The sequence below is a fragment of the Pseudaquabacterium inlustre genome (genome assembly GCF_038066595.1).
GTDB lineage: Bacteria > Pseudomonadota > Gammaproteobacteria > Burkholderiales > Burkholderiaceae_C > Pseudaquabacterium > Pseudaquabacterium inlustre.
Genome location: NZ_JBBUTH010000001.1, coordinates 565,844 through 621,006 on the forward strand (window position 1 = coordinate 565,844; position 55,163 = coordinate 621,006).

General features: G+C 72.8%; 53 protein-coding genes and 1 pseudogene (2 of these 54 running past the window's edge). 28 read left to right on the forward strand and 26 right to left on the reverse strand.

Annotation, left to right across the window (positions count from 1 at the left end; all coding sequences use genetic code 11):
- A protein-coding gene (locus AACH10_RS02520) for an MFS transporter (protein ID WP_341408776.1) crosses the window boundary here: on the forward strand, window positions 1-93 show its final stretch. 1,227 nt of this gene lie to the left of the window's left edge; the window shows 93 of its 1,320 coding nt (coding positions 1,228-1,320); the start codon falls outside the window, past its left edge; its stop codon occupies window positions 91-93.
- Window positions 94-98: 5 nt separating this feature from the next.
- Here the strand turns inward: AACH10_RS02520 and AACH10_RS02525 are convergent, their stop codons facing one another.
- The gene (locus AACH10_RS02525) at window positions 99-800 is read right to left on the reverse strand and encodes a pirin family protein (RefSeq protein ID WP_341408777.1); all 702 of its coding nucleotides are present in this window, start codon (window positions 798-800) and stop codon (window positions 99-101) included.
- Between the two features lie 111 nt (window positions 801-911).
- Between AACH10_RS02525 and AACH10_RS02530 the strand changes: the two genes are divergently transcribed.
- The 6 genes and pseudogenes from AACH10_RS02530 to AACH10_RS02555 all read left to right on the forward strand — a co-directional run bounded on the left by AACH10_RS02530 (window position 912) and on the right by AACH10_RS02555 (window position 5,457).
- A complete protein-coding gene (locus tag AACH10_RS02530; protein ID WP_341408778.1) occupies window positions 912-1,883 on the forward strand; it encodes a LysR family transcriptional regulator in 972 nt (323 codons plus the stop codon).
- 10 nt (window positions 1,884-1,893) lie between these two features.
- Window positions 1,894-2,802, forward strand: a complete 909-nt coding sequence (gene gluQRS, locus AACH10_RS02535) for a tRNA glutamyl-Q(34) synthetase GluQRS (protein WP_341408779.1) — start codon at window positions 1,894-1,896, stop codon at window positions 2,800-2,802.
- Window positions 2,803-2,862: 60 nt separating this feature from the next.
- Window positions 2,863-3,210: pseudogene (locus AACH10_RS02540) on the forward strand (FKBP-type peptidyl-prolyl cis-trans isomerase); the annotation flags it as partial.
- The gene (locus AACH10_RS02545) at window positions 3,208-3,567 is read left to right on the forward strand and encodes an FKBP-type peptidyl-prolyl cis-trans isomerase (RefSeq protein WP_341409192.1); all 360 of its coding nucleotides are present in this window, start codon (window positions 3,208-3,210) and stop codon (window positions 3,565-3,567) included. The pseudogene AACH10_RS02540 and the gene AACH10_RS02545, both read left to right, overlap by 3 nt.
- Window positions 3,564-5,078, forward strand: coding sequence for a glycosyltransferase family 39 protein (locus AACH10_RS02550; RefSeq protein ID WP_341408780.1), 1,515 nt, complete (start codon window positions 3,564-3,566; stop codon window positions 5,076-5,078). Before AACH10_RS02545 ends, AACH10_RS02550 begins: the two co-directional genes overlap by 4 nt.
- Window positions 5,079-5,082: 4 nt before the next feature.
- Window positions 5,083-5,457 carry a GtrA family protein gene (locus tag AACH10_RS02555; protein ID WP_341408781.1) on the forward strand — a complete coding sequence of 125 codons (375 nt, stop codon included), beginning with the start codon at window positions 5,083-5,085 and terminating at the stop codon, window positions 5,455-5,457.
- Window positions 5,458-5,469: 12 nt separating this feature from the next.
- On the opposite strand, the gene AACH10_RS02560 is transcribed toward AACH10_RS02555, so the two are convergent.
- Window positions 5,470-6,294 carry a ChbG/HpnK family deacetylase gene (locus AACH10_RS02560; RefSeq protein ID WP_341408782.1) on the reverse strand — a complete coding sequence of 275 codons (825 nt, stop codon included), beginning with the start codon at window positions 6,292-6,294 and terminating at the stop codon, window positions 5,470-5,472.
- Window positions 6,287-7,369, reverse strand: a complete 1,083-nt coding sequence (locus tag AACH10_RS02565; RefSeq protein ID WP_423228547.1) for a glycosyltransferase family 2 protein — start codon at window positions 7,367-7,369, stop codon at window positions 6,287-6,289. Before AACH10_RS02565 ends, AACH10_RS02560 begins: the two co-directional genes overlap by 8 nt.
- Before the next feature lie 256 nt (window positions 7,370-7,625).
- Between AACH10_RS02565 and AACH10_RS02570 the strand changes: the two genes are divergently transcribed.
- Window positions 7,626-8,333 (forward strand): DUF2087 domain-containing protein, encoded by a 708-nt coding sequence (locus AACH10_RS02570; RefSeq protein WP_341408784.1) that lies wholly within the window; start codon window positions 7,626-7,628, stop codon window positions 8,331-8,333.
- Here AACH10_RS02570 and orn read toward each other — a convergent pair.
- A complete protein-coding gene (gene orn / locus AACH10_RS02575; RefSeq protein ID WP_341408785.1) occupies window positions 8,325-8,927 on the reverse strand; it encodes an oligoribonuclease in 603 nt (200 codons plus the stop codon). The genes AACH10_RS02570 and orn overlap by 9 nt on opposite strands.
- Before the next feature lie 88 nt (window positions 8,928-9,015).
- On the opposite strand from orn, the gene AACH10_RS02580 reads away from it, so the two are divergent.
- From AACH10_RS02580 to rsgA, 3 genes are read left to right on the forward strand one after another with little or no spacing between them, the layout of a single operon-like run.
- Window positions 9,016-10,269: a M48 family metallopeptidase gene (locus AACH10_RS02580; protein ID WP_341408786.1), complete on the forward strand. Its 1,254-nt coding sequence runs from the start codon at window positions 9,016-9,018 to the stop codon at window positions 10,267-10,269.
- 14 nt (window positions 10,270-10,283) lie between these two features.
- The gene (locus tag AACH10_RS02585; RefSeq protein WP_341408787.1) at window positions 10,284-10,625 is read left to right on the forward strand and encodes a 4a-hydroxytetrahydrobiopterin dehydratase; all 342 of its coding nucleotides are present in this window, start codon (window positions 10,284-10,286) and stop codon (window positions 10,623-10,625) included.
- Entirely contained in the window at window positions 10,589-11,521 is a 933-nt protein-coding gene (gene rsgA, locus AACH10_RS02590) for a ribosome small subunit-dependent GTPase A (protein WP_423228555.1), read from the forward strand. The genes AACH10_RS02585 and rsgA overlap by 37 nt, the downstream gene beginning before the upstream one ends.
- 96 nt (window positions 11,522-11,617) lie before the next feature.
- On the opposite strand, the gene AACH10_RS02595 is transcribed toward rsgA, so the two are convergent.
- From AACH10_RS02595 to rpsP, 6 genes are all read right to left on the reverse strand, one after another.
- On the reverse strand, window positions 11,618-12,604 hold the full coding sequence (locus tag AACH10_RS02595) for a CobD/CbiB family protein (protein ID WP_341408789.1): 987 nt from the start codon (window positions 12,602-12,604) through the stop codon (window positions 11,618-11,620).
- 76 nt (window positions 12,605-12,680) lie between these two features.
- Complete coding sequence (locus AACH10_RS02600; RefSeq protein ID WP_341408790.1) at window positions 12,681-13,382, reverse strand: CoA pyrophosphatase; 702 nt, start codon at window positions 13,380-13,382, stop codon at window positions 12,681-12,683.
- Between the two features lie 76 nt (window positions 13,383-13,458).
- Entirely contained in the window at window positions 13,459-13,812 is a 354-nt protein-coding gene (gene rplS, locus AACH10_RS02605; protein WP_341408791.1) for a 50S ribosomal protein L19, read from the reverse strand.
- A 168-nt stretch (window positions 13,813-13,980) separates the two neighbouring features.
- On the reverse strand, window positions 13,981-14,772 hold the full coding sequence (trmD, locus tag AACH10_RS02610) for a tRNA (guanosine(37)-N1)-methyltransferase TrmD (RefSeq protein ID WP_341408792.1): 792 nt from the start codon (window positions 14,770-14,772) through the stop codon (window positions 13,981-13,983).
- Window positions 14,773-14,793: 21 nt separating this feature from the next.
- Window positions 14,794-15,402: a ribosome maturation factor RimM gene (gene rimM / locus AACH10_RS02615; RefSeq protein ID WP_341408793.1), complete on the reverse strand. Its 609-nt coding sequence runs from the start codon at window positions 15,400-15,402 to the stop codon at window positions 14,794-14,796.
- 22 nt (window positions 15,403-15,424) lie between these two features.
- A complete protein-coding gene (rpsP, locus tag AACH10_RS02620; RefSeq protein WP_341408794.1) occupies window positions 15,425-15,700 on the reverse strand; it encodes a 30S ribosomal protein S16 in 276 nt (91 codons plus the stop codon).
- 272 nt (window positions 15,701-15,972) lie between these two features.
- Between rpsP and AACH10_RS02625 the strand changes: the two genes are divergently transcribed.
- From AACH10_RS02625 to AACH10_RS02635, 3 genes are read left to right on the forward strand one after another with little or no spacing between them, the layout of a single operon-like run.
- Window positions 15,973-16,458 carry a TM2 domain-containing protein gene (locus AACH10_RS02625; RefSeq protein WP_341408795.1) on the forward strand — a complete coding sequence of 162 codons (486 nt, stop codon included), beginning with the start codon at window positions 15,973-15,975 and terminating at the stop codon, window positions 16,456-16,458.
- The gene (locus AACH10_RS02630) at window positions 16,455-17,810 is read left to right on the forward strand and encodes an MBL fold metallo-hydrolase (RefSeq protein WP_341408796.1); all 1,356 of its coding nucleotides are present in this window, start codon (window positions 16,455-16,457) and stop codon (window positions 17,808-17,810) included. Before AACH10_RS02625 ends, AACH10_RS02630 begins: the two co-directional genes overlap by 4 nt.
- Before the next feature lie 12 nt (window positions 17,811-17,822).
- On the forward strand, window positions 17,823-19,142 hold the full coding sequence (locus AACH10_RS02635) for a DUF4010 domain-containing protein (protein ID WP_341408797.1): 1,320 nt from the start codon (window positions 17,823-17,825) through the stop codon (window positions 19,140-19,142).
- 24 nt (window positions 19,143-19,166) lie between these two features.
- Here AACH10_RS02635 and AACH10_RS02640 read toward each other — a convergent pair whose 3' ends face one another.
- From AACH10_RS02640 to AACH10_RS02650, 3 genes are read right to left on the reverse strand one after another with little or no spacing between them, the layout of a single operon-like run.
- Window positions 19,167-20,462, reverse strand: a complete 1,296-nt coding sequence (locus tag AACH10_RS02640; protein WP_341408798.1) for a DUF5666 domain-containing protein — start codon at window positions 20,460-20,462, stop codon at window positions 19,167-19,169.
- A complete protein-coding gene (locus tag AACH10_RS02645) occupies window positions 20,459-21,364 on the reverse strand; it encodes a DUF6502 family protein (protein ID WP_341408799.1) in 906 nt (301 codons plus the stop codon). The genes AACH10_RS02640 and AACH10_RS02645 overlap by 4 nt, the downstream gene beginning before the upstream one ends.
- A 55-nt stretch (window positions 21,365-21,419) precedes the next feature.
- Entirely contained in the window at window positions 21,420-22,736 is a 1,317-nt protein-coding gene (locus AACH10_RS02650) for a DUF5666 domain-containing protein (RefSeq protein ID WP_341408800.1), read from the reverse strand.
- A 150-nt stretch (window positions 22,737-22,886) separates the two neighbouring features.
- Between AACH10_RS02650 and dinB the strand changes: the two genes are divergently transcribed.
- Entirely contained in the window at window positions 22,887-24,047 is a 1,161-nt protein-coding gene (gene dinB / locus AACH10_RS02655) for a DNA polymerase IV (protein ID WP_341408801.1), read from the forward strand.
- A complete protein-coding gene (locus AACH10_RS02660) occupies window positions 24,044-24,745 on the forward strand; it encodes a cupredoxin domain-containing protein (protein ID WP_341408802.1) in 702 nt (233 codons plus the stop codon). The genes dinB and AACH10_RS02660 overlap by 4 nt, the downstream gene beginning before the upstream one ends.
- Here the strand turns inward: AACH10_RS02660 and AACH10_RS02665 are convergent.
- Window positions 24,739-25,188 carry a YbaN family protein gene (locus tag AACH10_RS02665; protein WP_341408803.1) on the reverse strand — a complete coding sequence of 150 codons (450 nt, stop codon included), beginning with the start codon at window positions 25,186-25,188 and terminating at the stop codon, window positions 24,739-24,741. The two genes, AACH10_RS02660 and AACH10_RS02665, sit on opposite strands and share 7 nt — an antisense overlap.
- 102 nt (window positions 25,189-25,290) lie before the next feature.
- Between AACH10_RS02665 and AACH10_RS02670 the strand changes: the two genes are divergently transcribed.
- The 3 genes from AACH10_RS02670 (at window position 25,291) to AACH10_RS02680 (ending at window position 27,973) form a co-directional block, all read left to right on the forward strand.
- The gene (locus tag AACH10_RS02670) at window positions 25,291-25,785 is read left to right on the forward strand and encodes a hemerythrin domain-containing protein (protein WP_341408804.1); all 495 of its coding nucleotides are present in this window, start codon (window positions 25,291-25,293) and stop codon (window positions 25,783-25,785) included.
- Window positions 25,786-26,742, forward strand: a complete 957-nt coding sequence (locus tag AACH10_RS02675; RefSeq protein ID WP_341408805.1) for a LysR substrate-binding domain-containing protein — start codon at window positions 25,786-25,788, stop codon at window positions 26,740-26,742.
- 76 nt (window positions 26,743-26,818) lie between these two features.
- The gene (locus AACH10_RS02680; RefSeq protein WP_341408806.1) at window positions 26,819-27,973 is read left to right on the forward strand and encodes an alpha-hydroxy acid oxidase; all 1,155 of its coding nucleotides are present in this window, start codon (window positions 26,819-26,821) and stop codon (window positions 27,971-27,973) included.
- A gap of 13 nt (window positions 27,974-27,986) precedes the next feature.
- Here AACH10_RS02680 and AACH10_RS02685 read toward each other — a convergent pair whose 3' ends face one another.
- Window positions 27,987-29,690, reverse strand: a complete 1,704-nt coding sequence (locus AACH10_RS02685) for a long-chain fatty acid--CoA ligase (RefSeq protein ID WP_341408807.1) — start codon at window positions 29,688-29,690, stop codon at window positions 27,987-27,989.
- A gap of 255 nt (window positions 29,691-29,945) precedes the next feature.
- On the opposite strand from AACH10_RS02685, the gene AACH10_RS02690 reads away from it, so the two are divergent.
- Window positions 29,946-30,455, forward strand: a complete 510-nt coding sequence (locus AACH10_RS02690) for a putative pterin-binding protein (protein ID WP_341408808.1) — start codon at window positions 29,946-29,948, stop codon at window positions 30,453-30,455.
- Between the two features lie 5 nt (window positions 30,456-30,460).
- Window positions 30,461-32,731 carry an ATP-binding protein gene (locus AACH10_RS02695; RefSeq protein WP_341408809.1) on the forward strand — a complete coding sequence of 757 codons (2,271 nt, stop codon included), beginning with the start codon at window positions 30,461-30,463 and terminating at the stop codon, window positions 32,729-32,731.
- Between the two features lie 45 nt (window positions 32,732-32,776).
- Here the strand turns inward: AACH10_RS02695 and AACH10_RS02700 are convergent, their stop codons facing one another.
- From AACH10_RS02700 to AACH10_RS02720, 5 genes are all read right to left on the reverse strand, one after another.
- Window positions 32,777-33,700 carry a S66 peptidase family protein gene (locus tag AACH10_RS02700; protein ID WP_341408810.1) on the reverse strand — a complete coding sequence of 308 codons (924 nt, stop codon included), beginning with the start codon at window positions 33,698-33,700 and terminating at the stop codon, window positions 32,777-32,779.
- Complete coding sequence (locus AACH10_RS02705) at window positions 33,697-34,422, reverse strand: hypothetical protein (RefSeq protein ID WP_341408811.1); 726 nt, start codon at window positions 34,420-34,422, stop codon at window positions 33,697-33,699. The genes AACH10_RS02700 and AACH10_RS02705 overlap by 4 nt, the downstream gene beginning before the upstream one ends.
- A 33-nt stretch (window positions 34,423-34,455) precedes the next feature.
- Window positions 34,456-36,081, reverse strand: a complete 1,626-nt coding sequence (locus AACH10_RS02710; protein WP_341408812.1) for a sigma-54 interaction domain-containing protein — start codon at window positions 36,079-36,081, stop codon at window positions 34,456-34,458.
- A 55-nt stretch (window positions 36,082-36,136) separates the two neighbouring features.
- A complete protein-coding gene (locus AACH10_RS02715; RefSeq protein WP_341408813.1) occupies window positions 36,137-37,048 on the reverse strand; it encodes an MCP four helix bundle domain-containing protein in 912 nt (303 codons plus the stop codon).
- A gap of 108 nt (window positions 37,049-37,156) precedes the next feature.
- A complete protein-coding gene (locus AACH10_RS02720; RefSeq protein ID WP_341408814.1) occupies window positions 37,157-39,715 on the reverse strand; it encodes a ligase-associated DNA damage response DEXH box helicase in 2,559 nt (852 codons plus the stop codon).
- Between the two features lie 127 nt (window positions 39,716-39,842).
- Here AACH10_RS02720 and AACH10_RS02725 point away from each other — a divergent pair, with 127 nt between their 5' ends.
- Entirely contained in the window at window positions 39,843-40,655 is an 813-nt protein-coding gene (locus AACH10_RS02725; protein WP_341408815.1) for an esterase/lipase family protein, read from the forward strand.
- Between the two features lie 10 nt (window positions 40,656-40,665).
- Here the strand turns inward: AACH10_RS02725 and AACH10_RS02730 are convergent, their stop codons facing one another.
- From AACH10_RS02730 to AACH10_RS02745, 4 genes are read right to left on the reverse strand one after another with little or no spacing between them, the layout of a single operon-like run.
- Window positions 40,666-41,277, reverse strand: a complete 612-nt coding sequence (locus tag AACH10_RS02730; RefSeq protein WP_341408816.1) for a DUF1294 domain-containing protein — start codon at window positions 41,275-41,277, stop codon at window positions 40,666-40,668.
- A 42-nt stretch (window positions 41,278-41,319) separates the two neighbouring features.
- The gene (locus tag AACH10_RS02735; protein WP_341408817.1) at window positions 41,320-42,555 is read right to left on the reverse strand and encodes an efflux RND transporter periplasmic adaptor subunit; all 1,236 of its coding nucleotides are present in this window, start codon (window positions 42,553-42,555) and stop codon (window positions 41,320-41,322) included.
- Between the two features lie 19 nt (window positions 42,556-42,574).
- Window positions 42,575-44,953, reverse strand: coding sequence for an ABC transporter permease (locus AACH10_RS02740; RefSeq protein WP_341408818.1), 2,379 nt, complete (start codon window positions 44,951-44,953; stop codon window positions 42,575-42,577).
- 7 nt (window positions 44,954-44,960) lie between these two features.
- Window positions 44,961-45,725, reverse strand: coding sequence for an ABC transporter ATP-binding protein (locus AACH10_RS02745; protein WP_341408819.1), 765 nt, complete (start codon window positions 45,723-45,725; stop codon window positions 44,961-44,963).
- Between the two features lie 280 nt (window positions 45,726-46,005).
- Here AACH10_RS02745 and AACH10_RS02750 point away from each other — a divergent pair, with 280 nt between their 5' ends.
- The gene (locus AACH10_RS02750) at window positions 46,006-46,755 is read left to right on the forward strand and encodes a hypothetical protein (RefSeq protein ID WP_341408820.1); all 750 of its coding nucleotides are present in this window, start codon (window positions 46,006-46,008) and stop codon (window positions 46,753-46,755) included.
- Window positions 46,756-46,774: 19 nt separating this feature from the next.
- Window positions 46,775-48,286: a wax ester/triacylglycerol synthase domain-containing protein gene (locus AACH10_RS02755; protein WP_341408821.1), complete on the forward strand. Its 1,512-nt coding sequence runs from the start codon at window positions 46,775-46,777 to the stop codon at window positions 48,284-48,286.
- Window positions 48,287-48,402: 116 nt separating this feature from the next.
- Here the strand turns inward: AACH10_RS02755 and AACH10_RS02760 are convergent, their stop codons facing one another.
- A complete protein-coding gene (locus AACH10_RS02760; RefSeq protein WP_341408822.1) occupies window positions 48,403-49,338 on the reverse strand; it encodes a histone deacetylase family protein in 936 nt (311 codons plus the stop codon).
- A gap of 37 nt (window positions 49,339-49,375) precedes the next feature.
- Here AACH10_RS02760 and AACH10_RS02765 point away from each other — a divergent pair, with 37 nt between their 5' ends.
- The 4 genes from AACH10_RS02765 to mltB are packed head-to-tail and all read left to right on the forward strand — an operon-like array spanning window position 49,376 to window position 54,706.
- On the forward strand, window positions 49,376-50,305 hold the full coding sequence (locus AACH10_RS02765) for an AAA family ATPase (RefSeq protein ID WP_423228548.1): 930 nt from the start codon (window positions 49,376-49,378) through the stop codon (window positions 50,303-50,305).
- The gene (locus AACH10_RS02770; RefSeq protein ID WP_341408823.1) at window positions 50,302-51,345 is read left to right on the forward strand and encodes a DUF58 domain-containing protein; all 1,044 of its coding nucleotides are present in this window, start codon (window positions 50,302-50,304) and stop codon (window positions 51,343-51,345) included. Before AACH10_RS02765 ends, AACH10_RS02770 begins: the two co-directional genes overlap by 4 nt.
- Window positions 51,342-53,549, forward strand: a complete 2,208-nt coding sequence (locus AACH10_RS02775; RefSeq protein ID WP_341408824.1) for a transglutaminase TgpA family protein — start codon at window positions 51,342-51,344, stop codon at window positions 53,547-53,549. The genes AACH10_RS02770 and AACH10_RS02775 overlap by 4 nt, the downstream gene beginning before the upstream one ends.
- A 2-nt stretch (window positions 53,550-53,551) precedes the next feature.
- Window positions 53,552-54,706 (forward strand): lytic murein transglycosylase B, encoded by a 1,155-nt coding sequence (gene mltB, locus AACH10_RS02780; RefSeq protein WP_341408825.1) that lies wholly within the window; start codon window positions 53,552-53,554, stop codon window positions 54,704-54,706.
- 129 nt (window positions 54,707-54,835) lie between these two features.
- Here the strand turns inward: mltB and ompA are convergent, their stop codons facing one another.
- Window positions 54,836-55,163, reverse strand: partial view of an outer membrane protein OmpA gene (gene ompA, locus AACH10_RS02785; RefSeq protein WP_341408826.1) — the end only. Its footprint extends 374 nt past the window's final position; 328 of the gene's 702 nt are visible here — the last part of the coding sequence; its start codon lies beyond the right edge, outside the window — the gene reads right to left on this strand; it ends in the stop codon at window positions 54,836-54,838.

Genomic DNA, 55,163 nt, shown 5'->3' on the forward strand with positions numbered 1-55,163 from the left:
TGGGTGTGCGTGGCCACGCTGCCGTCCTTCCTGGCCGTGGCCGCGGTGCGCATCCGACCGGGCTACGGCCGCAAGGACGAGGCCGAGGCCTGAACCGGTCAGGCCTTCAGGTCGAAGACCAGCACCTCGGCACCGCTGCCCTTGGCCAGGGTCAGCAGCGGCTCGTCCACCAGGCCCATCGCATCGCCGGCCTTCAGCGCCTGGCCGTTCACGGTGAGCTCACCGCGCGCCAGGTGCACCCAGGTGCGGCGGCCGGGCGCCAGCACCAGTTCGGCCGCTTCATCGCCGTCGAACAGGCCGGCGCGGATGGCCGCATCGGCATGGATCGTCACCGCGCCGTCGCGGCCGTCGCGCGCGGCCACCAGGGCCAGGCGACCGCGCTTGGCGGCCTCGGGGAAGGCCTTCTGCTCGTAGCCGGGGGCGATGCCGGCGCGCTCGGGGTAGATCCAGATCTGCAGGAAGTGCGTCGTGCTGTCGCGGGCGTGGTTGAACTCGCTGTGCATCACGCCGGTGCCGGCACTCATGCGCTGCACCTCGCCCGGCACGATGGCCGCGCCGTTGCCCATCGAGTCCTTGTGCGCCAGCGCGCCGTCGAGCACGTAGCTCACGATCTCCATGTCGCGGTGGCCATGCGTGCCGAAGCCGGTGCCCGGCGCGATGCGGTCGTCGTTGATGACGCGCAGGTTGCCGAAGCCCATGTGCGCAGGGTCGTGGTACTCGCCAAACGAGAAGGTGTGCCAGCTCTTGAGCCAGCCGTGGTCGGCATGGCCGCGGTCTTCGGCGCGTCGCAACGTGATCATGGTGATGGGTCTCCAGCGTGGCCGCCATGGTGGCACCCCCGCAAGCCGGTGTGGTGGCCCAGGGCTTGAAGCATCCGTTCAAATAAGATGAAAGGCTGACACCGGATTGACATGCCCGAATCCCGCCGCCAGGCCCTGACCCCCGACGCGCTGCTGATGATGGACACCATCGCCCGCTGCGGCAGCTTTGCCGCCGCCGCGCGCGAGCTGGGCCGCGTGCCCTCGGCCCTGACCTACAGCGTGCGCCAGCTCGAAGAGGCGCTGGACGTGCTGCTGTTCGACCGCCGCTCGCGCCAGGCCCAGCTCACCGCCGCCGGGCAGGAACTGCTCAACGAGGGCCGGCGCCTGCTGGCCGAGATGGACGCCGTGGCCAACCGCGTGCGCCGCGTGGCCACCGGCTGGGAAAGCGAGCTGACCATCGTGGCCGATGGCGTGGTGTCGCGGCTGGTGATGTTCGAGCTGATCGAGGGCTTCTACGCCCAGCGCATGGCCGACGGCCAGCCCCCCGGCACGCGGCTGAAGCTGCGCCGCGAGATCATGGCCGGCACCTGGGAGGCGCTGGTCACCGGCCAGGCCGACCTGTCGATCGGCGTGATGCTGGGCGGCACGCCGCAGGCCGGCATCGAGCTGCAGCCGCTGGGCGAGGTGGAGTTCGTGTTCTGCGTCGCGCCGCACCACCCGCTGGCCGCCGGCGACGCACCGCTCACCGACGAGCAGATCTTCGCCCACCGCGCCGTGGCGGTGGCCGATTCGGCCCAGCGCATGAGCCCGGTCACGGTCAACCTGCTGCCCGGCCAGGACGTGCTGACCGTGCCGACCATGGCCGCCAAGGTCGAGGCGCTGCTGCGCTGCCTGGGTTGCGGCTTCGTGCCCGAGCCGCAGGCGCGCGACCACCTGCGCGCCGGCCGCCTGGTGGCGCGCCAGGTGGCCCGCCAGCGCGTGCCGGCCCGCTTCGGCTACGCCTGGCGGCGCAATGCCGCGCGCGGCCAGGCGCTGCAGTGGTGGCTGGGCCAGCTGGACAGCCCCACCACCCGCGCCGCGCTGCTCGACCGCCATTGCGGGCTGCTGGAACCGCTGGAATAGCCCGCAGGCCATGCCCGACCGCAGCAGTCCCCGCCGGCCCGGATACATCGGCCGGTTCGCCCCTTCGCCCACCGGCCCGCTGCACGCCGGCTCGCTGGTGGCGGCCCTGGCCAGCTGGCTGGATGCACGCGCCCACGGCGGCCAGTGGCTGGTGCGCATCGAGGACGTGGACACACCGCGCTGCGTGCCCGGCGCCGACGAACTGATCCTGCGCCAGCTGGCGCGCTGCGGGCTGTTCCCCGATGCGCCGCCGGTCTACCAGTCGCAGCGCAGCGACCACTACGGCGCCGCGATGGCGCGGCTGAAGGCGCTGGGCGTGGTCTACCCCTGCGCCTGCACCCGCCGCGAGGTGGAGGAAGCCCTGGTGGCGCTGGGCGTGCTGGGCGGGCGCTTCGAGGAGCGCGTGTACCCCGGCACCTGCCGCGGCGGCCTGCACGACCGGCCGGCGCGCGCGATGCGGCTGCTGACCGTGTGCGGCGGCATCGAGGCCGTGGTCAGCTGGCACGACCGCCGCCTGGGCCCGCACCGCCAGAACGTGGCGCGCGAGGTGGGGGATTTCGTGCTGCACCGCGCCGACGGCCTGTGGGCCTACCAGCTGGCCGTGGTGGTGGACGACGGCGACCAGGGCGTCACCGACGTGGTGCGCGGCGAGGACCTGGCCGACAACACCGCGCGCCAGATCCACCTGCAGCGCCTGCTGGCCCTGCCCGAGCCGCGCTACCTGCACGTGCCGCTGGTGATGGGCGCCGACGGCCACAAGCTCAGCAAGCAGAACGGCGCAGCCCCGCTGGACACGCGCGACCCGCTGCCGGCCCTGCGCGACGCCGCGCGCACGCTGGGCCTGCCGCTGCTGCAGCCCACGCTGGTGCCCGACTGGCTGCAGGCCGCCACGCTGGCGTGGAGCCAGATGTGGCTGTGATGGCATGATGCCGCCCCGACATTCCCGCGTTCACCCCGCGATCACCAGGACACCCCGCCGATGACCACCACCGCCTCCGGCCTCCAGTACGAAGACACCACGCCGGGCACCGGCGCCACCGCCCAGGCCGGCCAGTCGGTCACCGTGCACTACACCGGCTGGCTGCACGACCCCGCCGCGCCCAACGGCCGCGGCCAGAAGTTCGACAGCAGCAAGGACCGCGGCGAACCCTTCGAGTTCGAGCTGGGCGCCGGCATGGTCATCCGCGGCTGGGACGAGGGCGTGCAGGGTATGCAGGTGGGCGGCACGCGCGTGCTGACCATCCCGCCCGAGCTGGGCTACGGCGCGCGCGGCGCCGGCGGCGTGATCCCGCCCAACGCCACGCTGGTGTTCGAGGTGGAACTGCTGCCCGAACCCGAGCGCAAGCCGCTGGAGATCACCGACGTGGTGGTGGGCAGCGGTGCCACGGCTGCGGCCGGCAACCGCGTCACCGTGCACTACACCGGCTGGCTGCACGACCCCGCCGCGCCCAACGGCCGCGGCCGCAAGTTCGACAGCAGCAAGGACCGCGGCGACCCGTTCCGCTTCCACCTGGGCGCCGGCATGGTCATCCGCGGCTGGGACGACGGCGTGCAGGGCATGCAGGTCGGCGGCACGCGCGTGCTGGTGATCCCGCCCGAGCTGGGCTACGGCCCGCGCGGTGCCGGCGGCGTGATCCCGCCCAACGCCACGCTGGTGTTCGAGGTCGAACTGCTGGGCGTGTGAGCGCATTGAGCGTGCTGCGCCCGCGGCTGGGCTCGGCGCCGTGGGTGCTGGGCCTGCTGGCGCTGTGGCTGCTGGCCACCGCCGGCCTGCGCCCGCTGCTGCTGCCCGACGAGGGCCGCTATGGCGAGGTGGCGCGCGAGATGCTGGCCGGCGACGGCCTGGTGCCTCTGCTGGGCGGATTGCCCTTCTTCCACAAGCCGCCGCTCACCTACTGGGTGGACATGCTGGCGATGCGCGTCTTCGGCGTCAGCGCCTTCGCCGCGCGCATGGGCCCGGCGCTGGGCGCCTGGCTGATGGGCGCGGCGCTGTGGCTCACGCTGCGGCGCTGGCATGGCGAGCGCGTGGCCGCGGCCGGCCTGGGCGCGCTGGCCACCTGCGTGTTCTTCTACGTGGGCGGGCAGTACGCCAACCACGACATGCTGGTGGCCGGCACGCTCAGCGTGGCGGTGCTGGCCTTCGCCCGCGCGCTCGAGCAGCCCGGCACCGTGGATGCGCGCTGGCGCCTGGCCGGCTGGGCCGCCTGTGGCCTGGCCGTGCTGGCCAAGGGCCTGATCGGCATCGTGCTGCCGGCCCTCATCATCGGCCCGTGGCTGCTGGCCCGCGGGCGCTGGCGCCAGCTGCTGGCGCTGCTGCATCCGGCCGGGCTGGCGGTCTTCGCCGTGATCGCCCTGCCGTGGTTCGTGGCCATGCAGCAGCGCTTCCCGGGCTTTTTCGACTACTTCGTGATGGAGCAGCACTTCCGGCGCTATGCGTCGGCGGGCACCTTCAACAACCGCCAGCCGGTGTGGTTCTACTTCGCCGTGCTGCCGCTGCTGACGCTGCCGTGGAGCGCCTTCGCGCCGGCCGCGCTGCGCCGCTTCTGGCAGCAGCGCGCCTGGGCCGACAGCGATGGTCGCGGCGCGCTGCTGGCCTGGTGGCTGCTGGCCATCCTGCTGTTCTTCAGCCTGCCCAAGTCCAAGCTGGTGGGCTACATCCTGCCCACGCTGGCGCCCTGGTGCATGCTGATCGCGCCGGTGCTGGTGGCCTCGCGCTGGCGGCGCACGGCCACCGCGCTGGGCGTGGTGCTGTGCCTGGGCAGCGTGGTGCTGCTGGCCTGGCAGGCGCCCAAGTCCAACCGCGACGTGGGCCGCGCGCTGGCGCGGCAGATGGGCGCCGGCGATCAGGTGGTGATGGTGGACGGCGGCTTCCACGACGTGGCCTTCGAGGCCCGCCTGGCCAAGCCGGCCCTGCTGGCCAGCCGCTGGGACGACCCCGCCATCCGCCTGCGCGACGACTGGCGACGCGAGCTGTCGGACGCCACGCGCTTCGACCCCGCCGCGGCCGAGGCCCTGCTGGTGCCGCTGGACAGCCTGCCGCGCCTGGTGTGCCAGGGCCAGGTGATCTGGCTGGTGGAGGGCAACCACGCCAACCCGCGCGCCGCCCAGGTGCCCGGCGCGGTGAAGGTGATGCAGGGCCGCCATGCCCAGCTGTGGCGCGCGCCACCGCGGCAGTGCGAGCCGGTGGCGGCCTGACCGCGTGAGCGCCGCCTCACGGCCCTTCCTGCGCTACCTGGCCGTGGGTGCCGTGGCCACCGCCGCGCACTACCTGCTGCTGGCCTGGGGGGTGGAACGCATGCACTGGCCGGCGCCGCTGGCCGCCGCCGCCGGCGCGGTGCTGGGTGCGCAGCTGGCGTTCGTGGGCAACCGGCGCTTCACCTTCGGCCATGCCGGGCCGTGGTGGCAGGCCTGGGTGCGCTTCCAGGTCACGGCGCTGCTGGGCGCAGCCACCAGCGCCGGCGTGGTGGCGCTGGGCACGCGGCTGGGGCTGCACTACCTGCTGGCGCAGATGGCGGCCACGGGGGTGGCCATGGTGCTGACCTACGTGGTCAACAAGCGCTGGTCCTTCGGCTGAGGCTCAGGTGGCTCAGCGCCACACCGGCGCCAGGCACACGCCGGCTGCGGCCAGGTCGCGCGGGAACGCGTCACTGCCCAGGTAGGCCGCCTCGCGCTCGCGCGCCGCGGCGATCACGTCGGCCGGCGCATCGGCCGAGCGCGCGCCGGGGTGGCAGAACAGCAGCGCGCCCTCGGCCGGCACCTGATCCAGCCAGCCGCGCATCAGCGCGCCGTAGTCGGTAGCCTGGAAGTCATAGGCGCCCAACAGCCTGCGGTTGTGGGCCATGCGGGCGCCGCGCAGCGCACGGGTCAGCGCAAAGCCGCCGGTGGCACCGATCACCCAGCGCTTGAAGCCGAAGCCCGGACCGGCCAGCGGCGCGGTGGCGCGCACCGGCACACCGGCGCCGCGCTCGCCCAGCAGGCTCAGCAGCAGCGGCCGCACGCCGGGCAGCTGGTGCACATGCTGGTGGCCATCGACGAAATCGGGCACACGGCCCGTGGCCTGGACGAAGGCCTGCCACTGCGCCGCCAGTTCGTCGCGCAGCGCCGCCCGCGGCAGCCGGCCCCCATGCGACAGCGCCAGCAGCCGCGGCAGCGTGGGCAGCTGCGGCCACCGCGCGGCCAGCGCGGGCGACAGCGGCACGCCCTCGGTGAGGTTCAGGTGCCAGCCGGCCTGGGCGCCGGCCGCACGCAGCGCCGGCACCTCGGCCGCATCCACGCCCCAGGCCGGGCCGTTGACGATGCACGAGAACGCGCCCAGACGCCCGGCGCGCACCAGGCGGGCAATGGTGGCGTCGATGCCGCTGGCCAGGCCGTAGTCGTCGGCGCACAGCAGCAGCGGGCGCGGCTCAGTCATCGCGCGCGAGCTCAGTCCCGCCGGGCCGCCCCAAGGGACTGAGAGCCCCCTCGGGGGGCAGGAGCGAAGCGACGTGGGGGCCGGTGGTCAAGCCCTGGCCCAGCGCCTCGCCGACGATGTAGACCGGCCGCTGCTTCACCTCGTCGAAGATGCGGCCGATGTACTCGCCCAGGATGCCGATGCCCAGCAACTGCACGCCCAGCGAGAAGGCCATGCCCACCACCAGCGTGGCCCAGCCGGGCACATCGTGGCCGTTGATGAAGTGCTCGACGACGATCCACGCCGCGAACGCCAGCGCCGCCAGCGCGATGCCACCGCCCAGCTTCACCCACAGCCGCAGCGGCGCGTTGGTGAAGCCGGTGATGCCGGTGGCCGCGAGCGACGACAGGCTCTTGAGCGAGAAGCTGGTCTTGCCCGAGTGGCGCGGCGCCGGCGTGTAGGGCAGCACCACGGTGCGAAAGCCCACCCACGCATACAAGCCCTTCATGAAGCGGTTGCGCTCGGGCAGAGCGCGCAGCGCATCGGCCACGCGGCGGTCCATCAGCCTGAAGTCGCCGGCGTCCTGCGGGATCGGCGTGCGCGAGCCGCTGTTCACCAGCCAGTAGAAGAAGGCCGTGCCCAGGCGTTTGCGCCAGGCTTCGTCGCTGCGCGAGGCGCGCGCGGTGGTCACCATGTCGGCGCCCTGACGCCAGGCGTCCAGCATCGGGGCGATCATGTCGGGCGGATGCTGCAGGTCGGCGTCCATCAGCAGCACCACGTCGCCGCTGGCGTGGTCGATGCCGGCGGTCAGCGCCGCCTCCTTGCCGAAGTTGCGCGACAGGCGCAGCAGGCGCACGCCCGGCACCACCGCGCGCGCGGCCACGGCCTGGGCGGTGGCGTCGCGGCTGCCATCGTCGACGACGATGACCTCGTAGCGCGGCGTCAGCGCCGCCAGCGCGGGCAGCAGCGCGTCGAACAGCGGGCCGATGTTGCCGGCTTCGTTGAAGGCCGGCACCACGCAGCTGATGCTGGGCTGGGCCGGGCGCGGCGCCGCTACGGCGGCCACGGGGGGAGCGGAAACGGCAGTCGAACTCATGGTGCTTGGGCGCGCATCATGCCCCAGGATGAAGGCGCTACACTGCGGTTCCGGTCGGCAGATCACCCAGGCGTTGCCGCGCGACACCCTCGCGTGCTGAACCTGCCCCTCGATCCACGAGGCACCACCACACCCCATCCCGACAGCGTTTCTTGCGCGGGCGATGCGGCTGGAAGACGGCAACCCCCAGCACCCCGGTGCAGCCCGTGCAGGGCTGCGCCACCGGTCAAGCATTGCCTGCGTGGAGAAGCGTGCCATGAGCCGAATCCCCCTGCCCTTGCTGGTGCCCGACGCGTCGCAGTTCGCGCGGGCCCTGGGCAAATCCCTTCACGCCCGCCATGCCGAGGGCGAACCGCCGCCCGGTCACCAGGAGCTGCTGAACCTGCTGGCCCGCGCCGCCGGCCATCGCAACCTGCAGTCGCTGCGCGCCGCACCGCCAGCCGTGCCGGTCAGCAACCGCCCGGCCGCGCCGCCGCCGGTGATCGACCCGGCCACGCTGCCGCCGCCGGCCCAGGCGCCTGACGAGACGCCCGACGCGAGGGTGCTCAGCGCCAACGCGCGCAAGGCGCTGGGCCAGTTCGACGCCCGCGGCCGCCTGGTGCGCTGGCCGAACAAGTACAGCGTGCAGGCGCTGGCGATGTGGGTGCTGTGGTCGATGTTCGAGGCCAAGCGCACCTACACCGAGCGCGAGGTCAACGCCGTGCTGCAGGCCGCCAACGCCTTCGGCGACCATGTGACGCTGCGGCGCGAGCTGGTGAACCACAAGCTGCTGGCCCGCGAGAGCGATTGCAGCGCCTACTGGAAGCTGCCGGCCCAGCCCGACGACGAGGCCCGCGCGCTGCTGCAGGCCTGGCGGCTGCGCCAGCGCACGCTCACCGGCGTGCGCACCGAGCGGGCCGACAGCCCGCGGCGGCGCGCGGCCGCCGCCCAGGCCACCGCCGCCGAGGTGCGACGCTCAGAGTGACAGGAAGTGCTGCCGGTAGTGCAGCAGTTCGTCGATCGACTCGTGGATGTCGGCCAGCGCGGTGTGCTTCTGGGCCTTCTTGAAGCCATCGAGCACGGCCGGCTTCCAGCGCCGCGCCAGCTCCTTGAGTGTGCTGACGTCGAGGTTGCGGTAGTGGAAGAAGTCTTCCAGCAGCGGCATGTCCTTGGCCAGGAAGCGGCGGTCCTGGCAGATCGAGTTGCCGCACATCGGGCTCTTGCCCTTGGGCACGTACTGCTTCAACCAGGCGATCACCTGGGCCTGGGCCGCGGCCTCGTCCACGGTGCTGGCCTTCACGCGGTCGATCAGGCCGCTCTTGCCGTGCGTGCCCTTGTTCCAGGCGTCCATGCCGTTGAGCACCTCGTCGCTCTGGTGGATGGCCAGCACCGGGCCTTCGACGCGCTGGGTCAGCTGCGCGTCGGTGACGACCACGGCGATCTCGATGATGCGGTCGGTGAACGGCGACAGGCCGGTCATCTCCAGGTCGATCCAGATCAGGTTCTGCTCGCTGGGCGCCAGGTCGGTGGCAATCGCAGCGGCAGCGGTGGCGTCAGGGGCGTTGTCGGGTGTGCTCATGGCCGAATTGTCGCAGCCCTACACTTGCGGGCCCCACCGCCACCCCGAACGCCGCCCCGCGCAGCGCCCCACTTCCGTCCCGTTCCCGATGCTGCTGACCCTGTTGTTCGCCACCGCGCTGGTGCTCTCGCTGGCCGTCAAGCTGTGGCTGGCCACCCGCCAGATGCGCCATGTGGCGCAGCACCGCAGCCAGGTGCCCGCGGCTTTCGCCGGCACCGTGAGCCTGGCCGCCCACCAGCGCGCGGCCGACTACACGCTGGCCAAGGGCCGGCTGGGCCTGCTGTCCAGCGCCTTCGGCAGCGCCTTGCTGCTGGGCTGGACGCTGCTGGGCGGGCTGGACTGGCTGAACGGCGCGCTGCTGGCCAGCGTGCAGCCGCGCTGGGGCGACATGGCCTACCAGCTGGCGCTGCTGACCAGCTTCACACTGATCGGCGCGGTGCTCGACCTGCCCTTCGAGCTGTACAGCACCTTCCGCCTGGAGCAGCGCTTCGGCTTCAACCGCAGCAGCTTCGGCCTGTGGCTGGGCGATGCGGTCAAGGGCCTGCTGGTGGGCGCGCTGATCGGCCTGCCGCTGGCGGCGCTGATCCTGTGGATCATGGGCGCCACCGGCCGCCTGTGGTGGCTGTGGGCCTGGGGCGCGTGGATGGGCTTCAACCTGCTCATCATGGTGGTCTACCCCACCGTGATCGCCCCGCTGTTCAACAAGTTCGAGCCGCTGGCCGACGAGGCGCTGAAGGGCCGCGTGCAGGCGCTGATGGCGCGCTGCGGCTTCGCGGCCAAGGGCCTGTTCGTGATGGACGGCAGCCGCCGATCGGCGCATGGCAACGCCTACTTCACCGGCCTGGGCGCGGCCAAGCGCGTGGTGTTCTACGACACCCTGCTGGCCAAGCTGAGCCCGCTGGAGGTGGAGGCCGTGCTGGCGCATGAGCTGGGCCACTTCAAGCTGCGCCACATCACCCAGCGCATGGTGATGATGTTCGGCCTGAGCCTGGGCGCGCTGGCGCTGCTGGGCTGGCTGTCGGGCTGGGCCGGCTTCTACATCGGCCTGGGCGTGCGCCCCAACCTCACCGTGCCCAATGACGCGCTGGCGCTGCTGCTGTTCATGCTGGCGGTGCCGGTGTTCGGCTTCTTCGCCGCGCCGGTCAGCGCCATGCTGTCGCGCCGGCATGAGTTCCAGGCCGACGCCTATGCCCGCACCCACAGCGACGGCCAGGCGCTGGCCCGCGCGCTGGTCAAGCTGCACGAGGACAACGCCGCCACGCTGACGCCCGATCCGCTGTACGTGCGCTTCTACTACTCGCACCCGCCGGCCAGCGAGCGGCTGGCGGCCCTCTCGGCCTGAACCGGAGCCCGACCATGAGCCTGCCCCTGGCCCAGCAGCATTGCCAGCCTGTCAGCGGCGCGCCGCTGGCGGATGCCGAGATCGCCCCGCTGCTGGCCCAGGTGCCGGGCTGGCAGCGCGTCACCACGGCCAGCGGCCAGACGGCGATCGAGAAGCGCTATGCCTTCGCCGACTTCCACCGCACCATCGGCTTCGTCAACGCGGTGGCCTTCGTCTGCAACCGCGAAGACCACCACCCCGATCTGGCGGTGAGCTACGGCGCCTGCACGGTGCGCTTCAACACCCATTCGGTGGGCGGGCTGTCGGCCAACGACTTCATCTGCGCGGCGATGATCGACGCCCTGCAGCCGGCATGACGGTGGCCGGCGGCAACGGCCTGGTGGTGGCCTCGCACGGCCGCCACTGCATCGTGGAGGCCGACGATGGCACGCGCACGCTGTGCCATCCGCGCGGCAAGAAGAGCGACCTGGTGGTGGGCGACCGTGTGCAGTGGGCCGCCGCCGGCGACGAGGGCGTGATCGAGCGCCTGATCGAGCGCCGCAACCTGCTCTACCGCCAGGACGAGTGGAAGACCAAGTCCTTCGCCGCCAACCTCGACCAGCTGCTGGTGCTGGTGGCCGTGCAGCCGATGTGGTCGGAAAGCCAGCTGACCCGCGCGCTGATCGCCGCGGCCCAGGTGCACATCCCCACCACCATCGTGCTGAACAAGACCGACCTGGATGGCGCCGACGCCGCCCGCGAGCGCCTGGCGCCCTACCGCGCAATGGGCGTGCCGGTGCTGGAGTGCGCCATCAAGGCCCGGCCGGATGAAGCGCGCGCGCTGCTGGCGCCGCTGCTGGCCGACAAGGCCACGCTGGTGCTGGGCCCGAGCGGCATGGGCAAGAGCACGCTGATCAATGCCATGGTGCCCGAGGCCGCGGCCCAGGTGGGCGAGATCTCGATCGCGCTGAACGCCGGCCGCCACACCACCACCAGCACCACCTGGTACTGGCTGGACGGCGGGCGCCACAGCGCGCTGCTCGATTCACCGGGCTTCCAGCAGTTCGGCCTGCACCAGGTGGGCCCGGCCGAGCTGCCGACGCTGATGCCCGACATCGCCGCCCATGCCGGCGACTGCCGCTTCTACAACTGCACCCACCTGCACGAGCCCGGCTGCGGCGTGCGCGCCGCGGCCGAGCGCGGCGAGATCAGCCCGTCGCGCTACCGCATCTATGGCGAGCTGCACGCGGAGCTGTCTTCGAGCCGCTATTGATCGGAGCGAGCCGGCCGAGCGCTCGGCCGCTCCGGAGCCGGCCGGCCAACCCGCCCGGCGGGTGGCGCCGCGTACCCGCGGTGCCGGGTGCCCCAGTCAGCCGACGAGGTTGGCCAGTTTCAGCAGTGCCAACAACAGCATCCACAGCACCACCGAGCGCCACACCAGGCCCACCACGCTGCGCAGGTGGCCCAGTTGCGGCGGGTCGCCCGGCGTGCTGCCCTCGGCGCCAGCATCGTCCACCGCGCCGGCATCGAAGGTGCGCGAGCGCTCGGGGCTGACGCCCGGCGCGGCATGGCCGCCCAGCTGCACACCCACGGCGCCGGCCGCGGCGGCCAGGATCACGCCCTCGTTCGGATGCCGCCACAGCGCGGCGTCGCGCCGCCAGGCATTGATCGCATCCTCGAAGTTGCCCACCACGGCAAAGCCGAAGGCGGTCAGGCGTGCCGGCAGGTGGTCGATCAGCGCGAACATCTGCTGCGAGATCTGCAGCAGCTTGGCATTGGCCGGCACGCCCAGCGTCTTGCTGGGAAAGCTCCAGTAGCGGCTGGAGAACTCGGCCATGCGGTAGACCACCGCGCCCAGCGGCCCCAGGCCCAGCGTGGACAGCAGCACGAACCAGAAGAACACACCGAACACATGGCGGTGCGCGGCCAGCAGCGCGTGCTCGAGCACATGGCGCAGCAGCTCGGTGCGCGGCAGCTCGCTGGCATCCAGGTGGCGCCACTCGGCCAGCAGGCGGCGGGCCTCGATCTCGTCACCGCGCTCCAGCGCGTCGCGGATGTCGGTGTAGTAGTGGCTGAACTGGCGGAAGCCCAGCGTCAGGTAGAGCACGGCCACGTCGAAGGCCAGCGCCAGCAGCACGCTCCAGTGGTTGAGCGCCAGGTACACCGCCGACATCGCCAGGCCCGGCGCCAGCACCGACACGCACCACACCACCCAGGCGTGGTGCGACTTGCCGGCGTCGAGGTTGCGGCCGGTCCAGCCCACCCAGCCCATCAGCAGGTGGTGCACCCAGTTGTCGCGCGGCAGCGGCTTGAGCTGCTCGATGACGAGGGCGAACAGGACGGCGAAGAAACTCATCGCTGCGCATCATACCCAGCGGGATGCGGGGCCAAGCCGCTGAACAGCGCCCATCGACGGCCCCGCAACGGCCGCATCAATCCGGCTGGGCCAGGAAGGCGTACAGGTTGCGCAGCATGGCTGCGGTGGCGCCCCAGATGAAGTAGCTGTCGTCGGCCCCTGGCCGCGGCCAGGGCATGGACAGGAACTGCCGCGTGTGGCCGTCCCATTCGAAGCGGTGGCGGCGGTGGTTGGCCGGCGTCATCAGGAAGGACAGCGGCACCTCGAAGGCCTCGGCCACCTCGTTGTCGTCGAGCGTCAGCTCGAAGTGCGGCTGCACCAGGCCGACCACCGGTGTGACCACGTAGCTGGTCACCGTACGGTAGTGCGGCAGCGTGCCGATGACCTCGATGTGATGGCGCGCCAGGCCCACCTCTTCCTCGGTTTCGCGCAGCGCGGTGGCCACGGCGTCGGCGTCATGCGCTTCGGCACGGCCACCGGGAAAGCTGATCTGGCCGGCATGGTCGCGCAGGTGCGCGGTGCGCTGGGTCAGCAGCACGCGCAGGCCGTCGTCGCGCATCACCAGCGGCACCAGCACCGAGGCCGGCGTGGGCGTGCGCTCGGGCGCGAAGCGGCCGCCGTCGCCGGGGATCTCGGGCGTGTACAGCGGCGGCGCGGCAAAGCGGCTGCGCAGCGCCTGGGCAGTCAAGCGACCGGGGTCGACCGGGGGCAGGTGCTCATCCACGCCGATGACGGGGATGGTCTGGGGTTGGGTGATGCGCGCGGAAGGCTGGGCCATATGGCCAGCATTGTGGCGCGCCACCAAAAAACAAGCCGCCCGGTGGGCGGCTTGTTTCGCAAGCTTGACCTGAGGATCAGGCGAGCTTCTCTTTGATTCGAGCCGACTTGCCCGAACGCTGGCGCAGGTAGTACAGCTTGGCGCGGCGCACATCGCCGCGGCGCTTGACTTCGATCGAAGCGATCAGCGGGCTGTACAGCTGGAACGTACGCTCCACGCCTTCGCCGCTGGAGATCTTGCGCACGATGAAGCTGCTGTTCAGGCCACGGTTGCGCTTGGCGATCACCACGCCTTCGTAGGCCTGCACGCGCTTGCGCGTGCCTTCAACCACGTTGACGTTCACGATGACGGTGTCACCGGGGGCGAACGACGGAATCGTCTTGCCCAGGCGGGCGATTTCTTCCTGCTCGAGGGTGCGGATCAGGTCCACGGCTTTCTCCAGATGCGATCGTGCCGGCGGGTTTGAAGGGTGATCACGGTGGATCGTGTGGCGGCTTCGCTGGCGCGCCGTACGGCACACCCGCTCGCCTGCCTGGCCCGGCAGAGGATCGAAAAGCCTTTGATTATAGCCCACTCTCGCGGGCCGATGCCAGTGACGTCAACAACCAGGCTGCGCCAGCGCCTTCAGCACGCGCTCGTCGGCGGCGCTCAGGCGGCCGGCCGCCCGCGCAGCGGCGATCAGGTCGGGCCGGCGGTGGGCGGTGATGGCCAGTTGCTGGTCGCGCCGCCAGCGGGCGATCTGCGCATGGTGGCCGCTCAGCAGCACCGGCGGCACCGGCAGCGCGTCGCTGCCCTCGGTCGGCTGCAGCAGCTCGGGCCGGCTGTAGTGCGGGCAATCCAGCAGGAAGTCTTCCGAGAAGCTGTCCTGCTCGTGCGACTCGGGCGTCAGCACGCCAGGCTGCAGCCGCGCCACGGCGTCCAGCAGCGCCAGCGCGGGCAATTCACCGCCCGACAGCACGAAGTCACCCAGGCTCAGCTCGCGCGTGACATGGCGGTCGAGCACGCGCTGGTCGATGCCTTCATAGCGGCCGCACAGCAGGATGGCACCCGGCCCGGCGGCCAGCTCACGCACCAGCGCCTGGGTGATGCGCTCGCCGGTGGGCGTGAAGTGCACCACCACCGGCGCCGTGCCGTCGGCGGCCGGCGACTGCTCGGCTCGTTGCGCCTTCACGGCGGCCAGCGCGCGCTCCAGCGGCTCGGCCAGCATCACCATGCCGGGGCCACCGCCGAAGGGGCGATCGTCCACGCGGCGGTAGGTGCCCTCGGCAAAATCGCGCAAAGGCCACAGGCGCACGTCCACCAAGCGCGATTCGAACGCGCGGCGCGTGATGCCCACGGCCAGGTGCGGCGCGAACAGCTCGGGAAACAGCGTGACGACGTCGAAGCGCATCGGGGCGCGGAGCCGGCAGGCTCAGTAGTCCAGGCCCCAGTCGACCGTGATGCGGCGCTCGGCCAGGCTCACGTCGTCGATGAAGGCAGCCACAAAGGGGATCAGACGCTCGGCCTCGGCCGGCGGCGTGGTGTCGGTGGCCTCGGGGCGGCGGATGCGCAGCACGCTGTGCGCGCCGGTGTCCATCAGATCGGCCACGGTGCCCAGGGCCTGGCCCTCGCGGTTGACCACGGCCAGGCCGATCAGGTCGACCCAGTAGAACTCGCCGTCGCCGGCGGTGGGAAAGCTGGAGCGCGCGATGAAGATGCGCGCACCCTTCATGGCCTCGGCCGCGTTGCGGTCGGGCAGTTCCTGCGCGCTGGCGACGACGCCGTCACCATGCTCCTTGCTGTGCGTGATGCGCAGCAGGCCGGGCAGCGCGCGCGCCGCGGCGGCCGGGCGGGGACCGTCGGTCTCGGGCGGACGGACGAACCAGCGGCGGGAGGAAAAGAGGGCCTTGGGGTCGCTGGAGAAGGGCTGGACGCGGATCCACCCTTTCACGCCCCAGGCGCCGGTGACGCGGCCAACTTCGACCGCGTCATCGGGAAAGGCCGGTTCGTCGGCCCCAGCGTAGGGCTGGGCGGCGCTCATCGGCCTGTGCGTGCCTGAAGAATCAGGCAGCAGCGGCAGCGGCCGGGGCGGCCACGGCCTTGGCGGCCTGCTTGACCAGGCGCTCGACGGTGGGCGACATCTGGGCACCCACGCCTTGCCAGTAGGTCAGGCGGTCCAGCGCGACGCGCAGCGGCTGCTCGGCACCGGCGGCCATCGGGTTGTAGAAACCCAGGCGCTCGATGAAGCGGCCATCGCGGCGCTCGCGCGAGTCGGCCACGACGATGTTGTAGAAGGGGCGCTTCTTGGCGCCGCCACGTGCCAGTCGAATGACGACCATGATGATCTTCCGGAAAATCGTTGGCGACAGACCAGCCAGGGAGACACGCAAGGCCGAACCATCAAGGTTGCCCGCACACGCTGCACCACGGTGTGTGGCACGGCCCGCGCTAGGCACGGTGTCGGCGCCGTAGATACGCCAGATGCCGCCATGCGGCACCCGACCGTCGCCGAGAACCGCGCATTATAGGCTGAGCTTCGGCGGCGGCGGCAAGCACCGGTGTGGCGATATTGCGCGGCGCGGCCCGCCGCAGCGCCACAATGCCGGCGACGATGAACGCGACCGCCTCCCCCAAGTCCAAGACCCTGGCCACCTGGATCGCCTTGCTGGGCGGCAGCCTGGGCCTGCACCGCTTCTATCTGCACGGCCTGCGCGATGTGCCGGGCTGGCTGATGCCCTGGCCCACGCTGGCCGGCCTGGCCGGCGTGGTGCGCATGCGCAACCTGGGCCAGGACGACACCGTGGCCTGGCTGTTGATCCCGCTGCTGGGCCTGATGCTCAGCCAGGCCATGTTGGCGGCCATCGTCTACGGCCTGACGCCCGACGAGAAATGGGCCGCGCGCTTCGGCGCCGGCGGCACGGTGCGGCCCACCACCTGGGGCCCGGTGCTGGGCGCCATCACCGCGCTGCTGCTGGGCGGCGGCGTGCTGATGGGCACACTGGCCTTCGGCGGGCAGAAGTTCTTCGAGTACCAGCAGTTGCAACAACAACAGCAGCAGCCGGCGGCCAGCGCTGGTGCCGCGGAGGGCCAGCGATGAAGATCCAGTTCCTCGGCGCGGCCGACACGGTCACCGGCTCCAAGCACCTGGTGGAGATCGGCGGCCAGCGCATCCTGCTGGACTGCGGCATGTTCCAGGGCTTCAAGCTGTTTCGCGAGCGCAACTGGCAGCGTCTGCCGGTGCCGCCGCAAGACATCGACGCCGTGGTGCTGAGCCATGCCCACCTCGACCACTGCGGCTGGCTGCCGCGCCTGGCGGCCGACGGCTGGCGCGGCACGGTGTACGCCAGCGCCGCCACGCGCGACCTGGCCGAGGTGATGCTGCTGGACGCCGCCCACCTGCAGGAAGAGGACGCCCGCCGCGCCAACCGCTACGGCTACAGCAAGCACGCCACGGCGCTGCCGCTGTACACCCGCACCGATGCGCGCCGCGCCATCGCCAAGATCTCGCCGCAGCGCACCGACCGGCCGTTCCGCATCGGCGATGTGCAGGTGGGCCTGGTGCCCACCGGCCACCTGCTGGGCGCCTGCGCCATCACGCTCAGCCACGGCGGGCGCACGCTGGCCTTCAGCGGCGACGTGGGCCGCAGCCGCGACCTGCTGATGCCGCCGCCGCAGGCCCTGCCGCACGCCGATGTGCTGCTGGTCGAATCCACCTACGGCAACCGCCGCCATCCGCCCGAGGATGCGCCGGCGGTGCTGGCGCGCATCATCCGCGACACCATCGCGCGCGGCGGCTCGGTGCTGCTGCCGTCCTTCGCTGTGGGCCGCGCCCAGGCCCTGCTGCTGGTGCTGCAGCGGCTGAAGGCGGCCGGCGAGATCCCGGCGCGCCTGCCCATCGTGCTCGACAGCCCGATGGCCACCCAGGCCACCGCGCTGTACGGCCAGCACCGCAAGCTGCTGCGCGTGCCAGCGCGCGAGATCGCCACGCTGATCGACGGCGTGACCATCGTCACCACGCCGGCGCAAAGCCAGCGCGTGTCGGCCTCGCGCTACCCGCAGGTCATCATCTCGGCCAGCGGCATGGCCACCGGCGGCCGCGTGCTGCATCACCTGAAGGCGCTGGCGCCAGACCCGCACAACCACATCGTGTTCGCCGGCTTCCAGGTCGGCGGCAGCCGTGGCGCACTGCTGCTGGGCGGCGCACGCGAGGTCAAGATCCACGGCGAGTACGTGCCGGTGCATGCCGGCGTCACCGGGCTCGAAGGCTTCTCGGGCCACGCCGATGCCGACGAACTGGTCGACTGGCTGCGCCAGATGCCCGGCGCCCCGGCGCAGACCTTCGTGGTGCATGGCGAGCCGGCCGCCGCCGACGCGCTGCGCCAGCGCGTGAAGGACGAACTGGGCTGGGCGGTGCGCGTGCCGCAGCACGGCGAGACCGTGCAGCTGTAGCCGGCGCGTTCGATGGCGTTGGAGATGCCCGAGGCCGGCGCGGTGCAGCCGCTGCTGCTGGGCCTGAGCGTGGCGCTGGGCGGCGGCCTGCTGATCGGCCTGGAGCGCGAGCGGCGCAAGGGGCGCGGCCCGCAGCGCGGCGCCGCGGGCATCCGCAGCTTCACGCTGGTGGCGCTGGCCGGCGCGCTGGCCCAGGGCCTGGCCCAGCCGGCGCTGGTGGCGGTGGGCGCGGTGGCGGTGCTGCTGCTGGCCGCGCTGGCCTACCTGCGCTCGGTGCGCCCGCCGCACCCGCCCGCCGGCGGCCCGCCGCCCGACCCCGGCATGACCACCGAGCTGGCGCTGGTGGTCACCTACCTGATCGGCGTGCTGGCCATGGCGCGGCCGGCGGTGGGTGCGGGCATGGCCGCGCTGGTGGCCGTGCTGCTGGCCGCACGCGGCAGCCTGCACCGCTTTGCCACCCGCGTGCTCAGCGAGGACGAACTGCACGACGGCCTGCTGCTGGCCGCCGTGGCCCTGGTGCTGGTGCCGCTGGTGCCGCAGCAGCCAGTGGCCTGGCTGGGCGGGCTGCAGCCGCACCAGATCGCCGCGCTGGTGCTGCTGATCCTGCTGCTGCAGGCCGCCGGCCATGTGGCGCTGCGCCTGGTGGGGCCCGACGTGGGGCTGGCGCTGTCGGGCCTGATCTCGGGCTTCGTGTCGAGCACGGCCACGGTGGCCTCGATGGGCAGCCGGCTGCGCGCCCATCCGAACCAGGTGGCGGCTTGCACCGCCGGCGCCATGCTGTCCACCGCCGCCACCTGGCTGCAGGCCATGGCCATGCTGGGTGCGGTGGCTCCCTCGCTGGCGCTGCGCGCACTGCCGGCACTGGCCGCCGGGGCGGTGGTGGCACTGGCCTGGGGCACGGCGCAGGCCTGGCATGGCCGGCAGGCCGGTGCCCCGGCCGCTGCGCGCGGCGCGTCACCGCCCGGGCGGGCGCTGCGCGTGCGCGAGGCGCTGCTGGTGGCGGCGCTGCTGACCGGTGTGTCGGTGGCGGTGGCGATGGCGCAGCGTGCCTTCGGCCAGGCGGGCGCCCTGGCCGGCGCGGCGCTGGCCGGCTTCGGCGACGCGCATTCGGGCGTCGCGGCGCTGGGTGCGGTGGCGCACCAGGGCGGCCTGAGCGATGCCCAGGCGCTGCGCGGCGTGCTGATCACGCTGGGCACCAACAGCCTCACCCGGGTGGTGGTGGCGCTGGGCAGCGGCGGCACCGGCTTCGGCCTGCGCGTGGCCGGCTGCCTGGGCACGGCACTGGCCGCGGCCACCGGCACGGCGCTGCTCACCGGGGCGCTGCGCCCCTGAGCCCGCCGGCCGGCGCTCGCCCGGTCAGTCGCCCACCCGGATGCGGGTGGCCTCCAGCACCTGGCGGTCGGTGGCCAGCTGGCCGGTGACGCGCAGCTTCACGCCCACCGCCAGGTCGGCCAGGCTGCCCTTGTCGAACACCAGGTCGCTGCGCGCCAGGCTGACCGTGGTGCTGCGGCCCGACACCTGCACCACCATGCGCAGCGCCACGCGGTCGATGCTGGTGACGCTGCCGCGCAGCTCGAAGCTCCGGGCCTGGTCCTGCGCCTCGACCTCGACCCGCGTGGCCACCAGCACGCCGCCGTTGAGCCGGCCGCGCACCGACACCGCGCTGCCCTGGGCCACCGTGCCGCCGCTGACGCTGGCGCTCGCGATGTCGACCGTGACACCGTCGAGCACGAAGCGCGTGGCCGACACCAGCTTGGCCACCGCCCCCTCGAGCTCCACCTCGGCGCCGTTGCTGCCGGGCAGGTTGCTCTGCGTCTGCACGCCGGTGGTCGTCCAGCGGCCGCTGCTGTCGGTGACGCCCTGCACCGCCAGCTTGACCACGCTGCCGTCGGACAGGCCTGTGGTGGAGGCCAGCACGTAGCTCTGGCCACCGATGGTGCAGGTCTGGCGCGTAGTGTCCACCGCGCTGACCGTGCCGCGCACCAGGTAGGCGCTGCCGCTGGCGGCCGGTGCGATGCGCGTGGCCTGCAGGCCGCTGCTGTCGTAGCTGCCGTAGACCTCGACCACCGCGCTGCGCGCGATGCTGGCCAGGCCCTCGGTGAAGCTGGCGTCGAGCACGGTGGCGCTGCCGATGCGCACCGCCTGACCCAGCACGCTGAGCTGGCCACTGGCCGAGACCACCGGCGGCCCCACCAGCGCACGGCTGGCGCGCACCCGGGTGGCGGTGGCGGTCGGCGTGCCGTCGGCGGCGGTGGTGATGGCGCCGGCATCGATCTGCACCACCATGCCCAGCGCCAGGCGGGTGCGGTCGAGCGCGCCGCCGTCGTCGTCCTGCACCTGGGCGGCGGCCTCGTCGAAGTGCACGCCGTTGACGACGATGGAGCCATAGCCGGTGATCGGGCCCGAGGCGTACGAGGCTCCGGTGCCCTCGATGCCCACGCCACCGCCGCAGCCGTGCAGGCTGCCCAGCAGCAGCGCCGCCAGGCCGGCCACCAGCAGCGCGGCGCCGAACGACAGCAGGTCGGCAGCGCTGTCGCGCCAGCGTGCCGACAGGCGGCCGGCCAGGCGCGCCAGCCAGCGCGCGGGGCGGCCGGAACGCGCGGAGCGCCCGTGGGGCGCGGCGGGGGGCAGCGTGGTGTCGTGGGCGTTCATCGCGGGCTTTCCGGGGCGTCGGGCGCGGGCAGGTCCTGCGCCAGCGCGTACAGGCCCAGCCGGACACGCTGGCGGGGCACAGGGGGAGGGGCGGCGCCTTCGGCGTCGCTGGCGGCATCGGCCAGGGCGGCGGCATCGCGGGCGATCAGGGTTTCCAGCGCCGGCACCAGGGCGTCGACCAGCTCGCCCCAGCGGGCGCGCAGCAGGCGGTCGATCTCGGCCACCGACGCGGCGCTCAGGCCACCGGCGAACACCGCCTGCTCGAAGTGGCGCGGCGCGTCGGACAGCACGTTGTCCACCGCGGCCTGCAGGTGGTCGCCAACGTTGTTGCCCAGGCTGCGCAGCATGCGCGCGGCGTCACCGCTGGGCACGAAGTCCTCGCGCAGCAGGCGCACCGTGTCGCGCTCGCGGTCGTGGGCGGCCAGGCCCAGGCGCAGCAGTTCGTCGAGCAGGCTGCGCGGGTGCACGTCGCGGGTGATGGCCTGGGCCAGGCTCTCGAAGCTGGGGGCCGGCCCCTGGCGCGGCAGTTCGGCCGGCGAGCCGCGGCGGTCGCAGTAGTCGCGGTGGGTGCGCCAGTGGGCGAACAGCTCGCTGGCCAGCGAGCGCTGCGGCGGCGCGGCCTGGGCCGCCCCGTCGCGCAGCTCGCCCACCAGGCGCGTCACCTCGCGCCGGTGGATGCCGGTGGCGGTGCTGATGCGGCTGACGCGCCGGTGCGGCGGCAGCGCGGCGTGCTGGCGATCGGCGGCGTCCACCAGGGCCTGCTTGAGCAACTCGTCGAGCGTGGCGTGGGTGACTCCGCGCGCCAGCGCCAGCCGGGCCAAGGGGCCCAGCAACTGGCGCAGCGCCCCGGCCAGCGCGTCGGCCGGGGCGGGGTGCGGGGGAGCGGTGTCAGTGGGGCTCACGGCGGGCGGGGTGGGTGGCGGCGCGATGCTACGCCGCCACCGCAGCCGCAAGGGGTCAGCTCTCGAACTTGATCGCCGTGGCGACGATCCGGGTGCGCGTGCTGCCCACGCCGCCGCGCACCTCCACCTTCACGCCGTTGGCCAGCGTGGCCTCGGTGCCGTTGGTCCAGGTGATGCTGCTGCCGCTGTAGTCCACGGTCACGTTGACCTTGGTGCCGACGACGACGAAGGTCTTGGCGGTGGTGTCCAGGCTGCCGACGGTGCCGTGCAGCTCGAACTTGCCCTTGCCGCCACCGCTCTTGTCGTAGCTGTCGACCACGACGCTGGTGGCCACCAGCACGCCGTTGGTCATGGTGCCCTTGACCACCACCGAGACGCTGGCCGCCAGCGTGCTGCCGGTGGGCGTGACGGTGGCGCTGCTGGCATCCACCTTGACGCCGGCCACGGTGAAGCTGGTGGCCGAGGTGAAGCTGCTGATGTCACCGCGCACGGACACGGTGGTCACGGTGCTGGTGTCGGTGCTGACGGTGCCCTTGCCGTTGTCCACGCGGGTGGCCGTCCAGGCGTCGCTGGCGGTGGCCGGCACGGTGGTGGCCAGCGTCACGCGCACGGTCTGGCCATCGGCCAGCGTGCTGCTGACGCTGGTGGCGCTGGCGTAGCTGACCTTGGCGGCGCCGATGGTGAGGGTCTTGGCCGTGCTGTCCAGGCCGGCCACGGTGCCCACCAGCTTGTAGGCGGTGGCGCCGGTCTTGGATTCGATGCGCGTGGCCACCAGGTGGCCGGTGGCGCTGTCGGGCAGCGCATGCACCTCGATCACCGCGCCCTCGGTCAGCGCCGACAGGCCGGCGGCCAGCGTGTCGTCGAACACGGTGCTGTCGGTCACGTCGACGGTCTGGCCCAGCACGGTCATGGTGCCGGTGCTGCCGCTGACCACCAGGCTGCCGGTGGCGATGGGGCCCAGCAGCCGGCTGCCGATGCGGATGCCGTGCGCCTTGGCGGTGCGGGTGCTGCTGTCCACGGTGCTGCTGTCGACCGTGGCCGTCATGCCCAGCGCCATCTTGACGCTGTTGCCGTTGTCGTCCACCGCGCTGACGCCCGAATCGTCGTAGCGCACGCCGTTGACGATGACCGAGCCGAAGCCGGTGATGGCGCCCACGGTGTAGTCGGTGGCCGCCGTGGCGGTGCTGGTGCTGCCGCCGGCGCTGGCGGTGGCCGTGGCGTCGCCGCCGCCACCACCGCAGCCGGCCAGCACCGCCAGGCCGGCGGCCAGCAGGGCCGTGGGCAGGGCCAGGCGGCGCGACCAACGGCTGCGGCGCATGGCGGGGGAGGAGTCGGGGGCCGCGTCGTACGGCAGCAGATCGATCGGGTTCATGGCGAATGTCTCCGGTGGCAAGGGGAGTCGGAAATCGACGGAACGTGACGCGGAACAGACGTCGCGTTGCCAGTATATGTGCAGCTTGCACATTTATTCCATGAACAGGTGATGCAAACGTGTCCAGTTGTCGCGACCCACAATGCGGGCATGAACGCGCCGCGCCGCTGGATCGCCCACCTGGACATGGATGCCTTCTATGCATCGGTGGAACTGCTGCGCTATCCGGAGCTGAAGGGCCAGCCGGTGGTCATCGGCGGCGGCCGGCGCCACCAGCCCGAGCTGCTGCCCGACGGCACGCGGCGCTTCGCCCGCCTGGCTGGCTATGCCGGGCGCGGCGTGGTCACCACCGCCACCTACGCGGCGCGCGACCACGGCGTGCACTCGGGCATGGGCCTGATGAAGGCCGCCGTGCGCGCGCCCGAGGCCGTGCTGCTGCCCACCGACTTCGAGCAGTACCGCCTGTACTCGCGCCGCTTCAAGGCCGCGGTGGCCGAACTGGCACCGGTGATCGAGGACCGCGGCATCGACGAGATCTACATCGACCTCACCGACGTGCCCGGCGCCCAGGAGCCGCTGGGCCACGACCCGCACGGCGGCGTGCGGGCGCTGGCACTCGAGATCAAGAACAACGTGCGTTCGGCCACCGGCCTCACCTGCTCGATCGGCGTGACGCCGAACAAGCTGCTGTCCAAGATCGCCAGCGAGCTGGACAAGCCCGACGGCCTGGCCCTGCTGACCGAGGCCGACATCGCCACCCGCATCTGGCCGCTGCCGGTGCGCAGCATCAACGGCATCGGCCCCAAGGCCGGCGCCCGGCTGATGGCGCTGGGCTGGAAGACCATCGGCGACGTGGCCGCGCAGCCGCGCGCGCTGCTGCTGGAGCACTTCGGCCGCAGCTACGGCGCCTGGCTGCACGAGGCCTCGCACGGCCGCGACGACCGCCTGGTGGTGACCCACAGCGAGCCGGTGTCGATGAGCCGCGAAACCACCTTCGAACGCGACCTGCACGCCAAGCGCGACCGCGCCGAGCTGACCACCATCTTCACCCGGCTGGCCGAGCAGGTGGCCGGCGACCTGCAGCGCAAGGGCTATGTCGGCCGCACCATCGGCATCAAGCTGCGCTTCGACGACTTCAAGACCGTGACCCGCGACATGACCGTGGAAACGCCCACCGCCGACGCCAGCGCCATCCGCCTGGCCGCCGGCCTGTGCCTGAAGCGCGTGGACCTGAGCCGGCGGCTGCGGCTCCTGGGGGTGCGCGTGGGCACACTGCAGCGCGCGGCGCTTCTATCATCGGCGCCACCATGACGCCGTCCACCGCCCTGCCTCGCCGCGCTGCCCTCGGCCTGATCACCGCCGCCCTGTTCACCGGCGCCCCGGCGCACGCCGGCCAGCTTCAGGTGACCGTGCTGGACGCCGACGGCAAGCCCGCACCCGACGTGGCGGTGATGGTGCAGCCCACCGGCATCTGGCCCTCGCAGCCGCTGCCCGAGCCGGTGCCCATCGTGCAGCAGGGCAGCAAGTTCCTGCCCTATGTCACCGTGGTGCCGGTGGGCGCCACGGTGCGCTTCATCAACCGCGACCGCTACGACCACCATGTGCGCTCGCAGCCCGGCGGGCCGCTGGGCAGCATCGCGCCGGCGCAGCAGTTCGAGTTCCGCCTGGCCGCGCTGCGCGGCGGCAAGGAGGCCGCGCAGGATCTGAAGGCCGAGAACCCCGGCGTGGTGACGCTGGGCTGCCACATCCACGGCTCGATGCGTGGCCACCTGGTGATCAGCGCCTCGCCCTGGACCGGCGTCAGCGACGAGCGCGGCCGCGTCACGCTGGCCAACCTGCCCGATGGTCCGGTGCAGCTGCGCCTGTGGCACCCCGACCAGTTGGTGGAGCAACCGGTGCAGCGCGTGCAGGCCAGCGGCAACGCCAGCGTGGACGCCACGCTGAACTTCGCGCCCAAGCCGCGCCGCGCCCCGCCGGCGCCGCCGCGCGACTACAACACCACCTACTGACCCGCCGGCGGCTGCGCGCGCGCACTGCCGCCCGGGGGCCGGGTGGGCAGCCGCCACATCCAGAAGGCCACCGCCGCACAGCACAGCGCCGGCACCCAGCACCAGCGCAGCGGCAGCTTCAGGCCGCCGATGGTCGAGCCGATGGCCATCATCGTCCAGGCCAGCTGCTTGGCGCGCAGCGGGATGGCGCGGCTGGCGCGCCAGTCGCGCACCATCGGCCCGAAGCGCGGATGGTTCAGCAGCCAGGCCTCGCAGCGGGTGCTGCCGCGCGAGAAGCAGTACGCCGCCAGCAGCACGAAGGGCGTGGTGGGCAGCAGCGGCACGAAGATGCCCACGATGCCGGTGACCAGGCTGGCCACGCCGGCCAGCAGCCACAGCACGCGCAGCCACAGCGGGTGGCGGCGCAGCAGGCTGGGCGCGGCGGCGGCGGGCGGCGGGTTCACTGCCGCGATGCTATCCGCGCCGCGGCCTTGCGCCGACGCAAGCCGCCGGCCACCGCGCGCCTGCTACGCTTGCGGCCTTCCCCAACGTTTCGCACCCCTGCCATGCCCGCACTCGCCTGGAGCCCCGAACTCGCCCTCGACCACCAGCGCATGGACGCCACGCACGAGGAGTTCGTCGACCTGCTGGCCCAGGCCGACGCCGCCCTGGCGCAGGACGAGGCCACGCTGCTGGCGCGCTGGACCACGCTGTGCGAGCACACGGTCGAGCATTTCGGCCAGGAAGACCGCTGGATGCAGGCCACCGGCTTCGCGCCCGAGAACTGCCACGCCTTCCAGCACAAGGCCGTGCTCGACGTGATGCTCGAATGCGGCAAGCGCGCCCGCGAGGAAGGCGACTTCGAGCCGCTGCGCGTGGCCGTGGGCGAGCTGGCGATCTGGTTCCCGCAGCATGCGCAGCAGATGGACGCCGCGCTGGCCCAGCACATGGCCCTGGTGGGCTTCGACCCCGAGACCGGCGAATGCAAGGTCGCGCTGGACGCCAACGGCGAGCCCATCCTCGAGCCGATCACCGGCTGCGGCGGCTCGTCCTGCAGCTGAATGCGGCAACCGGCCGCCGGATACGGCGCCCACCCGCACGACCTGCGCTTTCCGTCCATCGACGGCCTGCGCGCCTTCGAGGCCGCGGCGCGGCTGGGCAGCTTCGAGCGCGCGGCCGAGGAACTGGCCGTCACCGCCAGCGCGGTCAGCAAGCGCGTGGCCACGCTGGAAGACCTGCTGGGCACGCTGCTGCTGAACCGCGGCCCCAAGGCCCTGGTGCTGACCGCGCCGGGCAAGGAATACCTGCCCCAGGTGCGCGCGGCGCTGCAGCTGCTGGCCACCGTGCCGCTGCACCAGCGCCGCGGCCCGCGCCAGCAGCGCCTGCGCGTGACCACGCCGCCCACCTTCGCGCGCCAGGTGCTGGTGCCGGGGCTGGACGCCTTCTGCGCCGCCCACCCCGACATCGAGCTTGAGGTGCTGCTGTCGATTCCCTACCTGGACGGCTCGCCGCACGACAGCGACATCGAGGTGCGGGTGGGCGATGTCGAGCAGCTGCCCGGCGCCCAGGTGCTGCTGGCCGACCGCGTGGTGGCCGTGGCCGCGCCCGCGCTGATCGCGCGCCTGCCACCGCTGCGCAGCCCGGCCGACCTGGCCGGCGCGCCGCTGCTGCGCACGCCGCTGGAGCCCTGGACGCCATGGCTGCGCGCCGCCGGCCTGCCCTGGCCCGAGCCCACCACCGGCCCCAAGCTGGTCGATCTGGGCCTGACGCTGGAGGCCGCCGTCTGCGGCCAGGGCCTGACGCTGGCGCGCCCCACGCTGGCCCGCCAGTGGCTGGACGCCGGCACGCTGCGCCCGCTGTTCCCGCACATCACCGTGCCGGCCACGCAGGACTACCTGCTGCTGCCGCGCGCCGGCAGCCTGAACCAGGACGCGGCCGAGCGCTTCGCGCACTGGCTGCAGGGCCGCTGCGCCGCGCTGTCGGCCCACGCATCGGCCTGGCTTTCCGGTCTGGCCTGAACAATCTTCCGGCGCGGCGGCACGCGGCGCGGCTAGCATCCCCGGCTGACCCCAGCCCTGCCGGAGAGCCGACCCCATGCCCGTGATCACCTGCATCGAAGACCTGCGCGTCCTGGCCGAGAAGCGCGTGCCGCGCATGTTCTACGACTATGCCGACTCCGGCAGCTGGACCGAGGGCACCTACCGCGCCAACGAGCGTGATTTCCAAGGCATCAAGCTGCGCCAGCGCGTGGCCGTGAACATGGAGAACCGCAGCACCGCCACCACCATGGTGGGCCAGGCGGTGAAGATGCCGGTGGCCATCGCCCCGGTGGGCCTGACCGGCATGCAGCATGCCGATGGCGAGATCCACGCCGCGCGCGCGGCCGAGAAGTTCGGCATCCCGTTCACGCTCAGCACCATGAGCATCTGCTCGATCGAGGACATCGCCGAGCACACCAGCGCGCCGTTCTGGTTCCAGCTCTACATGATGCGCGACCGCGAGGCCATGGGCCGCATGATCGACCGCTGCAAGGCCGCCCAATGCAGCGCCCTGGTGCTCACGCTCGACCTGCAGGTGATCGGCCAGCGCCACAAGGACCTGAAGAACGGCCTGACCGCGCCGCCGCGGCCCACGCTGCGCAACATCGCCAACCTGATGACCAAGCCCCGCTGGTGCTTGGGCATGGCCGGCACCAAGCGCCACACCTTCCGCAACCTGGTGGGCCATGTGAAGGGCGTCAGCGACATGAGCAGCCTGGCCGCCTGGACCAACGAGCAGTTCGATCCGCGCCTGAGCTGGCCCGACATCGCCTGGGTCAAGGAGCGCTGGGGCGGCAAGCTGATCCTCAAGGGCATCATGGACGTCGAGGACGCGCAACTGGCCGTCCAGAGCGGCGCCGACGCCATCGTGGTCAGCAACCACGGTGGCCGCCAGCTCGATGGCGCGCCGTCCAGCATCAGCGCGCTGCCGGCCATCGCGGCCGCGGTGGGCGACCAGATCGAGGTGTGGATGGACGGCGGCATCCGCAGCGGCCAGGACGTGCTGAAGGCCTGGGCCCTGGGCGCGCGCGGCACGATGATCGGCCGCGCGATGGTCTACGGCCTGGGTGCCATGGGCGAGGCCGGCGTCACCCGCGCGCTGCAGATCCTGCACAAGGAGCTGGACGTGACCATGGCGTTTTGCGGCCACACCCAGCTGCGCCACGTGGACCGCCAGATCCTGCTGCCGGGCACCTACCCGACGGCCTGACCTGGCCGGCGCCTCAGGCGCTCTCCTTCTCCTGCAGCAGGCGCCACATCACCTTGCCCGAGCCGCTCTTGGGCAGGGCGTCGACGAACTCGACGCTGCGCGGCACCTTGTAGGCCGCCATGTGCTCGCGCGCCCAGGCGATGATGTCCTCGGGCGTGGCGCTGCCGCGGGCCTCGGCGCGCAGCACCACCACGGCCTTGACCGACTCGCCGCGGTAGGCGTCGCGCGTGCCGATGACGCAGGCCTCCTGCACCAGCGGGCACTTAAAGAGCAGCAGCTCCACCTCGCTGGGCCACACCTTGTAGCCGCTGGCATTGATCATGCGCTTGAGGCGGTCGGTGATGAAGAAGTAGCCCTCCTCGTCCATGCGGCCCAGGTCGCCGGTGCGGAAGAAGGTCTTGCCGTCGAGCTCGATGAAGGCGGCCTTCGTCGCCTCGGGGTGGCCCCAGTAGCCCTTGAACACCTGCGGGCCGCAGCTGACGATCTCGCCGGTCTCGCCGATGGCCACTTCCTGCAGCGTGTCGGGGTCGATCACGCGCGAATCGGTGCCGATGATCGGGATGCCCAGGCACTGCAGCTTGGCCCGCTCGGGCGGGTTGGCGTGAGTGGGCGCGGCGGTCTCGGTCAGGCCGTAGCCCTCGGCGAAGTCGATGTTGAACTCGCGCTTCAGGCGCTCGGCCACGGCCTGCGGCATGGCCGCGCCGCCGCCCGACACGTACTTCAGGCTCGACAGATCGAAGCTGGCGTAGTTCGGGCTGCCGAACAGGTCGATGATCATCGTCGGGATGCAGGTCCAGTGCGTCACGCGATGGCGGCTGATGATGCGGCCGGCCAGCTCGCGATCCCAGCGCGGCAGGATCACCGTGGTGCCGCCCCCGGCCACCGAGCCCAGGCAGCCGTAGATGAAGCCGGTGATGTGGAACATCGGCACCACGCCCAGGCCCACCGTCTCGGGGCCGGCATGGCCCCACACCCCCCCGCCGACCACGTTGTGCATCAGCGTGCGGTGGGTGTGCATGCAGCCCTTGGGCAGGCCCGTGGTGCCGCTGGTGTAGGGCAGTAGGGCCAGGTCGTCGGGCCGCGCGGCATGCACGCCAGGCACATGGCCGGCGGCCAGCGCGTCGGCCCAGCGCGTGACCTGGGTGCCGCCGCCCACCGAGGGCGGCAGCACCGGGTCGGCCATCAGCCAGTCGAGCACCGGCTGCGACGGCCGCTCGGCATCGTCCAGCACCGCCGGCATGGCATCGGTGAAGCGGGTGGCGACGATGTGCTGAAGTTGCTTGTCGGCCGGCAGCCGGCCGTTGGCCTCGGCCACGATGGCGGCCAGGTCGGCGGTGGTCAGCACCACCTTGGCGCCGGGGTCGGTGATGTAGTGGCCGAACTCGTCGGCGCGGTTCATCGGGTTGACCGGCACCACCACCGCATCGGCGCGCAGCACGGCATGCACGGCGATGACGAACTGCGGGCAGTTCTGCATGAACACCGCCACGCGGTCGCCCTTGCCCACGCCATGGGCCTGCAGCCAGCCGGCCAGGGCCTCGGCCTGGCGCTTCAGGTCGCCAAAGGCCAGCGGCTGGCCGAAGAACAGGTAGGCCGGCTTGTTCGGGTAGCGGCGGGCGCTGACCTCGAGGTTGAACCACAGGCTGGTCTCGGGCAGCACCAGCTGGCGCGGCAGGCGTTTGGGCCAGATGGCCTCGTGCGGACGGGGAGCGTTCATCGTCGGACGGGAAGAATCGGTGGGTGGCCGCCGAAGCGGCCGGGACGGTGGCGGGAAATCAAGCCAGCAGGCGGGTGCCGCAGCGGAATACGGCACCGACCCCTGGGTGTACCGCAGCGCGTCTGGCATGGGCATCCCCGCGAACCCGCGAAATGTCACCCGCGTGACGCGGCCTGAAACGCAGGGCGGAATATCGCGTGCCGCACGGCACGGCGGCGCGGTACCATAGGGTTTCGCTTGTTCGAGACCGCGCCGATGTTCCGACGTCGTCTGCTGGGCCTTGGCGCCCTGACGCTGTTCAGACCCGCCGCCACCTGGGCGCTGGAGAATCCGCAAGGACCGGTGATCCTCACCGTGTCCGGCCGGCTGCGTGGCGGCAACCGCGACGGCCAGTCGCTGTTCGACATGGCCATGCTCGAACGCCTGCCGCAGGCCACGTTGAACACCCAGACCCCCTGGTACCCGCAACCGCGCCGCTTCACCGGCCCGCTGCTGCGCGACGTGGTGGCCGCCGCCGGGGGCCGGCTGGCCGAAGGCAGCAGGCTTCGCGCCGCGGCACTGAACGACTACGTGGTCGAGATCCCCGGCGAGGACGCGCTGCGCTACGACCTGGTGCTGGCCCGGCTGATGGACGACAAGCCCATGCCGGTGCGCGACAAGGGGCCGCTGTTCATCATCTACCCCTTCGACGCCCACCGCGAGCTGCGCAACGCGGTGTACTACAGCCGCTGCGCCTGGCAGCTCAAGTCGATCGAGGTGGTGTGACCGACATGCGCGACCGCCTGGCCACCCGGCGCGACAGCGTCGCGTCGCAGCGCGTGTCGCCCTGGTTCGGCATCGTCGGCCTGGTGCTGCTGGCCACGCTGCTGGCGGCGGCCTTCGTGCAGGCGCGGCAGTTCGCGCTGCTGAACCTCACCGTGCAGTACCAGGACGACTACCTGGTGCTCAACCTGTACCAGGTGGAGACCGAGTACCTGCGCCTGCGCGAGCAGTGGCCGCACGACGGCGAGACGATCGACAGCGCGGCGCTGAAGCTGCGCTACGACATCTTCCTGTCGCGTATCGCGCTGCTGGACAACGACCGCGCCCAGCGCCTGCTGGGCCACTCGCCCAAGTCGGCCGACGCGCTGGCCGCGATCGATCGCTTCACCCGGCGCGCCGACCTGTACCTGGGCGACGAGGCACGCGGCCAGATCAGCCCGCAGGCCGCCGGCGCGATGCTGGCCGACCTGCGCGCGCTGGACGCACCGATCCACCAGATGATGCTGGACGCCTCGCACCGCGTGGCGGCCCAGGTCACCGAGCGGCAGGAGAAGGTGCGCCAGCACAACCGCATCGGCCTGGCGCTGACCGGCTTCCTGGTGGCCATGGTGATGCTGTTCGCCGGCCTGGCCATGCGCCAGATGCGCAAGCTCGACGAGCGCCACCAGCGCCTGCAGAGCCTGGCCGACGAACTGCGCGACGCCCGCATCGACGCCGAGTCCGCCAACGACGCCAAGAGCGAGTTCCTGGCCGACATGAGCCATGAGCTGCGCACGCCGCTGCACGGCCTGCTGGGCATGCTGTCGCTGGTGAAGGATTCGCCGCGCGATCCGCGCGCCGCCGAGTGGCTGGGCGTGGCCGACGACTCGGCCAACCACCTGTTGCGCCTGCTCGACGACATCCTCGACCTGTCCAAGCTGGAGTCCGGCACGCTGCGCCTGGCGCCGCAGCCGGTGCACCTGGCCACGCTGCTGCGCGAGGTGCATGCGCTGCTGCAGCCCACGGCCCAGGCCAAGGGCCTGGTGCTGCAGGTGCAGGCCGCCGAGGGCATGCCGGTGCACCTGATGCTGGACGCCACGCGGGTGCGCCAGGTGCTCTACAACCTGCTGGCCAATGCCATCAAGTTCTCGGAGGCCGGCGCCATCGTGCTGCGCTGCGGCCGCGAGGCCACCGACGACGGCACGCCGCGCCTGGTGTTCGAGGTCAGCGACACCGGCATCGGCATGGACCGGCAGACCATGTCGCAGCTGTTCCGCCGCTTCGGCCGCGCCGACGACCCGCGCGCGCGCCGCCAGACCGGCACCGGCCTGGGGCTGGCCATCTCGCGCAACCTGGCGCGGCTGATGGGCGGCGAGATCGCCGTGCGCAGTGCGCCGGGCGCCGGCAGCGTGTTCAGCTTCCACTGCCCGCTGGAAGCCGCGCCGCCGCCCACGCGCGACCCCGCGGCGCTGCCCAGCGGCCCGCTGCGCGCGCTGCAGGTGCTGGTGGCCGAGGACCACCCGGTCAACCGCCTGTACATGGCGGCACTGCTCGAGCGCCTGGGCCATGTCGGCCACTTCGCCGAGAACGGGCTCGAGGCCCTGCAGGCCCTGCAGGCGCAGCCCCCCGGCCGGCCCTTCGACGTGGTGCTGATGGACGTGCACATGCCGGTGATGGACGGCGTGGCCGCCATCGAGGCCATCCGCCAGCTGCCGGCACCGCTGCGCGACACGCCGATCGTGGCGCTGACCGCCGACGTGTTCGCCGACACCCGCGAGCGCTGCCTGCGCGCCGGCGTCAGCGAGGTGGTGGCCAAGCCGATGAGTCTGGCCGGCCTGCAGACGCTGTTCGCGCGCCACTTCGGCACCGCCACCGAGCTGCCCCCGGCACCGCTGGCCCGCCCGGCCTCCGACGGCCCGGGCGACACGGCCGCGCTGATCGACCATGCCACGCTGCGCAACGTGCGCGAACTGATGGGCGCCGACCAGCTGCCCGGGCTGTACGGCGGCTTCTTCGAGCAGGTGGACGATGCCGCGCGCCGCATGCGCGAGGCCATGCGCGAGGCCGACCCCGAGGCCTTGCGCCGCAGCGCCCACAGCGTGAAGGGTGCGGCGCTGAACCTGGGGCTGGCGGCCCTGGCCGAGGCCGCGGCCACGCTCAGCCGCGATGCCAGCCAGCTGGGCGCCGCCGCGCTGGCCCTGGCGCTGCAGCGCTTCGACGAAACCGCCGCCGCCAGCCGGGTGCTGTGCCAGAGCGAAGGCCTGCTGGCCGCCTCGCAGGCCACGGCGTCGGCGCCCTGACGCGATCTGGCGTGCCCGGACGCACGCCCAGGCCGCCCAGGTCGCTCAGGCCGGCCGCAGCATGTCCTGCAGCAGCGTCAGGTGGCCCGCGCCGGCATCCAGCCGGGCCTGCACGCCCAACGGCAGCGGCTGGTGGGGCGTGCCGTGGCCGCTGGGCCAGCCCGCCAGCACCGGCTTGCCCAGGCTGCCCAGGTGGTCGCGCAGCACGGCCTCGTTCTCGGCCGCGGCTTCGCCCTCGGTGAAGCTGCCCAGCACGAAGCCCGCCGCCGCGTCCAGCACGCCGGCCAGGCGCAGCTGCAGCAGGCAGCGGTCGATGCGGTAGGCCGGCTCGCCCACCTCCTCGATGAACAGCAGGGCCCCCTGGGCCTGCGGCTGCCAGCGCGTGCCGCACAGCGCCGCCAGCAGGCTGAGGTTGCCACCCAGCAATCGCCCGCTGGCCACGCCGGGCAGGCACCAGGCATCCGGCAGCAGCGGCGGCGCCAGCCGGTCGCCGGCACGCAGGCCGTCGCGCAGCAGCGTGAACAGCGCCTGCGCATCGGCCTCGCGGCCGGGCAGCAGCAGGTCGGACGCCGGCATCGGCGCATGCAGCGCCGGCCAGCCCAGCCGGTCGAGCAGCAGGTGCAGCGCCGTGATGTCGCTGTAGCCGATCAGCAGCTTGGGATGGCGCGCCAGCCGGTCGACGTCGATGGCCGGCAGCAGGCGGCCGCTGCCATAGCCGCCGCGCAGGCACCACACGGCATCCACCTGCGGATCGGCGAAGGCGTCCATCAGGTCGGCCACGCGCAGCGCGTCCGGCCCGGCCAGAAAGCCCTGCCGGGTATGGCAGCCGGGGTAGAGGCGCGCCTGCCAGCCCTGGGCCTGCAGCAGCGCCGGCACGGCGGCCACGCGCTCGGGCAGCGCCGGCCCGGCCGGGGCCACGACGGCCACGGTGGCGCCAGGCGCCAGGGTGCGCCAGACCGGCGCGCTCATCGCGCCACCGCCAGCGCCGACAGCGCGTACAGCCAGGCGAACGACAGGCCCACGAAGCCGAGCAGCAGCGGCACCAGAGCCAACCCGCTCCAGGGCCTGGGCAGGCGCGTGGCCAGCCGCGCACTCAGGCGCTCGAACATCACGCCCGCCAGGCCCAGCACGCCCAGCGCCCACGGATGGGCCCAGGCCAGCGTCAGGCCGTGCCACAGGCCATCCCAACCGGGCCGCCCGGCCAGCACCACCGCCGCCGGCACGAAGACGAAGGGCAGGCCCGCGCCGTGCATCACCAGCTTGAAGGCCAGGAAGTCGTGCTTCGCCGGCGGCGCGTCGCGCAGCACGTTGCCGAAGAAGAAGCGCAACGGCACCGTGCCGGCCCGCCGCCACAGCAGCACCAGGCCCGCCGCGAAGGCCAGCAGCGGCCCCAGCGCCAGCGCCGCCTGCGAGGCCGGCGGCTGGGCCAGCGCCTGGGTGCCGGCCTGCCACATGGCAAGGCCACTGGCCGCCGGCCCGGCCGCCAGCAGCGCCGCGATGGCCAGCACCGGCGCCTGGCCCAGACTGGCCGCCCACAGCTTGAGCACGAAGCCCACGCGTGGCACGAACATCAGGCTCTCCACCACCAGCAGGTAGGCCAGCACCAGGCCCAGCCAAGCCCAGGGTGCGGCGGCCAGCAGTTGCAGGGCCTGGCCCAGCGCCCATACCACGTCGCTCAGGTTCATGTGCATCGGCGCAGTATCCCCGGCCGGCGGCTTGACCGCTCACTTGTCCTGCAAGGCGCTGTCCGGTGCCAGCGCCGCCAGCTTCTCGTACAGCGTGGCGCGGGCGATGCCCAGCAGGCGCGCGGCGGCCAGCTTGTTGCCACCGGTGGCGGCCAGGGCCTCGCGAATCGCCCGCGCCTCCAGCGCGGCGATGGCCTGCGGCAGCGGCACGATGGCCGCGGCAGCGTCGGGTCCTGGCTCGACAGCAGGTTCGCGCCGGTGATCCGACATCCGTGGCGGCATCGGATCCGGTGCCCGCTCGGGCGTCAGCGCCGCCGGCGGCAGCGCAGGCCGGGCGGCCGGCGCGCGCGCGGCATGCGCCAGCGTGATCGACGGCTCGGCCACACCGGCCGCCGCCTGCGGCACGGCGCCGACGGCCGAACCGAGTGCGCGGTCGATGTCGGCACGGTGCAGCACCGGCTCGTCGGTCATCAGCGCGGCCTGCTCCAGCACGTTGCGCAGCTCGCGGATGTTGCCGGGCCAGGCATGGGCGGCCAGGCGGTCGAGCGCATCGGCCGACAGGCTGCGGTGCGCCAGGCCCGAGCGGCGGGCGATGTCGTCGAGCAGGCTGTCGGCCAGCGGTTCCAGGTCGGCCATGCGCTCGCGCAGCGCCGGCAGGCGGATCGGCAGCACATGCAGGCGGTAGTACAGGTCGGCGCGAAAACGCCCGTCGGCCACCATGCGGCCCAGGTCGCGGCTGGTGGCGGCGATGACGCGCACATTCACCTTGTGCACGCGGTTGCTGCCCAGCGGCTCCACCTCCTGCTCCTGCAGCGCGCGCAGCAGCTTGGCCTGCAGCGCCAGCGGCATGTCGCCGATCTCGTCGAGGAACAGCGTGCCGCCATCGGCCAGCTTGAACTTGCCGTCGCGGCCCTTGCGGTCGGCCCCGGTGTAGGCGCCCGGCGCCACGCCGAAGAACTCGGCTTCCAGCAGGCTGTCGGGCACGGCGGCGATGTTCACGCCGACGAAGGGCGCAGCGGCGCGCGCTGAAGCCGCGTGGATGGCATGCGCCAACAGCTCCTTGCCGGTGCCGGTCTCGCCCAGCAGCAGCACGGTGCTCTCGGTGCCGGCCACGCGCCGCGCCTGGCGCTTGACCTCCAGCGCCGCCGGGCTGGCGCCGATGTAGGCGGCGATGGTGTACTTGCTGCGGCGCTGGCGCGACTGCTCGGCGGCCAGCTCGCGCTGCGCGCTCTCCAGCTCATGCTGGATGCGCACGAACTTGGCCATCAGCGGCTGCATGGTGCTCTCGGGGTGGTCCATCAGCACCATGCCGAGTGCGCCGATCACGGTGCCCGCCGCATCGCGCAGCGGCACGCGGCTGACCAGGAAGGTGCCGGCATGGTTGGTCAGCAGATCGACCATGATCGGGCGGCCGGTCTCGATGACCTGGCCCAGCAGCGTGTTGGGCACCACGGCCTCGATGCGCTGGCCGACGAACTCGTGCTCGCCGGTGAAGCCCAGCGCCGGCAGGAAGCGCTTGTAGCCCTCGCTGATCCACACGATGCGGTGCTCGCGGTCGACCACCATCATGCCCTGCACGGTCTGGGCATAGAGGTCGAACATCGATTGCGCGGCCAGCTTCAGCAGGCCGGCGGTGTCCTGCGGCAGGCCGGTGGCGGACAACATGGTGGGCGGCGAACGCGACAGTGCGGAGATGCCGCACTGTAAGCCCGCCCGGGGGCTACACCCGCTGCGCGGAGCCCGGTGCCGCGGGCGGCGAGGCCGCCGCCGGGGTGGCGGCGGGTGCACGCTCGCCGGCCGGCACGGCGCTCTGGCGCGCAATGTCGTCCAGCAGGGCCTGGGCCGCCTGCGCCGGCTCGGCCGGCCGGTCCGCCGTGTCGGGCCCGGTGCGCGCAGCGTCGCCCGGCGAATCCTCACCCGCCTGACCTGCCCGGCTGGCCCGTGCCGGTGCAGGCGGCGTGGCCGGCGCACCCAGCTGCGCACGCTGGGCCAGCGCCAGGAACACCCCGGCCAGCGACACGAACAGCAGGCCGCCCAGCATCGGCAGCAGGAACAGGCCCACCTCGCGACGGGCCTTCTTCACCGACCACTGCGCCAGGTCGTCGTGGTGGCGCCACCAGCGTTCCAGCGTGTCCAGCAGCTTGCGGTATGCGGCCTGGGATTCGCCGGACAGCAGGTGGCGGGCACGGCTGGCCTGCCCGGCATCGGAGGCCGAGGCACGGGCGGCGCCCAGCACCTGGTCCTGCACGGTCCACCAGGCGCCGAGCGCGGTGTTCACGTCGGCCAGCAGCTGGCGGTCGGAGGCGTCGCGCAGGCGCGCCACCTGGCTGGCCAGGCGCTCGGCGATGCGGCCGCGCTGCTGCATCAGCCGCGCCTCCACGTCGCGGCGCTCGCGTTCGTCGTCCAGCAGCAGCAGCAAGGCCTCGAGGCCGCGTGCCTCGTCGGCCAGCAGGGCCAGGTCATGCACCATGCGGGTGGCCGGCAGGGCCACCTCCTCCAGGCGCTCGAGCTCCTGGCCAAGGCGCGCCGCCCGGCTGAGCGACACGCCGGTGAGCACGCCCACCACGGCCAGCACCAGCACCAGCGCAAAGGCGAAGCGCTGGCCGTGTCGCAGCGGGTGCAGCAGGTTCATCGGAGTGGGCCGTGGCGTCGGGGTTTGGAATGGACGGGGCAGCCCCGGCATGCACCAGAGCCCACCCAGGCGCCATGGTGGCCCGGCCGGCGCGCGGCAATGCGCCGATCAGGCGGCCGAAGCCGGCCCAGTTCGGCGCCGACGGCGCGGTGCGGGCCCGGAGGCTGGCGCAGACACCGCGGCTGCATCCAGCACCGCTTCCGATTCGGCCACCATGCGCGCCAGCCGGTCGGCCAGCTTCTCGGTGGACAGCTGCTCGCGGAAGCGCTCGACCATCAGCGCCAGCGCGAACGGGCTGGGCGCGGCCAGCGTCACGGCCTCGATGCGCTGGGCGCGCATGCGCGCCAGGCTGGCGGCCAGGTGGGCGATGTCCAGCTCCTGCGCCAGCACCTCGGCATCGGCCTGGCCGAGCAGGCGGTTGCCGGGGTCGTACTTGCGGAACACCTCGTAGAACAGGCCCGACGAGGCCTGCAGCTGCCGCGTGCTCTTGGGCGCGCCGGGGTAGCCGGTGAACACCAGGCCGGCCACGCGGGCGATCTCGCGAAAGCGCCGCAGCGCCAGCTCGCTGCTGTTCAGGCTGGCCAGCACGTCGTGCAGCAGGGCATCATCGGCCTCGTCGCCGGCCAGCAAGCTGTGGTCGAGCAGGCCGGTGATGTCGACCGCATCGGCCGACAGCAGCTCGAAGCCGTAGTCGTTGATGCTGATCGAAAAGGTGTTGGGCCGCGCGCGCGCCAGCCGCCAGCCCAGCAGGCTGGCCAGGCCCAGGTGCACGAAGCGCCCGGCAAACGGGTAGATGAACAGGTGATGGCCTTCGCGCGAGCGGTACTGCTCCAGCAGCAGCGTGCCCGGCGTGGGCAGGCGCGACAGCCGCGCCTGGGCCTGCAGCATCGGCCGCGCGGCCTGCAGTTCGGGGTCGGTGGCGCGGTCCAGCGCGCCGGGCTCGGCACAGCCCGCCAGCACCGCCAGCGTGGCATCGGCCAGCTCGCTGCTCAGCGGCATCTTGCCGCCCTGCCAGCTGGGCACCACGCCGCGCTTGCCGCTGCTCTTCTTCACGAAGGCCACCATGTCCTGCGTGCGCACGTACTCCAGCACGCGACCGGCGAAGACGAAGCAGTCGCCCTTGTTCAGCCGGGCGATGAAGCCTTCCTCGATCTGGCCCAGGGTCCCACCCATCCCGGCCGACGAGAACCACTTCACCAGCATCGAGCTCTCGCCGACGATGGTGCCCACCTGCAGCCGGTGGCGCAGCGCGATGCCGCGGTCTTCCACGCGGTAGACGCCGTCGCGCAGCACCACGCGGTGGTACTCGGGATAGGCGCCCAGCGAGTCGCCGCCGCGCACCACGAAGTCCAGCGCCCACTGGAAGGCCTCGCGCGGCAGCGCGCGGTAGCTCCAGGCGCGGCGCAGCTCGTCGTACAGCGCATCGGCGTCGAATCCGCCGCCAAGCGCCACCGTCACCAGGTGCTGCACCAGCACGTCCAGCGGCTGCTCGGGCGCCTGGCGCGGCTCCACGCGGCCGGCGGCCACGGCGCGGCGCACGGCCACGGCCTCGATCAGCTCCAGCGTATTGGTGGGCACCAGCGTGACGCGGCTGGGCCGGCCCGGCTGGTGGCCCGAACGGCCGGCGCGCTGCAGCAGACGTGCCACGCCCTTGGCCGAGCCGATCTGCAGCACGCGCGACACCGGCAGGAAGTCCACGCCCAGATCGAGCGACGAGGTGGCCACCACGGCCTTCAGCGTGCCGGCCTTCAGGCCCGCCTCCACCCATTCGCGCACGGCCTTGTCCAGCGAGCCGTGGTGCAGCGCGATCTCGCCCGCCCACTCCGGGCGTGCGCTGAGCAGCAGCTGGTACCAGGCCTCGGCCTGCGAGCGCACATTGGTGAACACCAGCGTGCTGCCGCCCTCGGCCGCGGTGCGTGCGATCTCGTCGGCCACCGGCTGCTGCATTTGCGCACCGAGGTGCCCGCCCCAGGAGAAGCGCCCCGGCTGGGTCGGCAGCAGTGTGTCGATGACCAGGGTCTTGTCGATGCGACCGCGCACCAGGCGCGGCGCCGGCCGGCGGGCCCTAGTGCCCAGCAGCATGGCCATGGCCGCTTCCAGGTTGCCCAGCGTGGCCGACAGGCCCCAGACCACCAGCTTCGGGTTCCAGGCCTGCAGCCGGGCCAGCAGCAGCTGCACCTGCACGCCGCGCTTGTTGCCCACCATCTCGTGCCACTCGTCCACCACCACGGTGTGCACGCCGCGCAGCAGCTGGCGTGCATCGGCCTTGGTGAGCAGCAGCGTGGCCGATTCGGGCGTGGTCACCAGGGCCGTGGGCAGGCGCCGGTCCTGCCGCGCACGTTCGGCGCCGGGTGTGTCGCCGCTGCGCAGGCCCAGCGTCCAGGCCGGCGCCAGATCGGCCAGCGGCGCGGCCAGCGCGCGCTGCGTGTCGGCCGCCAGCGCGCGCATCGGCGTGATCCACATCAATCCCAGCGGCGGGGCCTGCGCCGCCTCGCGAGGACCTCGCAGCACGGCCCCCAGGCCCACCGCATAGGTCTTGCCGGCGCCGGTGGTGGCATGCAGCAGGCCGCTGCGGCCCTCGGCCATGGCCTGCCACACCTCGCGCTGGAACGCGAAGGGCGTCCAGCCGCGTGCGGCAAACCAGGCTTCGGCCGGGGTGTCATGCATCGGCCCATTGTCCCGGAGGTGACGCATTCATCTGACAAATGCAGGGATTCCTCTAGACGTCTCTCCCGAAGAACGCCCCAGGACGGGGCGGACAATGCCGGTCACCGTATCGTCATCCTGTCCACCGATGGCCACCCGACATCCGCACCGCGGCGCACCGCACACCTGGCACTCGCTGATCGAGTGGCGTGCGCTGCTGGAGATGGCCATGTTGCCGATGGCCTGGCCGCTGCTGGCCACGGCCCAGCCGGGCGACGGCCACCCGGTGCTGCTGTTGCCCGGCTTCATGGCCGACGAGGGCACGCTGGTGGCGCTGAAGCTGTTTCTGCGTGGCCGCGGCTACGACGTGCAGACCTGGGGCCTGGGTCGCAACATCGGCTTCCAGCGCCGCCATGCCGAGGCGCTGGAAAAGAAGATCCGCTACCTGCACCACAAGACCGGCCGAAAGGTCAGCCTGGTGGGCTGGAGCCTGGGCGGCGTGTTCTCGATGTACGGCGCGCTGCAGGCCAGCGAGTGCGTGCGCCAGGTCATCACGCTGGGCAGCCCGATCAGTGTCGACCCCGAAGGCAGCCGCTCGCCGCCGCTGGTCAAGGCGCTGTACCGCATGATCGCCCACCCGATGGGCCCCGAGGTGCACGTGATGCAGCCGCGCGCCAAGCGTCTGCGCGAGCACCAGCTGCCGCCGGTGCCGATCAGCGCGCTGTACTCGATCAGCGATGGCGTGGTGCCGCCACAGGAAGCCACGGTGGACGGCCCCGACACCCAGGTGGAGAACATCCGCGTGGCCGGCAGCCACACCGGCCTGGGCTTCAACGCCATGGTGATGTGCGTGGTGGCCGACCGCCTGGCCCTGCCCGAAGGCCAGTGGCGCCCGTTCCAGCCCGCCGGCCTGCCGGGCATGGCCTACAAGCTGCTCACCCACGACGCCCTGCCGGTCTGAATGCGTCGTTTCAGCCGGCGTTCTGCCGGGCCAGCCAGACGCTGCCGGCCACGAAGGCCGTCACATTGAGCGCCACCGTCAGCCAGAACATGGTCCGGAATTCCCGCTTCACCGTCTTGTGCCTGAGCAGTTGCTGGGCCAGCAGCGCGCCGGGCCAGCCGCCGATCAGCGACAGACCGTGCAGCGTGCTCTCGCGCACCCGCCAGGCCTGACGCTCGGCCGCCGACTTGTCCACCGCATAGCTGGCGAAGGCCGCGAGACTGGCCCCCAAGTACAGCCAGCCCAGCCAGAACGGAGGCCGCCAGACATAGGCCACGGCCAGGGCCAGGACCACGAAGGCCGGCAGCACGAACAGACTGGCCGTGCCGAAGGCCGCGGCCTCGGAGCGCCGCGCACGCGGGGGCGGCGCCGATGACCGCAGCGGCGTCACCCGCGCCGCGCGCTTCTTGCCCTGCTGCCCGGGCTCCACCTCGAAACTGAAGCGCTGACCCAGCCTGGGCCGGCCGTCGAGTCCGCTGATCGCCCGGATGTGCACCCAGATGGGCTCACCGCCCTGGGTCGATTCCAGATAGCCGAAGCCGCGCGCGTCGTCCCAGCGCGTGAGGGTGCCTTCGAATCGCATGATGGCCGGCATGCTAGCGCGCAGTCGCAGCGTCAGCGGCGGTCAGCCTCCTGCCGACAGCGTAGGCACCGCCCTCGCCTTCACCCGCACGCCATCGGCCACCGCGGCCGGCGGGTAGACGATCACCGTCTCGCCCTCGGCCAGGCCGCTGCTCACCCAGGCCTGCTGGCCGTTGCGGCCACCGAGGGTGATGTTCTTCAGCCGGGCGTGGCCATCAACCAGCGCGAACACCGCCGCCTGGCCGTTCACCGCGGCCTGGCCCGGCACCGGGAACACCGCGCTCACCGGCACCATCAGCACGCCGTCGCGCTGCTGCGTCAGCACGCGCACGCCCACGCGGTAGCCGTCGCCCAGTGCGCGCCACTGTTCGGGCGGGCTCGTCAGGTCGATCAGCACGTTGACGCGCTGCTCCTCCACACCCAGCGCCGAGACCTTGGTGAAGCCCGCCGGCTCGACCTGGCGCACCCGCGCCTGCAGCTCGCCCGCACCGCCCCAGCGGTCGATGCGCACCGGCGCGCCGGATGTCAGCGCCAGCGCCTCGGTGGTCAGCAGCTCGGCCACGATCTCGAGCCGCGCGGTGTCGCCCAGCTCCAGCAGCACGGTGCCCGGTGCCACGGTGTTCTCGCTGACCTGGTGGATCTTCAGCACCCGGCCGGCCACCGGGGCGCGCACGGCAAAGGGCTGGCCGCCCGCCGTGCCGGCCGGTGCGCTGGCCAGCAAGGCGGCGCGCGCCTGCTGCACCTCGTGCTCGGCCACATGCTGGGCCTGCTCGGCGGCGGCCAGGGCCTGCTGCGCGGCCTGCACGGCCAGGCGGTCGCTGTCGAGCTTGGTGGGCGCCACGAAGCCCTGCTGCGCCAGCTGCTCGCTGCGCGCCAGATCCGTCCTGGCCTGGGCCAGCGCCACCTTCTGCTGGCCCACGCCGGCGATGGCGCGCTGCACGCCGGCGCGGGCGCTGGCCTCGCGCGCCTGCAACTCGGCGCGGGTGCGTGCGTCGAGCATGGGCGCGGGCTGCGGTGTGATTTCGGCCAGCACCTGGCCGACGCTGACCGCATCGCCCTCGCGCAGCGCGATGCGCGCCAGCCGGCCGGCCAGCGGCGCGGTGACGGCGTAGCGGTCGCGCAGCCGCGTGCGGCCGTCCTCGACCACGGCCTGCTCGTAGCGCCCCTTGGCCACCGTGGCCACCTCCACCGCCAGCGGGCGCGGCGCAAAGGCCCAGGCCAGCAGGGCCAGCGTGATGGCGCCGGCGACGGCGATCGTGATGCGGGTGTTGCGTTTCATGGCAAGGCGTGTCCGAGAGTCAGTCCCGCGTCTTCAGCGCCGAGACCATGTCGATGCGGTGGATGCGCCGCCGCACCACGGCGGCACTGGCCAGCGCCGCGCCCACCACGGCCAGCGCGGCCATGGCATAAGTGGCCGGCGAGATGACCACCGGGAAGAAGAACTGGTCGCTCTTGAGCAGCTGCGCGGTCAGCCCCACCAGGCCACGGCCCAGCAGCATGCCCAGCGGCAGCGCCACGGCGATCTGCAGCGCCATCTCGCCCAGCAGCAGGGCCGTGACCTCGCCGCGGGTGAAGCCCAGCACGCGCAGGCTGGCCAGCTCCCACGCCCGCTCGGCCAGCGCAATGCGGGCGTTGTTGTAGACCACGCCCACCGCGATGACGCTGGCGAACAGCGTGAGCACGCTGCTCATGATGCGGATGTTGCGCGCGGTGATCTCCTGCATGTTGCGCAGCATCGTGGCCTTGCTGAAGGCGCCGCTGACGGCCGGCACCTTCTGCGTGGCGGCCAGGAACTCGGCCTCGCGTCCGCGCTCCAGGCTGATGACGAAGCCGCTGGACAGGTCGCCATCGCCCAAGGCACGGTTCAGCGCATCGCGGCGTATGTAGGCGTTCAGGCCCATCATCTCGCGCACCAGGCCGTCCACCGGCAGCTGCAGCACGCGGCGCCGGCCGGTGGGCAGCGTGAGCTGCACCACATCGCCCACGCGCACGCCCAGCTTGTCGGCCAGGCGGTCGGTGAGCAGCAGGCCGTTGGCCGATGGCAAGGCCGCCTGGCCGTCCACGTCGACGATGCGGTAGAGATCGGGCACTTCCGGCATACCGCGCACCAGGATGCGCTCACGCCGGTGGCCCGAGACCAGCGTGCCCTCGACGAAGCGTGTGCTCTCCACCGCCAGCACGCCGGGCAGGCGCGCCAGCTGCAGCGCCATGCGGTCGTCGGCCGGCTCGGTGAGCCACACCGACACGTCGCTGCGCATCTTCAGCGTGAACTCGGTGTCGACGATCAGGCCGATGGCGTCGCGGAAGAAGTTGCCCATCACCACGATGGCCACGGCCGCCGCCACGCCCACGATGCCCAGGCCCGTGCGCAGCGGCTTGCGCTCCATGTTGCGCAGGATCATGCGCAGCGCCGGCGTCATGCGCGTGAAGCCCGCGCGCTCGGCCAGCGTGGGCTTGAAGTGGCCGGGCGACGGCGGCCGCATGGCCTCGGCCGGCGTCAGCCGCACCGTGGCCAGGATGGCGCTGAGCGTGCCCGCCACCGCGGTGGCCAGCGTGATGCCGCCGGCCAGCAGCACCAGGGCCGGGTCCACCATGTGCACCATGGCGGGAAAGTGGAACACCTCGCCATACAGGCCCATCAGCTGGCCGCCCAGCCAGTCGCCCAGCGCCACGCCCAGCACCAGCCCCACCAGCGCGATCAGGCCCACCAGCTGCAGGTAGTGCCGGGCGATCGCGGCGTTCGGGTAGCCCAGCGCCTTGAGCGCGGCGATCTGCTCGCGCTGGGTGCTGACCAGGCGGCTGACCACCACATTCAGCAGAAAGGCCGCCACCGCCAGAAAGATGCTGGGCAGCACCGTACCCAGCACGCGCTGCTCGTTGATCTCGTTGTCCAGCATGGCGTGCGAGATCTGGTGTTCGCGGCCCAGTGGCTCGCTGCCGCCATAGGGTGCCAGCAGCGCGCTCATGCCGTCCAGCACCGCGCGCTCGCTCACCGTGCGCGCGCCGGCCGGCGCCAGGCGCACGGCCGCGCGGTTGAAGGCGCCGTCCATGTCGTAGGCGGCGGCCAGCGCATCGTGGTCGACCCAGAACACGCCGAAGCCGCGCTGGTCGGGCATGCCGAACAGGCCGGCGAAGATGAACTCGGGCGACAGCGCCCAGCCCGCGATGCGCAGCGTGCGCAGCCGGCCGTTCACCAGCGCCTGCACCGTGGCGCCGGGCTGCAGGCCACGGGCCTGGGCGAAGCCCTGGCTGACCAGGGCCTCGATCACGGCGCCATCGGTGCTTGAAGCTTGCAGGCCACGGCCCGCCACCACGGTGACGAGGTTCAAGCGCGGCGGGTTGCGCCGGTCCACGCCGATCAGCTGGCCCAGCACCGGATCGCTGCTGCCGGGCACGGTGATGCGCACCACCTGCTCGATGGTGGTCTGCACATCGGCCACGCCAGGCACGGAGCGCAGCCGCTCGGCCAGCGCCAGCGGCGCGCGCTTGACGGTGGCAAAGGCCTCGGCAAACCGGCCCTGGGCGTAATAGGCCTCGCGCGCGGCATCCAGCGAATCCACGGCGGACAGGCTGGTCAGAAAGCCGCCGATGCCGCTGGCCACCACCAGCGCGATGGTCAGCGCCTGGCTCCACATCAGGCGCAGGTCGCGCAGCAGCTTTCTGTCCAGCGCCTTCATGGCCGGCCTACCAACTCAGGGCCGACGGGTCGACCTTGTGCGCATTCACCTCGATGCGCTGGATGCGGCCGTCGCCCAGGTGCACCACGCGGTCGGCCATCTGCGCGATGGCGGCGTTGTGCGTGATCACCACCGTGGTGGTGCCCAGGGTGGCGTTGACGCGGGCAATGGTTTCGAGCACGCGCTTGCCGGTGGCGTAGTCGAGTGCGCCGGTGGGCTCGTCGCACAGCAGCACCTGCGGGCGCTTGACGATGGCACGGGCAATCGCCACGCGCTGCTGTTCACCGCCCGAGAGTTGCGCCGGAAAGTGGTCGCGCCGCGGCAGCAGGTCCACCTGGGCCAGGGCCTCGTCGATGGGCATCGGGTCGGCCACGATGTCGGTGACCAGCGCCACGTTCTCCCAGGTGGTGAGGCTGGGGATCAGGTTGTAGAACTGGAACACGAAGCCCACATGCTCGCGGCGGTAGCGGGTGAGTTCGGCGTCGTCGGCGCGGGTGAGTTCGTGGTCCTCGTAGAACAGCGTGCCGGCCGAGGCCACCTCCAGCCCGCCCACGATGTTCAGCAGCGTGCTCTTGCCGCTGCCCGACGGGCCCAGCAGCACCAGGAACTCGCCGCGGCGGATGTCCAGGTCCACATCGCGCAGCGCCAGCACCGGCACGTCGCCGGCCTGGTAAGTCTTGCCCAGGCCACGGGCGCGGAACACCACCGGCGCCCCGGCGGCGGCCGGGTCCGGCGGCGCCGGGGCGGCGGCAACTGCGGTGGCATCGCTCATGCCGGCATGCTGCACCGCAGCGCCCCGCCCGCCCTTGAGCGCGGTCAAGACCCGCGGACCGTGCGGGCCGGCCCGCCCACCCGGCGCGAGGGCGCGCGGCAGTGCCGGCCATCGGCGTCTCGACTGGAGTGCACACCCTAGGCCGCGCGGCGGGTTTTGGGTTTCGCCCCCTAGGCCCGCGGGGCGACAGTGCGGTCACGGGCTCGCGGGGTGATCGCCATCGGCAGTCACCCGGTCCCGGGCCCCACCAGATCTTGTCAAACTACCCAGCGAGGACATCATGAGCCGTCAGACTCTGCGCGCCGTCACCCTGCAAACCGTGGCCACCGCCACCCAGGCCGCCGAAGCCACCGTGGGCGCCTACCGCGCCGGCGGTCATCGCCTGGTGGCCGTGATCCAGCAACGCGTGGCCGCCCCCACCGTGGCCCGCACCCAGCCCTACGCGCCGCGCCTGGCCTCGGCCCTGGGCCAGACCAGCAGCCGCGCCGGCCGCATGGCCGACCAGGGCATCGACCTGCTCAGCGACCGCACCGAGCAGGCCATCAGCGTGGCCGCCAAGGGCGTCACCGCCCAGGTCAAGCGCGTGGCCCAACTCGCCGAAGGCGTGGACAACCGCGTGCTGGCCAGCGGCCTGGACACCGCCGCCCGCATCACGCTGCCCGGCGCGCAGGCCGCGCTGGCGCTGACCGAGCGCCTGGCCGATGGCGCCGGCAAGCTGGCCCGCAGCGCCGCCGGCCCCAAGGCCGCCCGTGCCAAGACGGCCAAGGCCGCCAAGGCCGCGCCGAAAGCCGCCACCAAGGCCCCGGCCAAGGCGCCCGCCCGCCGCGCTGCAGCCGCCAAGCCCGCCACCCCGCTGGCCGAGGTGGTGAAGGCCGCCGCCAAGCCGGTGCGCCGCGCCGTGAAGGCCGTGGCCCAGCCTGCCGCCCCCAAGACTGTCGCCAAGGCCCCGGCCAAGCCGCGCGCCGCCCGCCGCCCGGCCGCCGCCCCGGTGGTGAGCGCCGCCCCGGCCACCGAGGCCGCCGCGGCCTGATCGCCTGAAGGCCGCCACGATGCGCCAGCTCAGCGGGCACGACGCCGGTTACCTGTACGCCGACACGGCGCATTCGAACGCCAACGTCAGCCTGCTGCACATCTACGACCAGAGCACCGCGCCCGGCGGCGTGGTGCGCTTCAAGCAGATCCTGGCGCATCTGGAACGGCGGCTGCACCGCGCACCGCTGTTCCGCCAACGCCTGCAGCGCGTGCCGCTGGGGCTGGACCATCCGTATTGGGTCGACGACGAGAACTTCGACCTCGAATACCACGTGCGCCACATCGCCCTGCCCAAGCCGGGCGACTGGCGCCAGTTCTGCATCCAGGCCTCGCGCATCCACGCACGCGCGCTCGACCTCGACCGCCCGTTGTGGGAGCTCTACGTCATCGAGGGCCTGGACAGCTTCCTGGATCTGCCGGTGGGCAGCTTCGCGCTGCTGCTCAAGACCCACCTGGCGGCGATCGACCTGGGCGCCGTGAGCGCGCTGACCGCGCTGCTGCACGACACCGACGCCACCGCCGCCGACAGCGGCCCGCCCGAGCCCTGGTTCGCCGACAGCCCGCCCGGCCGGCTGGCCCTGGTAGCGCGTGGCGCCGTGCAGTCGGCCAGCGCGCCGCTGCGCCTGGCGCGCCCGCTGTGGCGCGTGGCCAGCCATGTGGCACCGGCCGCGGCCGCGCTGGCGCGCGAGATGCTGCTGCGCCCCGAGCACCTGGCGCCCACGCGCTTCAACTCGGTGGTGTCGCCGCACCGCGTGTTCGAGACCCGCCGCTTCACCGATGCCGAGTTCGACAGCGTGCGCGGCCTGGTGCCCGGCGCCACGCTGGACGACGCGGTGCTGGCCGTCTGCGGCGGCGCGCTGCGCCGCTACCTCGACCACCATGGCGAACTGCCCGAGGGCCACGGCCTGAGCGCCATCTCCCCGGCCGGCCACGATGCCGACGGCCACGTCGACGACGGCCCGACCTGGCGCCACCTGGCCCTGCACACCGACCTGGCCGACCCGATCGAACGGCTGGCCGCCATCCGCGACCAGCGCCATGCCGCGCCCGATGCCGTGGCCCAGGCGCTGGGCAGCCGCGAGTGGCGCGAGGCCGGCGAGCAGGCCTCGGCCACGATGCTGGCCTGGAGCCGCCGCCTGGCCCAGCGCGCCGGCGCCCAACTGGGCCGCCGCGCGCCACCGGCGCACTGCACCATCACCCACATCCCGGCCCCGGCGCAGCCGCAATACCTGTGCGGCGCGCGCATGACCTACACCTCGGCCATCGTGCCCATCACCGACGGCCTGGGCCTGGCCTTCGCGGTGACGCGCTACGACGGCCGCGTGGTGATCTCGCCCACCTCCTGCCGCGAACTGATGCCCGACCCCGAGCAGTTCGCGCTGTACCTGCGCGACAGTTTCCAGGAGTACCTGGCGCTGGCAGCCCAGGCCAAGCCCCAGGCAACCAAAGCCACCCGAGCACGCAAGCCGTCGCAAGCGATCGCCGCCAAGCGCGGTGCCTCGGGCCGAGGACGCCGGGCGGCTGGCTGACGTAGGTAAGAGGGGGAGGGCCGCAGGCCCGGAGGACACGGAGTCAGCCGGCCGCCCGGTGGCCTCGGCCTCGTGCAGGTGACCGCACAGCGATCACCTGCAGCAAGCAGACAGCATCAAACGTCGGCCAAGACGCGCACATGCGCCACCACGCTGCGCGCCAGCGCGCTCAGCACATAGCCGCCCTCCAGCACGCTGACGATGCGGCCCTTCGCATGCCGGTCGGCCACGTCCTTCAGCCGGCGCGTGATCCACTCGTAGTCGGCCTCCACCAGGCCCAGCTGGCCCAGGTCGTCCTCGCGGTGCGCATCGAAGCCGGCCGAGATGAAGATCATCTGCGGACGGAAGTCTTCCAGCCGCGGCATCCACATCACGTCGATGATCTCGCGCACCTCCATGCCGCGGGTGTACGGCGGGATCGGCACGTTGACCATGTTCTCGCCCTTGGGCACCGCGCCGCTGTTGGGGTAGAGCGGATGCTGGAAGAAGCTGCACATCAGCACGCGGTCATCGCCGGCGATGATGTCCTCCGTGCCATTGCCGTGGTGCACATCGAAGTCGATGATCGCCACCCGCTCCAGCCCCAGCACGTCCAGCGCATGGCGCGCCGCGATGGCCACGTTGTTGAAGAAGCAGAAGCCCATCGTCTCGTCGCGCGTGGCGTGGTGGCCGGGCGGGCGCACCGAGCAGAAGGCGTTCTCCACATCGCCCTTCACCACGGCCTCGGTGGCCGCGATGGCCGCGCCCGCCGAGCGCAGCGCCGCGCGCCAGGTGCCGGGGCAGGCCACGGTGTCGGGGTCCAGGTGGCGCGGCTCGCCGCTGGCCTGAATCTGCTCCAGGAAATCCTTCAGCTGCATCACGTAGTGCGCGGTGTGCGCCCGCTCGATCTGCTCCAGCGTGGCCAGCGGCGCCTCGCGGTGGTCGAGCGCCATGTCGATGCCCGAGGCGAGCAGTTGATCATTGATCGCGTCGAGCCGCTGCGGGCACTCCGGATGGCCCGCACCCATGTCGTGCAGACGGCAATCCGCATGGGTGTAGAAGGCGGTGGACATGAAATGGCTCCTCGGTTTTTCCGGTATGGTGCCGCGCATGCCTGAACCCATGCTTGCGCAGCAGCTCACCCGTCTTGCAGATCAGATTAGCACGGTGATCGTGGGCAAGCGGGCACAGATCGACGACTGCCTGGCCTGCCTGCTGGCCGGCGGACACCTGCTGATCGAAGACCTGCCCGGCGTGGGCAAGACCACGCTGGCGCATGCGCTGGCCGTGTCGCTGGGGCTGAAGTTCGCCCGCGTGCAGTTCACCGCCGATCTGATGCCCACCGACCTCATCGGGGTCAGTGTGTTCGAGCGCCAGCGCGATGCCTTTGCCTTCCATCAAGGCCCGGTCTTCACTCAGGTGCTGCTGGCCGACGAGATCAACCGCGCCGGCCCCAAGACCCAGAGCGCGCTGCTCGAGGCCATGGAGGAGCACCAGGTCACGGTGGAGAACGAGACCCGGCCGCTGCCGGCGCCCTTCTTCGTCATCGCCACGCAGAACCCCAGCGACCAGCTCGGCACCTACCCGCTGCCCGAGAGCCAGCTCGACCGCTTCCTGATGTGCATCAGCCTGGGCTACCCCGACCGCGCCAGCGAGCGCGCGCTGCTGGCCGGCGAGGACCGCCGCCACCTGGTGGAACGCCTGGCGCCGGTGATGGACGCGGCGCAGTTGCAGGCCGCGCAGGCCGCGGTGGGCCGCGTGCATGTGTCGGATGCGCTGCTCGATTACCTGCAGGCGCTGATCGCCGCCACGCGCTCGGGCCAGTGGTTCGTGGAAGGCCTGAGCCCGCGCGCGGGCATCGCCATCCTGCGTGCCGCGCGCGCCCGTGCGCTGCTGGCGCAGCGCGACTACGCCGCGCCCGACGACATTCAGGCCATCCTGCCGCAGACCGCCGCGCACCGCCTGGTGCCGCTGCACAGCGCCGGCCGCGGCCGCGTGGAGCAGGTGCGGGCGATGATCGAGGCCGTCGGCATCCCATGACGCTGCGCGGCCGGTTTCGCCACTGGCTCGAGAACCGCCTGCCGCGCCGTGACAGCTGGCAGCTGACCCAGCGCAACCTCTACATCCTGCCCACGCGCGCTGGCTGGGGCTTCGCGCTCACGCTGCTGGTGATGCTGCTGGCCTCGATCAACTACCAGCTCAACCTGGGCTATGCGCTCACGTTCCTGCTGGCCGGCGCGGCCCTGGTGTCCATGCACCAGACCCACGGCAACCTGCGCCGCCTGGTGCTGCACCTGCGTCCGCCGCAGCCGGTGTTCGCCGGCGAGCCGGCCACACTCGAGATCGTCATCGACAACCCCGGCCACGAGCGCCATGGCGTGGGCCTGGGGCTGTACGGCAGCGCACTGACCGCGCTGCGCGACGGTGCGCGGGGCCTGGCGCATTGCGACGTGCCGGCGCTGGGCAGCAGCATCGCGCGGCTGCAGATGACCGCGCCACGGCGCGGCCGCCACGCACTGCCCACGCTGCGCATCGAGACGCACTTTCCGCTGGGCCTGTTCCGCGCCTGGAGCGTCTGGCGGCCGGCCGCCGAACTGCTGGTCTACCCCGCGCCCGAGCAGCCCGCCCCGCCGCTGCCCGCGGGCGAGCCGGCCGGCGAAGGCGCCCTGCCCGTGCCGGCCCATGCCGGCGGGGGCGAGTTCGACGGCGTGCGCCCCTGGCGCCGCGGCGACACGCTGCGCCAGGTGGTGTGGAAGAAGGTGGCCCACAGCGGCGCACTGGTCAGCCGCGACATGCGCGGCAGCGCCAGCCGCGCACTGGTGCTCGACTGGCAGCGCTGCGGCAGCGGCGGCGCGGCCACCGGCCTGGCCACCAGCGATCCCGAGGCCCGGCTGTCGCGCCTGGCCGCCTGGGTGCTGGCCGCCGAGCACCAGGGCCTGCCCTACGCCTTGCGCCTGCCCGGCCGCGAGTTGCCACGGGCCGCCGGCGACGCGCAGCGCCGCAGCGCCCTGCAGGCCCTGGCGCTGTGGCAGCCGGGCCCGGCCGGCGGCGGGCCGCACCCCGGCGAGGCTGGCCGATGAGCGCCCCCACGCCCACCCCGGCCGACGCCACCGCACCGCTGCGCCCGGGGCGCTGGCAGCCCTGGCGCCAGTGGCCGCGTGACACGCGCGACACGCTGTTCCAGCTGCTGCTGATCGGCTGGATCACGCTGCCGCACCTGGGCCACCTGCCGCTGTGGTGCGGCGCGCTCACCGCGCTGGTGCTGCTGTGGCGGGCACAGATCGCGCTGCGCGGCGCCAGCCTGCCGGGCCGCTGGACCGTGGTGGTGGTGCTGGGCGTGGCGGTGGCGCTCACGCTGCTGACCGAGCGCACGCTGCTCGGGCGCGAGGCCGGGGTCACGCTGCTGGTGGTGCTGCTGGCACTCAAGACGCTGGAGCTGCGCGCGCGGCGCGACGCGATGGTGCTGTTCTTCCTCGGCTTCTTCCTGGTGCTGACGAACGCGCTGTACTCGCAGTCGCTGCTCACGGCACTGGCCATGCTGGTGGCCACCTGGGGCCTGCTGACCGCGCTGGTGCTGGCCCACATGCCGGTAGGCCGGCCGCCGCTGGCGCGCGCCGGCCGGGTGGCGCTACGCTCGGCGCTGCTGGGCCTGCCGGTCATGGCCGTGGTGTTCGTCCTGTTCCCGCGCCTGGGCCCGCTGTGGGGCCTGCCGCACGACAGCGTGGGCCGCACCGGGCTGTCGGGCTCGCTGCGCCTGGGCGGCGTGTCCGAGCTGGCCAACGACGACAGCATCGCCTTTCGCGTGCGCTTCGATGCGCCGGGTGGCCAGGCGCCGGCGCTGCGGGCCGATGACCTGTACTTCCGCGGCCCGGTGCTCTCGCGCTTCGACGGGCTGGAATGGAGCGCCTCGGTGTTCGCCACCACGCGCAACCCGCAGCGCATGCCCGACCTGCAGGTCAGCGGCCCGCCGCTGGGCTATGAACTGGTGCTCGAGCCCATCCGCCTGCCACTGCTGCCGCTGCTGGAGGCCACGCCGCAGCGCGCCGGCAGCGCCCCGGTGCTGCCCGACTGGACGGTCTGGCAGGGCACCGACCTGCAGTGGCGCACCGACCGGCTGGTGACCGAGCGCCTGCGCCTGCGCGCCGAAGCCCACACCCGCTTCCAGCACGGCCTGGCCATCGACGGGGCCGAGCTCGACGCGCTGCGCCGCTTGCCCGAGGGCTACAACCCGCGTGTGCTGGCCTGGGCGCGCGGCGTGCGCGAGCAGCTGGCCGGCGCCGACCCGCGCACGCTGGCCACCGCGGTGATGGCCCAGGTGCGCCAGGGCGGCTACGCCTACACGCTGGCGCCGCCGCCCTATGGCCGCGACGCCATCGACGAATTCTGGTTCGACGGCAAGGAAGGCTTCTGCGAGCACTACGCCACCGCCTTCGTCACCGTGATGCGGGCCATGGGCGTGCCGGCGCGCGTGGTCACCGGCTACCAGGGCGCCGAACCGCCCGATGCCGACGGCTGGCGCATCGTGCGCCAGAGCCATGCCCACGCTTGGGCCGAGTACTGGCAGGCCGGCTCGGGCTGGCTGCGCGCCGACCCCACCGCCGCCGTGGCCCCCGAGCGCGTGCGTGCCAGCCGCGCGCTGCCGCCCCGCCCGGGCCTGGTGGCCGGCGCGCTGCGCACGATGAACCCGGCGCTGGCCGACCGCCTGCGCCGCGCCTGGGAGAACCTGGACAACCGCTGGACACTGTGGGTGATGGGCTGGTCGCGCACGCGGCAGTTCGACCTGCTGCAGCACCTGGGCGTGCCACAGCCCGACACGGCCGATCTGGCGCGCGCGCTGGTGCTGCTGCTGGCCGGCGCCGCCAGCGTGGGCGCCCTGTGGGCCTGGCGTGACCGCCACCGGCAGGACCCGCGCCAGCGCCTGCACGGCGCCGTGCTGCACGCCTTGCAGCGCGCCGGCGTGGCCGCCCGGCCGCACCAGCCGCTGCGGCAGCTGGCGGCGGCCGTGCGCGCGCGGCATGACGGGCCGGCCGCTGAGGCGGTGGCCCAGGCGCTGCTGACGCTGGAGCAGCTGCGTTACGCGCCGGGGCCGGGGCCGGGGCTTGGGCCGCGCCCGCACGGCGCACTGCGCGCCGACGAGCGCCGGGCGTGGCGTGCGCTGCGCGCGGCCGCCGCCCGCCTGCCGGCCTGTGCGGCCCCCGCCCAGGCCGTCCCATCCGCCCTGGCCACCCACGTCGACCACCCTGCCACGCCGGTTGGCGACGCCCCGCCCCCTTCCCGCTCCTGACCATGCGCCCGATCAACCCGCCCGCCGCCTGCCGGCCTGTCACGCACCGGCGCCACACGGTCCTGGTGGCCGCACTGCTGCTGGCCGCTGCGCTGGCCAGCCAGGCCGCCACACCGGCCAAGCGCCAGAAGCCCAAGGCGAAGGCCAAACCGCCGGCGCACGCAACCCATGCGGCACGCCAGGCCGCAACCGCCAGCACCGGCCCCAGCTACGCGCAGCGGCCCGATGCAATGGCGCTGGCGCGCGAGATCGCCGAACGCCACGGCCTCGACCCGGCATGGACGCAGACCCAGTTGGCCGCAGCGCACCGCGCGCCGGCGGTGGAGCGGCTGATCATGCCGCCGCCGGCCGGCACCGCGAAGAACTGGGCCGCCTACCGCGCGCGTTTCGTCGAGCCGGCGCGGGTACAGGCCGGCGTGGCCTTCTGGGATGCGCAGGCGCGCTGGCTGGACGCCGCGCACGCCCGATATGGCGTGCCGCCCGAGGTGGTGGTGGGCATCATCGGCGTGGAGACCTACTACGGCCGCATGACCGGCGGCTTTCGCGTGCTGGACGCGCTGGCCACGCTGAGCCTCGACTTCCCCACCGGTCGCAAGGACCGCAGCCCGTTCTTCCGCGACGAGCTAGGCCAGTTCCTGGCCCTGGCGCGGCGCGAGGGCATCGATCCGGCCAACGTCAAGGGTTCGTTCGCCGGCGCCATCGGCCTGGGTCAGTTCATGCCGGGCAGCATCAACCGCTACGCGGTCGACTTCGACGGCGACGGCCATGTGGACATGGTGGCCAACCCGGCCGACGTGATCGGCAGCGTGGCGCATTACCTGGCCGAGCATGGCTGGCAGCGCGACCTGCCCACCCATTTCGGCGTCAAGCCGCCGGTGGACACCGCGGCCCGCGCCAGTCTGCTGGCCACCGACATCCTGCCCAGCTGGCGCGCCGCCCAGCTGGCCGAGCACGGCGCCGAGCTCGACGCCGCCGGCCAGGCCCATGGCGGCCCGCTGGCGCTGGTGGAGCTGCAGAACGGGGACGCGGCGCCAAGCTACATCGCCGGCACCACCAACTTCTATGCCGTCACGCGCTACAACTGGTCGGCCTACTACGCGCTGGCCGTGATCGACCTGGGGCGGGCGGTGGCGGCCCAGCGCCAGCTGGCGCGCTGAGCGCGGTGGCATCCAGTCGTCGCCAACGACAAACCCCGCCAGCCGGTGACGGCGTGCGGGGTCCGGAAACGACAAACCCCGCCGAGGCGGGGTTTGCTGCAGTGATGCAAGGCCCCGAGGGGCCCGGGATCACTTGACGGCGCGGGTACCGACCACTTCGATTTCCACGCGGCGGTTCTTCGCGCGGCCTTCGGCGGTCTTGTTGTCGGCGACGGGGTTCTTCTCGCCCTTGCCTTCGGTGTACACGCGGTTCTTCTCGATGCCCTTGCCGGTCAGGTAGGCCTTGACGGCTTCGGCACGCTTGACCGACAGCTTCTGGTTGTAAGCGTCGGTACCGGCCGAGTCGGTGTGGCCGACGGCGATCACGACTTCCAGGCTGACGGCGGCGGTCTTGCCAACCAGGTCATCCAGCTTGGCCTTGGCTTCGGGCTTCAGCACAGCCTTGTCGAAGTCGAAG

Coding starts and splice junctions, on each gene's coding strand:
- AACH10_RS02525 (WP_341408777.1), bottom strand. CDS start 800: ATGATCACGTTGCGACGCGCCGAAGACCGCGGCCATGCCGACCACGGC.
- AACH10_RS02530 (WP_341408778.1), top strand. CDS start 912: ATGCCCGAATCCCGCCGCCAGGCCCTGACCCCCGACGCGCTGCTGATG.
- gluQRS (WP_341408779.1), top strand. CDS start 1,894: ATGCCCGACCGCAGCAGTCCCCGCCGGCCCGGATACATCGGCCGGTTC.
- AACH10_RS02560 (WP_341408782.1), bottom strand. CDS start 6,294: ATGACTGAGCCGCGCCCGCTGCTGCTGTGCGCCGACGACTACGGCCTG.
- AACH10_RS02565 (WP_423228547.1), bottom strand. CDS start 7,369: ATGAGTTCGACTGCCGTTTCCGCTCCCCCCGTGGCCGCCGTAGCGGCG.
- AACH10_RS02570 (WP_341408784.1), top strand. CDS start 7,626: ATGAGCCGAATCCCCCTGCCCTTGCTGGTGCCCGACGCGTCGCAGTTC.
- orn (WP_341408785.1), bottom strand. CDS start 8,927: ATGAGCACACCCGACAACGCCCCTGACGCCACCGCTGCCGCTGCGATT.
- AACH10_RS02580 (WP_341408786.1), top strand. CDS start 9,016: ATGCTGCTGACCCTGTTGTTCGCCACCGCGCTGGTGCTCTCGCTGGCC.
- AACH10_RS02585 (WP_341408787.1), top strand. CDS start 10,284: ATGAGCCTGCCCCTGGCCCAGCAGCATTGCCAGCCTGTCAGCGGCGCG.
- AACH10_RS02595 (WP_341408789.1), bottom strand. CDS start 12,604: ATGAGTTTCTTCGCCGTCCTGTTCGCCCTCGTCATCGAGCAGCTCAAG.
- AACH10_RS02600 (WP_341408790.1), bottom strand. CDS start 13,382: ATGGCCCAGCCTTCCGCGCGCATCACCCAACCCCAGACCATCCCCGTC.
- trmD (WP_341408792.1), bottom strand. CDS start 14,772: ATGCGCTTCGACGTCGTCACGCTGTTTCCCGAGCTGTTCGCGCCGCAC.
- rimM (WP_341408793.1), bottom strand. CDS start 15,402: ATGAGCGCCGCCCAGCCCTACGCTGGGGCCGACGAACCGGCCTTTCCC.
- rpsP (WP_341408794.1), bottom strand. CDS start 15,700: ATGGTCGTCATTCGACTGGCACGTGGCGGCGCCAAGAAGCGCCCCTTC.
- AACH10_RS02625 (WP_341408795.1), top strand. CDS start 15,973: ATGAACGCGACCGCCTCCCCCAAGTCCAAGACCCTGGCCACCTGGATC.
- AACH10_RS02630 (WP_341408796.1), top strand. CDS start 16,455: ATGAAGATCCAGTTCCTCGGCGCGGCCGACACGGTCACCGGCTCCAAG.
- AACH10_RS02635 (WP_341408797.1), top strand. CDS start 17,823: ATGGCGTTGGAGATGCCCGAGGCCGGCGCGGTGCAGCCGCTGCTGCTG.
- AACH10_RS02640 (WP_341408798.1), bottom strand. CDS start 20,462: ATGAACGCCCACGACACCACGCTGCCCCCCGCCGCGCCCCACGGGCGC.
- AACH10_RS02650 (WP_341408800.1), bottom strand. CDS start 22,736: ATGAACCCGATCGATCTGCTGCCGTACGACGCGGCCCCCGACTCCTCC.
- dinB (WP_341408801.1), top strand. CDS start 22,887: ATGAACGCGCCGCGCCGCTGGATCGCCCACCTGGACATGGATGCCTTC.
- AACH10_RS02660 (WP_341408802.1), top strand. CDS start 24,044: ATGACGCCGTCCACCGCCCTGCCTCGCCGCGCTGCCCTCGGCCTGATC.
- AACH10_RS02670 (WP_341408804.1), top strand. CDS start 25,291: ATGCCCGCACTCGCCTGGAGCCCCGAACTCGCCCTCGACCACCAGCGC.
- AACH10_RS02675 (WP_341408805.1), top strand. CDS start 25,786: ATGCGGCAACCGGCCGCCGGATACGGCGCCCACCCGCACGACCTGCGC.
- AACH10_RS02680 (WP_341408806.1), top strand. CDS start 26,819: ATGCCCGTGATCACCTGCATCGAAGACCTGCGCGTCCTGGCCGAGAAG.
- AACH10_RS02685 (WP_341408807.1), bottom strand. CDS start 29,690: ATGAACGCTCCCCGTCCGCACGAGGCCATCTGGCCCAAACGCCTGCCG.
- AACH10_RS02690 (WP_341408808.1), top strand. CDS start 29,946: ATGTTCCGACGTCGTCTGCTGGGCCTTGGCGCCCTGACGCTGTTCAGA.
- AACH10_RS02695 (WP_341408809.1), top strand. CDS start 30,461: ATGCGCGACCGCCTGGCCACCCGGCGCGACAGCGTCGCGTCGCAGCGC.
- AACH10_RS02700 (WP_341408810.1), bottom strand. CDS start 33,700: ATGAGCGCGCCGGTCTGGCGCACCCTGGCGCCTGGCGCCACCGTGGCC.
- AACH10_RS02705 (WP_341408811.1), bottom strand. CDS start 34,422: ATGCACATGAACCTGAGCGACGTGGTATGGGCGCTGGGCCAGGCCCTG.
- AACH10_RS02710 (WP_341408812.1), bottom strand. CDS start 36,081: ATGTTGTCCGCCACCGGCCTGCCGCAGGACACCGCCGGCCTGCTGAAG.
- AACH10_RS02715 (WP_341408813.1), bottom strand. CDS start 37,048: ATGAACCTGCTGCACCCGCTGCGACACGGCCAGCGCTTCGCCTTTGCG.
- AACH10_RS02720 (WP_341408814.1), bottom strand. CDS start 39,715: ATGCATGACACCCCGGCCGAAGCCTGGTTTGCCGCACGCGGCTGGACG.
- AACH10_RS02725 (WP_341408815.1), top strand. CDS start 39,843: ATGGCCACCCGACATCCGCACCGCGGCGCACCGCACACCTGGCACTCG.
- AACH10_RS02730 (WP_341408816.1), bottom strand. CDS start 41,277: ATGCGATTCGAAGGCACCCTCACGCGCTGGGACGACGCGCGCGGCTTC.
- AACH10_RS02735 (WP_341408817.1), bottom strand. CDS start 42,555: ATGAAACGCAACACCCGCATCACGATCGCCGTCGCCGGCGCCATCACG.
- AACH10_RS02740 (WP_341408818.1), bottom strand. CDS start 44,953: ATGAAGGCGCTGGACAGAAAGCTGCTGCGCGACCTGCGCCTGATGTGG.
- AACH10_RS02745 (WP_341408819.1), bottom strand. CDS start 45,725: ATGAGCGATGCCACCGCAGTTGCCGCCGCCCCGGCGCCGCCGGACCCG.
- AACH10_RS02750 (WP_341408820.1), top strand. CDS start 46,006: ATGAGCCGTCAGACTCTGCGCGCCGTCACCCTGCAAACCGTGGCCACC.
- AACH10_RS02755 (WP_341408821.1), top strand. CDS start 46,775: ATGCGCCAGCTCAGCGGGCACGACGCCGGTTACCTGTACGCCGACACG.
- AACH10_RS02760 (WP_341408822.1), bottom strand. CDS start 49,338: ATGTCCACCGCCTTCTACACCCATGCGGATTGCCGTCTGCACGACATG.
- AACH10_RS02765 (WP_423228548.1), top strand. CDS start 49,376: ATGCCTGAACCCATGCTTGCGCAGCAGCTCACCCGTCTTGCAGATCAG.
- AACH10_RS02770 (WP_341408823.1), top strand. CDS start 50,302: ATGACGCTGCGCGGCCGGTTTCGCCACTGGCTCGAGAACCGCCTGCCG.
- AACH10_RS02775 (WP_341408824.1), top strand. CDS start 51,342: ATGAGCGCCCCCACGCCCACCCCGGCCGACGCCACCGCACCGCTGCGC.
- mltB (WP_341408825.1), top strand. CDS start 53,552: ATGCGCCCGATCAACCCGCCCGCCGCCTGCCGGCCTGTCACGCACCGG.